This is a genomic window from Collinsella sp. AM41-2BH (assembly GCF_003468085.1).
GTDB lineage: Bacteria > Actinomycetota > Coriobacteriia > Coriobacteriales > Coriobacteriaceae > Collinsella.
On sequence record NZ_QSGH01000003.1, the window covers coordinates 1 to 57,400 of the forward strand.

A 57,400-nucleotide genomic window follows, 5' to 3' on the forward strand; every position below is an offset into this window, starting at 1 on the left:
GCTGGGGTAGAGGTGGTAGAAGCCGTCGAAAAGGCTCTTGAAGCCAAAGGCTTGCTGCCAGTCCGCCATTCCTGCGCGCGCCATGCCCGCGCGGTTGTAATGGTTGAACCCGGCGGCGCTCGACATGCCCGAGCCGATGCCGACGATGATGGCGTCGGCATCGTCGATAAGGCTTCGAAGCCTACGCGCTTCTCTTTCTAGGGGTGGCATCGGGCGATCTCCTCGAAGGCCGGGGTCATATCGCCGTCAACGAGAATCGTCTCGCACGAGGCGTCGGGCGCCATGGCCTGGCTGTAGTTGAACACGATGTAGGTGGCGTGCTCGCAGACGTTCGCGATCTGGGCGAGCATGTGCTTTATGATGCCGTTGCGCAGTCCCACGCCAAGTTCGAGGATGGCGACCCTGCCGTTGCGATGGGCTTGCACAAGGCGCTCGAGCTCCTCGAGCTGGGCCGTGGCGAGGGCGTCTGGATGGGCGAGACGCCGCTCGTCGATCGACGTGCGTATGCTCCCCTCCGTCTCGAGCACGCGGTTCTCGTTGAACCCTGCGCGTACGAAGTGCCCGTCGATATTGCACGTGATCACGAAGGTGTCAGCGTGCTCTGTAAGACGCCGCAGCCCGTTCATGAGCGGGCTGGGCTCATACTCGACATACTCCTTTTGATGGAACCGCTCGACCCATCGGCTTCGCACGCTGGCATCCGGGGAGGCGAGCCCCTGCAGTATGCAGCCGATGCCGTCGGCCTGAGCGAGGTCGCCGTACGCCTCTCGGAAATGAGCATCGGCGCAGAAGAGGTTGAGCCCCTCTGCCATGTCCAGCCCGTTGCTGGCGCCGATGATGACAAGATCCGCCTCGGCTAGCGCCCTGCCTATGCGAACTGCTTTCACCGTTTCCATGTGCTACCTCCCCAGCGTCTTGCGCACGTCGGCGAGCACGTCGGCGATGTCGGCGCGAACGGCGAGCCCCCAATCCTCGATCGCGCGGGGGAGAAACTGCGTCCTGTTGTTCACGGCGATGTAGCTAGCCTGCGACAACTGCGCCGTGAGGGCCCAGAACGGCTCCTGGATAAACGCGGGCGTCATGCGGCCCACGCCCAGCTCGAGGAAAAGGATCCTCTGCCGCGCGTGCGCGTCGAGCCAGTCGGACACCTTGTGGTACTGCTCCTCGTAGAGCTCGCCCTGCAGGAAGTTGCCGTAGCCGCGAACCCAGGGGAACGCCTCTGCCCCGCAGTGCGGGCAGCGCGGCACGAGCTCTGTCGGAACCTCAAGGCCGTCTCCCATGGCCTCTACCATGTTGGAGACCGGCTCGACCGCATCCCACACCGCGTCGGTGCAACAGCGGGAGCACTGAAAGAAGCGGTGGTCGCCTTGGATCTCTGCCACCTTCTCCCAGGGGTAGAGCTTCACAAACTGCGTGTCCTGGTTGGTGGTGAGCACGAAGAAATCCTTCTCGGCGAGAATGGCGTCGAGGTCCTTGTAGGGCTTGCGCAGCGGGGCGTTGAGCGTGGTGTCGAGGAAGGTGGCGAGGTATCCCCAGCGCGCCTCGGCGGTGGGCCAGCGGTAGAACGACCCCTCGAAAGCGCCCTTGAAACCGTAACGCTCGGCGAATTTGCCGAAATGCCTGCGATAGGTTGCGTTGTCCTCGTAATAGAAGTCGCCGCCGCCCGCCGCGGAGAGCCCAGAGGCCCCGCCCACCAGCACGCAATCGGCTTCCTCGATCATGCGGGCGAAGTCCCTGATTTGCTGGTCGTAGGGCTCGGGCTCGCGGTCACTCAGCTCATAGGGCGTGCCGCCGCTGCGGTAGGCGGCCTGAAGGGAAAACGATTGGTTGGTGAGCTCGATAACGAGCTGCTCGTACAGGGTCACTGGATACCTTCTTTCAGCTATTATAAACAGGTGTCTATAAAAAGTATCCATGTCGATTTGCTTAAGAGCAATGAACAGCTTCGGCCTGCTGTCGATAAACGAGCGTTTGCCGGGCATTGTCGAGCGTTGCAATTGGAGGGGTAATGGAAGCGGGGAAGATCGATCGTCGCCGACGCTATACACTCTCGGTCATACGGGAGGCGTTCTTCGCGCTGCTGGCCGAGGTCGGCTTCGCGAAGATGACGGTAGCGGATATCTGCCGACGCGCCGATATCAACCGTGGCACGTTCTATCTGCACTACGAGGACAAGTTCGCCCTGCTCGACGCGCTTATCGACGAGGCCTTGGCGGCGGTGCCGCCGCTCGAGGGAACGGAGGCGGGCGCCCTCTGCCAGCGTCCGCCGGCAAACGATGACTATTATCTGCTCTACTCGGATGACGACGCGTACGCCCGGGTGGCACAGCGCGTCGTCGAGCGCGGCGCCGAGCAGATGGTTCCCTCGATCATGGAGGAGACTGGGCTTTCGCGCGAGGACGCCTATCTGCTCTTCGTCCACAACGTCCAGGGAAATCTCGCGGTCAACCGCCTGCTCGGTTGGAGGCGGGGACCCGAGTTCACCCATGCCCAGGAACTGCTCAGCACCTATTCCGAAGGAGGCTTGCGAGCGGTTACGACTCGCCATGATTCCTGCAGTTCATCTTGACTGCGGGTCATTTCAGGCAGGCGGCGCAGCTATGAACAAGAAGATTGCATGGCAATCAGCACTAGCGGAAATGCTTGCTGCCCTTACCAAGAGGAGTGCTGATTGCCATGCGTTGATGCTCCCGCGGACAATTCCGTCAGCCACCGCTTGCATCCATTTTGGCTAGCTCTGCATACCGAACATGGCGTTGAAGAGCGTGATCTGCTCCGGGGTGAGCTGTGCAATGCCGTTTTTATCGTTCTGCATTGGGTCCCTTTCGCTGGTGTCTCGTGCAATCGAATGTAGCGCGAGTACATGAATAGGGGCGCATTCCCTCAAGTGCCGTATAGAACAATTTTTAAACGCAGAAAAATAACTGAAAACAAATTAATCCGCGTTAAAATATTGTCAAACAGAAGTTAATGAGGGAAGGTTGCGTATGCGTCGCAAGGCAGACGAGCTACTTAGGGAATGGCGAGACAGAGCTGATAGAAAACCTTTGCTGGTCAAAGGCGTGCGCCAGTGTGGCAAGACCTATTTGCTCAGAACGTACGCCCAGGATCTTTTCGAATCGGTTGTCTACGTTAATCTTGAGAACGACCGGTCGGCGCGAGCGGATTTTTCGGGCGGTCTTGACCCTCATTCGATTGTGCGCGCGATCGAGGCTCGTACGGGACAGCGTATCGTGCCTGGCAAAACCTTACTGTTCATTGACGAGATCCAGGCATGCGAGGAAGCGCTCACTTCCCTTAAATACTTTTGCGAAGATGCTCCCGAGTATTACGTTGCGGCTGCCGGGTCGCTTCTTGGGGTTGCCATTAACCATCAGTCGTATTCGTTCCCCGTCGGAAAGACCGACTTGATCGAGATGACTCCACTCGATTTCGAGGAGTTTCTCTGGGCAATGGGGCACGATCAGCTGGTCGATGAGATACGCTCGTCATTCGAGTTAATGGGTCCTCTTGCGCCAAGCCTTCATGAAAAGGCGCTTAGGCTCTATCGACAGTATCTTGTTGTTGGCGGAATGCCCGAGGCGGTCCAAACGTATATCGATGATCAGTCAATCATTGATGTGGCCGAAAAGCATCGGATTATTCTCGACGGATATTCCGCCGACACCAATAAATATGCTGATGAACGCTTGAGCGCAAAGACGCGTGCGTGCTTCGATTCCATTCCACAGCAGCTTGCCAAAGAGAATCGCAAATTTCAATACAAGGTAGTGCGAGCGGGGGGCAATGCGTCTCTCTTTGGAGATGCTCTCGATTGGCTTGTATTGTCGGGTACGGTGGCGCGCTGCAGCCTAGTCGGGCAGATCGAAAGCCCTTTAGAGGCCTTCGTTAACCCTTCTGCTTTTAAAATCTATCAGGCGGATACAGGGCTGCTGGTCTCCAAGGCCGGTGCTCAACGCGCCGATATTCTTGCCGGTATCGGCGGCACATTCATGGGTGCACTTACCGAAAACTACGTTGCCCAACAGCTTTCAGCCATGGGTTATCCACTGCATTATTGGGCGCGAGATAATCGTGCGGAAATCGACTTTGTAGTAGAGAAGCAGGGATGCTTGTCTGCGATTGAAGTCAAGGCGGGGGAGAACACAAGATCTCGAAGTCTGTCCTCACTTAAAAAGACCCATCCGGGCGTGCGCCTTATCAGGCTATCGACTAAGCCCTTTGGAATGAATGATGGGCTTATGTCTGTTCCGCTTTATGCGGCATTTTGTCTATAGGGATGATGCTGGTGTAATGCATGGGGCCCGGGGCGCAGCGTTTACTGCGCTCCGGGCCCCGCTGCTTTGTAAAACCATGACGGTTTAGTCGCCGTTGTTTTAGTCAAACAAACTCGGCATGTCATTTTCCTTCATGAGGGCGCCGGCGGAGGGCAGGCTCTGCGCGGTGAACTTCTCGGCCGAGACGCCGGCGCCAAGGATTTCCTCGGTCGTGCCGACGGTGGTGACCGAGCGGCCCTTCTTGGCCGTAAAGGCCTGGACGCCCTGCGTGTTGGTGGTCGTCTTGGTCTTGAGCAGCGACGTGTTGAAGTTCATCAGACGGTAGTCGCTCGAGACCAGCGCGATGTCGCGATCTTCCTTGAGCACCTGGGCATACAGCAGCTTGCTGCCACCATAGATGGCGTTTTTGAGGCGCTTGCGGTTGGTCTTGGTAACGTATCCGGCAAGCGCGACACGCACCACGCGGCCGTTCTCAAAGACGAACAGCACGTCGGCCTTGTAGTCCTCGGGGTCGATGACCCAGATGACGTTCTCGTCGGGTTCCATCTCAAGATCGGTCGGCAGGTACGAGCCCAGCTGTGCCGACTTGGTGTCCTCAAACGCCGTGACCTTGCACTTGTACACCTGGCTCTTGTTGGTAAAGACCAGCAGCTCGTGGGTGTTGGAGGACGGGAACTCGATAAAGGGTTTGTCGCCGTCCTTGTACTTGAGCGTGGTCGCCTTCTTGAGCACGCGGTCCGTCATCTTCTTGAGGTAGCCATCGCGCGAGAGCATGATCGTAACCGGGTACTCCTCGACCTCGGGCTCCAAGCTTACCTCGATAACCTCATGGGGCTCGATCCTGCCCGTGCGGCGCGGCATCACGTACTTCTTGTTGACCGCGGCCAGCTCGTCGCTGATGACCTTCTTGATGTTCTCTTCGCTCGAAAGGATCTCCTCAAGCTCGGCAATCTCACCCTCGAGCTTAGCGATGTCCTTGGTGCGGTTGAGGATGTACTCCTCGTTGATGTTGCGGAGCTTGAGCTCGGCGACAAACTCGGCCTGGGTCTCGTCGATGTCGAAGCCCTTCATAAGGTTGGGCACGACCTCGGCCTCGAGTTTGGTGCCGCGGATGATGGCGATCGCCTTGTCGATGTCGAGCAGGATCGCCTCAAGGCCGTGCAGCAGGTGCAGGCGCTCGGACTTTTTGCCCAGGTCAAAGTTAATGCGGCGACGCGTGGACTCAATACGCCACTTGACCCACTCGCGCAGGATCTGGCGCACGCCCATAACACGGGGATAGCCGTCGACGAGCACGTTGAAGTTGCACGAGAACGAGTCCTGCAGCGTGGTCGAGCGATAGAGCTTGGCCATGAGCTTGTCGGGGTCGACGCCGCGCTTAAGGTCGATGGCGATGCGCAAGCCCGAGAGGTCGGTCTCGTCGCGGATGTCAGCGATCTCTTTGACCTTGCCCTCCTTGGAGAGCTTGACGATGCGCTCGATGATGACATCGGTCTTGGTGGTGTAGGGGATCTCATACACCTCGATGATGCGCTCTTCGGGAATCCAGCGCCAGCGGGAGCGAATCTGGAAGCTGCCAAGACCGGTCTCGATGATCTTCTCCATCTCCTCGCGGCGGTAGATAATCTCGCCGCCGGTCGAGAAATCGGGCATGGGCATGTACTCGAGCAGATCGCAGTCGGGGTCCTTCAGGTAGTGCATCGTGGCGGTGCAGACCTCGTTGAGGTTGAAACCGCAGATATCGGATGCCATGGCGACGCCGATGCCCTTGTTGGCCGAGACGAGGATGTTGGGGAACGTGGTGGGCAGCAGGCGTGGCTCCTTCATGGCACCGTCGTAGCTGTCAACGAAGTCGACCGGGTCCTTGTCGATGTCTTTGAAGATCTCGGCGCTGATGGGGGAGAGCTTGGCCTCGGTATAACGCGAGGCGGCGTAGCTCAGGTCGCCCGAATAGTACTTGCCAAAGTTGCCCTTCGACTCCACGAAAGGAGCAAGCAGCGCCTCGTTGCCCGTGGCCAGGCGCACCATCGTCTCATAGATCGCGGCGTCGCCGTGCGGGTTGAGCTTCATGGTCTGGCCGACGATGTTGGCGCTCTTCTGGCGCTCGCCCTTGAGCAAGCCCATCTTGTACATGGTGTAGAGCAGCTTGCGGTGTGAGGGCTTAAAGCCGTCAATCTCGGGGAACGCACGCGAGACGTTGACGCTCATGGCGTAGGGCATGTAGTTGACCTCGAGCGTCTGCGTGATCGGCTGGTCGGTGACCTCGGAGTGCAGGCCGATGACGTTCTCGGCGTTGACCTGCTTTTTCTTTGGCTGGTTCTTCGTCTTTTTCTTTGCCACGATATCCTCTTGAACTTCTTATGGGCCGTCGTTATCGATTTGCTGCTATTGCAGGTCCAGCTGGTCCAGGTATTCCTTGCCGTGCTCCGAGATATGGCGCTTGCGGCCCGCCTCGTCGTTGCCCAGCAACAGGTTGAACATGGTCTCCATCTTGGTGACGTCCTCGGGTTCCACCTTGATCAGGCGGCGCGTCTCGGGGTTCATGGTGGTAAGCCACATCATGTCCGGGTCGTTCTCACCAAGACCCTTGGAGCGGTTGATGGAACACTTTTGGTCGCCGATCTCTTTGAGGATGCCGTTCTTCTCGAGCTCGGTGTAGGCAAAGTAGGTCTTTTCTTTGCAGTTGATCTCGTAGAGCGGCGACTCGGCGATATACACGTAACCCTCGTCGATAAGTGTGGGCACCAGGCGGTAGAGCATGGTGAGCACGAGCGTACGGATGTGATAACCGTCGACGTCGGCGTCCGTACAGATGATGACCTTGTTCCAGTTGAGGTTGTCCAGGTCAAAGGCACCCAGGTTCTTGATGCGCTTGTCCTTGATCTCCACACCGCAGCCCAGCACGCGCATAAGGTCCATGATGATGTCGGACTTAAAGATGCGCGGATAGTCCTCCTTCAGGCAGTTGAGGATTTTGCCTCGGACGGGCATGACACCCTGGAACTCGGCATCGCGCGAGGTGCGAATGGCGCCTGCTGCCGAGTCGCCCTCTACGATGTAGATCTCGCGGCGGCTCTTGTCCTTGGAGCGGCAGTCGATGAACTTCTGCACGCGGTTGGCCATGTCGGTCTTCTGCTGTAGGTTGGCCTTGATGCTCTGACGCGTCTTCTCGGCGTTCTCGCGCGAGCGCTTGTTGATGAGCACCTGCTCCATGATCTTGTTGGCGGCGTCTTTGTTCTCGATCAAGTAGGTCGAGAGGCGCTCCTTGAAGAATGCCGTCATGGCCTGCTGGATAAAGCGGTTGTTGATGGCCTTCTTAGTCTGGTTTTCGTAGGACGTCTGGGTGGAGAAGCAGTTGGTCACCAGCACCAAGCAGTCCTGGACGTCCTGCCATTTGATGCCGCTCTCGTTTTTGTTGTACTTGCCCTGTTGCTTGATGTAGGCGTCGATGGCGCTGGTCAGAGCACTGCGGGCCGCCTTCTCGGGCGAACCGCCGTTCTCGAGCCACGACGAGTTGTGGTAGTACTCCTGCATCATGAAAGTGCGCGAGAAGCACATACAAGCAGTGATTTTTACGTTGTAATCGGGCAGGTCCTCGCGATCGCGACCGCGACGGTCGGCCTCGATAAAAAAGGGCTCGGTAAGGTAGTCGGTACCGACCTTCTCGAGCACGTAGTCCTCGATGCCCTTGGGATAGCAAAAATCCTCTTCGGAAAACTCGCCATTGTCACCCTCAATGCGCAGGCGGAAGGTCACGTTGGCGTTGACCACGGCCTGGCGGCGCATGGTCTCGCGATACCAGTCGTGAGGGATGCTAATCGAGGTAAAGACCTCAAGGTCGGGGCGCCACTTGATGGTGGTGCCGGTACGGTCCTCGTCGCTGGGCTCAATCTCGAGTGCCTTCTTTTTAGCGCCGACGACCTTGCCCTTCTTAAAGTGCAGAGAGTACTTGTTGCCGTCGCGCCAAACCGTGACGTCCATGTATTCGGAGGCGTACTGGGTCGCGCACGAGCCCAGACCGTTGGTGCCGAGCGAGAAGTCGTAGTCGCCGCCCTGGTTGTTGTTGTACTTGCCGCCGGCGTAGAGCTCGCAAAAGACGAGTTCCCAGTTAAAGCGCTTCTCGGAGGGATTCCAGTCGAGCGGGCAGCCACGGCCGTTGTCCTCTACCTGGATAGAGCCATCGCGAAAGGCGGTAAGGGTGATGAGCTTGCCGTAGCCCTGGCGTGCCTCGTCAACGGCGTTGGACAGGATCTCGAAGGCGGCATGCGCGCAACCGTCGAGTCCGTCCGAGCCAAAGATGACGGCGGGGCGCAGGCGTACGCGCTCCTCGTCCTTGAGCTGGCGGATACTGTCGTTACCATAGTTTGCGGTGTTTTTTGCCATACTCGCTCTCTCGGTGCTCCTTTGCTGCGTTTAAGTCATATAGATAGTCAAGGTAGCATAGCCCAGGCCTCGGACGATTCTACCTAACACGAATTCCATCGAACGCGCGTTCGGAGTCGGGCACCTTTGGCTTCTGCGGTCATTCCCTGCGCGGTGTGGTGCTCGTGTTAAAACCGTGGCTTACCGGCTGGTAGAATTGCCGCATCAAGACTGCATGTTGTTTGAGGGGGCGCAATGACCGAGAAAGAGAAGATGGAGCGCGGGGAGTGGCATGATGCCAACTTTGACGAGGAGCTCCTGGCGCAACGCGCGAAGGCGGAGGCGCTCTGCCATGACTTTAATATGGCAAAACCCGGCGGCAACGCGCAGCTTGACGCTCTGAAATCCTTGCTCGATACCGATCTTCCGCAAGGGCTGACGGTCCTCTCTCCTGTTTACTTTGACTACGGGAGCAAGACGAGCTTTGGTAAGGGCTGCTTTGTAAACCATGGCTGCTACTTTATGGACGGTGGCTCCATTACCTTTGGTGACAACGTGTTTATCGGGCCGTTTTGTGGCTTCTACACCGCTTCGCACCCCCTAAAGGCAAAGGACCGCAACTTGGGTCTCGAGAAGGCTCTGCCCATCGTTGTCGGCGATAACTGCTGGTTTGGCGCGAACGTGTCCGTGCTGCAGGGGGTTACCATCGGCAGTGGTTGCGTTATTGCCGCGGGCAGCGTCGTGACGGAAGACCTTCCGGATAATGTGGTGGCGGCAGGCGTCCCTGCAGTCGTCAAGAAGGCCATCGAGCAATAACGAAGCCCTTAAACGATAGTGCCCCACTGTCCTCGGTGGAATGCGGGGCGAGGAAGCCGAGCTCGACTCCTCTGACGATATCTAATGCGTAATGGGCCGGCTCTGGGCATCCAGAACCAGCCCATTTTGATGTTCGATGAGCCGAGTCGGCGTCTCTCACAAAAGCAACTAGGAGCTAGCGAGGCCTATCCGATTTGGCCTCATTGGCGGTGTCGGTTTCGAGCGCCGTGCGGCGGGCGCTGTAGGCGACGAGGCCGGCGCCTGCCGCGGCGAGTGCTGCAGCGGCTGCCGTAAGGGGAGCATTGACATCGCCCGTGCCTGCAAGCGCGCCCGCTTTTCCGAAGCGCTTGTTATTGCCGTGGTCCTTGCCACTGCCGGAGCTGCTTCCGCCGGAGCCGCCGTCCTCATCGGTACCGCCGCCACTCGAGCCACCATCGCCGTCTGCTGTCATCGGGGCGTCGTGAAGTCCTGTCGTATCCGCGCTGTCGCATACGCCGACCTGAACTTCTGAGCGTTCGCATGCCGCGTCGGGCACATGAAGCTCGTGCAATACGGCACCCAGCGCCGAGTTTGCGCCCGGTCGAATTTCCTTGAGCGTTACGGGATCGAGCGCCACCAGGTCACGCGCCTTCGCATGCAGCGTGACGCGTTTGCCCACCTCGTCGCCCCAGCTCTCCGGGATGGCAAAGCTCATGCGGAATTGTGCCGTGCAGCCCGGTGCCAGCACGGCGTTGCCGTTGTCGGCAACCAGCGGGTGCGTTGCAAAACGTGCGTCCAGCGTCTCGAGCGCGTACTTCACGTGTGCTATGTCGTTGGCCGAAGCGTCCTCGGCAAGCTCTGGATCGTAGATCGAAGCCATGCGTGCGTTCGCTCCGAATCCGATGGATGCGCTGGAGAACGGCTGGCTGGAGCCCTCTCGGTACAGATCGATCGTGCCGGCGGTCAGCAAGGTGTTGCCGTCGTTTCGCACCGTGACCATGAAGGATTCGCCTGCTGCTCCGGGAACCACTGCGCCCGAGGTAGCGACCGCGCCCGTCGGAGTGGCACACGCCACCAAGGGCACTTCGATGCCGTGCAGCTCTGCCTCGCTCTTCTCCGCGCTCACAATGTGCGTGGCGAGCGCGGAGAGCATGCCTCCCGACGTCAAAAATGTCGTTATCTGATCGACGGGATGGTCCAGCTCGCACATCACGAACGGTTCCGTGAAAAGATCGAACGGTTCCGTGAAAAGATCGCCTGCCAAGGTGCTGGCGAAGATGCGGAAGTGCTTGCCCATCACTGCTACCGGGTTGCCTTCTTCGTCGTAGGTTTGTCCCACCTTGCCGTCGGTGTTCTCTACATAGAGCACGCATCTGCCGTTGTTGCTTACGCTAAACGATGCCGGGCCACAGCCTGCGGCACCCACAGGCTGCGTTGCAAATGCCGATGCGCCTCGCGTCCAAGTAATATGCTGCAGTTGCTCGTTGACGGTTGCCAAAAAGCCCGAATGTTGTGGCCACGGCACCGCACGGGGTACCGTGGCGTCTGGTGACATAACGCCCCAGCCTGCAATGGACTGGCCGATCACGGCGTACGATGCGCAGCCGCAACCGTCTGCGGTCTCGTACGCAACGGGCACCACCATTTTGCCGTTGATATTCTCGGGCTCGCCCAGCTCGATACTCGACGGTGCTTGCGGAAAGCGGAGGACCTGACGGAACGTCAGGCTGTCGTCCGAAACGTCCGACCACAGGGTAAAGCACTCCAGCGCAACCACAGCTTCGCTGCCGAGCGCCTTTTCTGCGGTGGCTCCGCGGCGGTGAAGGTAAGCACCCGACAGGCGTCCGTCGACCAGCGTCTTGCCCACCGTGATGCGCGGGCACTGCAGGCAATGGTAGCCATCCTCTTGCAGGCGGCCGCGCGAGATGCTGCGCCACGACGTGTGCGACATCACGCGAACTCCGCCGTTGCTTATGCGCAGGCGCACAACGGACAGTATGCCGGCTGTGCTTGCCGTATCGAAAAGGGTGTTGTCGCCGTCGGGGCGCTCGCCCGAGACCAGCAGCACGTAGGCGTCCTGGTTTCCTCTTCCGTCCGTGTATTCCACCACGTCGAAGTCGTAATCGTATATGCCGTCGCGCTCCACGTCGCCCTCGCCAAACCCAAGGGGGAAGTCCACGGGCGTGGGGGCAGACCACGTGCCGTTTGCCTTTGTGTGCACCACCAGGCGCGAGCGGCCATTGTCGCCGTAGCGCACCGAGGCGATACGGAACAGGCATTCTACGCCGGCAATCATTGCCAGCTTCATGTGAGCTTCGCTGAGCACGCCGGAAAACAGCACGTTGTCGCTCGAGGGCTTGATGCCGCCACGCTCGTCCTCCGACACGCCGGCAGAATTGGCGTTGGGGTCCGCAACGGCGTTCGTTGCCTGACCGATGTAGGTGTACTCGTACATCGGCGCGGCGTTTTCGTCGTTTTCCATCAGTGCGTGGACGAAATGCTCAACCTGTCCCGTGTCGTCGCTTTCTGCATCCGCCTCGAGCTCAATGCGCGTGACCGCTTGATCCCAATCGCGCACGACAGGCGCGACGTTTACGGCAGTGGCCTTAACCTCGGCGCGTGCGAGTAGCTCGGCGTTGGTGACGATGGTGGCCGATGCGATAAATTGCGGCACGCCGCCCGCCTCGATGTTGCCGGGCGTGCCGAAGCGGGCATCCAGCGTATAAGGCGTATCTCCACCCAAGGCCAGCTCAGAGCGCTGGAGTACATACTGGTCGCCATTGTTCACTGACATATTCCACGAATCGGCGAGTGTGGGCCACGACCCCGACCAGGCCTTGGTGGTCCACTTGAACATCACGAACTGGAGTATCACGTCGACATCGACGTCTGCACCTACGCGCAGTCGCGGAAGCTGGTGTCCATCTGCCTTCTCGTACCCAATGAACAGCGTGAGGGATGCGGCGCCGCGCACGGCGGACGAAGCGACGCCTGCAACGCCGGCTCCAAAGGTGACGGCAAGTCCGATCTGGATGGTGAACGAGCCCGACGTGTTTGAATAGTCGAGCGAAATGTTTTTAAAAAATGCCGCGCCGCTGCCGTGCGTGTGGGCACCTACGGCGAGCGCCAGCTTCGCCAGCACCCAGGGGTTGACGTTTAGGAAAAACGGCACCGGTCCTAGGGTAAACTGCTCGGTCCAATTGAGGTCGGTTCTTACCTGGAAGAGGGCCTTAATATTGCCGTATGCGGGGTCGTTGTTGTTGCCCCAGGTTTTGCCCACCCAATCGTAGGCGAGCGAGCCGTACAGCTGCGTGGCGATATCCATCGTGAACAGCAGCGTGCAATGGTGGCGAAGGAGCTTGGTGTTTCTTGGATCGGTACCCGAACCGGCACTCATACTCTTGTACTGATTCCACTTCCCCTCCATCTCATCGAGGTAGCGGTTTGCCTGCTTGGCGCCCGACTCACGCGGTGACTTCTTCCAGTACTCCGGATCAGGATTGCCCGAATCGTTCATATAGCTGGCTGGTTTGTATCCTCCGCCAAACAGCACGTATCCAGCAAACGAGAAATCGAAGAGGATTGGAAATGTGGGCATCCAACACGTGAACTTATTACCACCGATGCCGGGAAACGATGCGGGGAAATCAAACGGAGTGACCCCTTGGTCCATGGTGGTGGGAATGATGGTGGTCGAGCCCGATTCCGCCTTTGCGGCCGGCGCGGTGACAACGGCCATGGGGGAGGAGAGCGTGTAGGTTTTGCCCTGATAGTCGAGGACAAAGCGCAGCTTGCACCCTTCTTCCAGAAGGCCCGATGCCGCATCGAGGAACTTATCTTCGAGCGTGAACGTTGCCAGATTATTCGCACCCGATGCACTGGCCTTGATCTGGCCGATCTGCGTGACGGTTTCGGGTGAGCTGCCCGCGGCAGGCGTCACTTTGTTAATGCGCAGCGTTGCCTGCCCACCCTGCGGCAGATGAGCCTGTACAGTGAAGGTGTGCGTGTCGGGCTGCTCGTTTGCCGTGTCGTCCTTCGGCAGTGCCATGAACGTGGCTTCAGCGTACTGGATGTCCCATTCGTCAAACGTGAGCTTGCGAAAGTACGGCTGACCATCGGAGAGTGGACGCGTGGGAGCGGTAATGGCAGTACCGCCCAGAATGCGAGCGAGGGGAATCTCGACATCGCGGTAGCCTTTCATGCTGATGGAGATACCGCCGTTAAAGTCGTACGCGTCGAGAAGCGTTACCTCGTCCACGTAGCCTTCCGAAAGCGGCGCGATCTCAAAGATGGCCGTGCCTTCGTCATCGGTCGTGGCGGTGAGCTGCTTGCCTGCGGCATAGCGCGATGTGAGCGTGACCTGGGCACCCGCGATGGGCGTATTCTTGTTGGCGACGTCGACCACGACCACACCAAACATGGTGCGCGAGAGAACGAGCACCCTGAAGGGGTCTTTTTCGTCGGCATGGGCTTCGGTGGGCGCGAACGGCAATATGAAGGCGTTTGCGCTTCCCGGCACGCGCGGCAACATAATGCTCGCCAGCGAGGACGCTCCGGCAACAAGTAACGAACGGCGATCAAGCATCTTGGGCTCCCATCCCGCAAATATCGGTGGAAATAATCCAATTTTGCGAGAAGGCGCTTCGTGGTGGTAGTGCCGTTCAAGGGTCAAAATGTCCAAATTGTTCGAGCGAAGCGCCGGGTTCCGGAACGCGTTCGATGCGCTTGGCAGCCCGGTCGCTAACGCAACATGTGTGCGACCAGCTCGGCGCGTGTGCCGATGCCAAGCTTTGCGTATACGCCGGATAGGCGGTTTTTGACGGTGCCCGGCGATACTCCCATATGGCGTGCGATTTCGGCGTTGGTCCATCCGCGGCAGGCGAGCATGGCCATGGTGAACTCTGTGGTCGTTAAATCGTCGGCAACGTCCTCGCCCGAATCGGGGTTGTGGATGCGCCGCCAGCCGTAGCTGAATCGATACGTAATCTCGATGATGCGTGCGAAATCGTCGGGGTATTGCGATTTTAGGCATGCCTCGATGAGTCCCTGCAAAAGGCCATGGTGTTCGCCGATGAGTTCGATAAGGCCGTCGGGGCGCGCAATGTCCCAAGCGGCGCCAAAGTGCGCTTTTGCGGCGTCGACGTCTTTGAGACTCATACAGGCCATCGAGGCCGACAAGTGCAGGAATAGCTCCGAGATGGGGTAGCTTCCCTGTTTCATAATCAGGGCGTTTTCCGCCATGCCCAGGCTGCGGCCGTATTCGCCGCGCAGATACAACGCGTGCGCCATCACGTAGCTGGCGAACAGGCGCAGGCCTTCGGGCAGATGCGCCGCAAGTGGATAAAACTCTTCGGCAGAATACGGGGAAGGCAAGTGCAGCAGGACACTCGCGGCCGAGGCGAACAGGATATGCGTGGCGTGGACGGCGGGTGATTCCTCGCCGGCCGGCGTATCGAGGATGCCAGCAAGGCACCGGCGGGCGTCGGCGATACGGTTGAGCGACAGACTGGCGTATCCGCAGATAAAGCATGCGGAATAGCGTAGCGCGGAATCGGTGGCGTCAAGATAGGGGCGCGCCGTCTTGGCAGCGAGGGCGGCCTGTCCGCGAAAGTACAGCGCTTCTGCCGTGGCAATGGCGCGCGAATCGGGGTCGGAAATGCCTGCAACCGCAGCGTCGATCTGCCCTGGCGCAAAGGCGGTGCACATCAACGGCATGGGAACGCATGGGTAGCCATCGCAGTCCATCTTCCATCTCCCAACAGCTGGCAACAATAGCAACAATTGTACTCCTGTTGCTCGGGACTGGAATTTGTGGGTATCGTCTACGATTATGCCGAACGTATAAAGGAAGAGCCCATTGGCGATGCTCCCAAGGTGGCTACCGAAGCCTAGCTGACCTCGACATTAGGAAAAATTGCCACCCCTGCAAAAAGCTCTGTCGCAGCGATGGGAAACGAACTCCGCTCTGCATATAATGAGGTCATATGACGGTGCGTCTGCATACACGCGGCGCATTTCCATCGAACCGAGAAGGAGCTCTGCATGGATCCCAACAAGCGTCCCGACGATATGGTGCGTATCACCACTCCCGAACTTGCCCAGGCGTTCATCGAAGAGCAGGTCGCTGCAATCCGCGAGCAGATCGGCGACAAGAAGGTCCTGCTGGCCCTTTCCGGCGGCGTCGACAGCTCCGTTGTCGCGGCCCTGCTCATCAAGGCTATCGGCAAGCAGCTTATCTGTGTGCATGTGAATCACGGCCTTATGCGCAAGGGCGAGAGCGAGCAGGTCGTCGACGTCTTTAAGAACCAGATGGACGCCAACCTGATCTATGTTGACGCCACCGATCGCTTCCTGGATAAGCTCGTGGACGTCGAGGAGCCCGAAGCCAAGCGTAAGATTATCGGCGCTGAGTTTATCCGCGTGTTCGAGGAGGAGGCCCGCAGGGTCGGCGACGAGGTCAGCTTCCTCGCCCAGGGCACCATCTACCCCGACATTCTGGAGTCGCAGGACGGCGTGAAGGCTCACCACAACGTTGGCGGCCTGCCCGAGGACCTGCAGTTTGAGCTCTGCGAGCCCGTTAAGCTGCTGTATAAGGACGAGGTGCGCGTCGTGGGCCGCGAGCTCGGCCTGCCCGAGAACATGGTTGAGCGTCAGCCGTTCCCCGGTCCTGGCCTGGGCGTCCGCTGCCTGGGCGCCATCACCCGCGACCGTCTCGAGGCGCTGCGCGAGGCCGATGCCATCGTGCGCGAAGAGATCGACAAGGCCGGCCTGACCATCTGGCAGTACTTTGCCGTAGTGCCCGATTTCCGCGCTACCGGTGTGCGCGAGGGCAAGCGCGCCTACGACTGGCCCTGCATTATTCGCTGCATCAACACCGTCGACGTCATGACCGCTGAGGTGCCCGAGCTTGACTGGGCGCTGCTCAAGCACATTACCGCCCGCGTGACCGCCGAGGTCCCCGGTATTTGCCGCGTTTGCTACGACCTCACGCCGAAGCCCGTTGGCACGGTCGAGTGGGAGTAAGCTAACTCAGCTGGTAGGCGACGAGAACTAGCAGATGTGACAAAGGGACAGTCCCTTTGTCACATCCTCGATATTATGTGCGGGATGGTACGCCACGCGGCGTGCCATCCCGTTCGTTATTTTAATGAGCCGAGTGCGCGAGTGGGAAGAGTCACGAGCATGGTCGTTCCGCGCTCCGAGCTCTCTTCGACCTCGATGGAGCCGCCGTGGAGTGCGGCAATCTCCCAGACCAGTGCAAGCCCCAGCCCCACGCCGCCATATGCCCTGCTGCGCGATTTGTCGACGCGAAAGAAGGGCTGGAAGATGCTCGTCTGGTATTGCTCGGGAATGCCCGGCCCTTGGTCACGCACACGCAGCAGCACGCGGTCGCCTTCGGCACGGGCGCTGATTTGCACGGTCGAGCTGGGCGCGCTGTAGCGTATGGCATTCTCAGCCAGGTTGAACAGTAGCCGATAGATCAGCGTGTCGCTGCCGATTGCTTGCGCGTCGCCCTCGCTTGCAAGCGTGATGTCTTTTTGCTCGGCAAGGGGCGCCAGGTCGGTGAGCACTTCTTCGATCATCGGCGCCAAGTCAATCGCGTCGTTGCAGGGAACACTGCGCAGCTCGCTCATCTCGAGCAGGGTCTTTGTCATGTGCGTCATTCGCTCGGTCTGCTCCTGCAGCAGCCGGAGCAGGCTCGCTGTATCCGCATCGGCGTCGGGGTGCTCGGTGCAAAACAGCTCAACCTGGGCTTGCATGAGCGCAAGTGGCGTGCGCAGCTCGTGCGCCGCATTGCCCGTAAACTGTCTTTGTGCGGAAAATCCCTCGTCAAGGCGGGAAATCATGTCGTTAAACGACGCGCTGCAGCGCCTGAGTTCAGAGGGCACGTCCTCGCTGATCTTTGTGTCGGCGAGGTTGTCGGGCCGCACGCTCTCGACTTGCGCCGCAAAGGAGCGCAACGGCTGCAGCGCATGTCCGCTCACAAAGTAGGCCAGCACGCCACCGAGCAGCGTCACCGCCGCGGTTATGCACCAGCTCGTCGCGCTAAACGATGCTTGGGCGTCACTCACGACGATGGTCAGCTCGTCATCGAGCTCTTTGCTTGCCGGGTCAAATGAGCTGGGCGATGCGGTCTCCACCTTGCTGTGCGCCGACGCTTCTGCACCAATCGAGTCCATGTAGCGCATGCCGGAGTAACCAACCAGACAATTCATAAGTACGCAGGTCGAACATACCAGCAGGGCCGTCATTAACGTGATGCGCCACTGCAGCGACAACCGCTTCATTTGCCGTCCTCCATAACGTAGCCTTCGCCGATTCGGTTGCGGATGGGGTCGTGCCCCAACGCGCCGCGCAGCTTTTTGCGCAGCGACGAGATATGAACGCGAGTTGCGTTGCTAAAGCTGTTTACGCTGCTATCCCATACATGCTCGATAAGCTCTTCCTGGCTCACCGGCCGCCCCTGGTTAAGCATCAGGTATTCCAAGATGCCGGTCTCCTTGCGCGTGAGGGATAGAACCTCGTCGCCTACGGAGGCGGCGCGTGCTTTAGTGTCAAAGTTCAGCGGTCCGCAGGTCAGGACAACGTCGCTTTGCGTAAAGCGCCTGAGCGTGAGGCTACGTATGCGTGCCGCCAGCTCGTCAAGATGGAATGGCTTGGTGAGGTAGTCGTTGGCGCCCGCATCGAGCCCCGCCACCTTGTCGGAGACCTCGCCACGTGCCGAGAGCACGAGCACCTTGGTCTCGCAATCGGTTGTTCTGAGTTGCCTGAGCACGGTCATGCCGTCGACATGGGGGAGATTGAGGTCGAGTACGACAAGATCAAAGGTCTCGATATCGAGCAGATCGAGGGCCTGCTGTCCATCGTGACAGCAGTCGACGCTGTACGCCAAGTTTCGCAAGCTGTGCGCGATTGCATCGCACAGCGCCCGCTCGTCCTCGACGACCAAGATGCGCATAACGTTCTCCTTGCATAGTCATTCACGCTTAACACGGATTTTATAGTCGGTATGGTCCAATGGGTCGCGAAACGAAAGGAGTGGTCAGATTGTTCAAAGCGATTAAGCCTGTGGCGCAGGTGGCTTTGCTGATCGTTGGGGTAGCCATGGTGTGCTTTGGCGTTATGCGCGGCGAGGCAGATGCCGTGCTGGCCAAGGCAATCAGGCTGTGCTTGGAGTGTATCGGAATTGGATAAAAGAAAAAACACTGCATCGCATCTTTTGGCGAGATTCCGCGGATTGATTCAGGCGGCGGCGACGCTTGCGACCAATATTCACCTGCCTAACTTTGCCAAGGGCGGTATCTACCAGGGAGCCGGCAAAGCCGTCTGCGTGCCGGGGCTTAACTGCTACTCGTGTCCAGCGGCCTCGGGTGCGTGCCCCATCGGGTCGTTTCAGTCGGTGGTGGGATCGTCTAAGTTCAGCTTTTCGTATTACGTCACCGGAACGCTCATTCTAATCGGCGTGCTACTGGGACGTTTTGTATGCGGCTTTTTGTGTCCGTTTGGATGGCTGCAAGAGCTTCTGCATAAGATTCCCAGCAAAAAGCTCTCCACGAAAAAGCTCAAGCCGCTCACGTACATCAAGTATGCCGTGCTACTGTTTGCCGTGGTGCTGCTGCCCGTCTTGGTGGTTAACGATGTGGGTATGGGCGACCCGTTCTTTTGCAAGTACATCTGCCCGCAGGGTGTGCTCGAGGGCGCGATTCCGCTGTCCATCATGAATACGGGAATCCGCTCCGCGCTGGGAAAGCTCTTTTCTTGGAAGCTCGCGATCCTCATTGTGGTTGCGGTGCTGAGCGTGCTGTTCTACCGCCCCTTCTGCAAATGGATTTGCCCCCTCGGTGCGTTTTATGCGCTCATGAACAAGGTGTCTTTGCTGGGGATCCAGGTTGACCAGTGCAAATGCGTCTCGTGCGGCAAGTGCGCCAAGGTGTGTCAAATGGACGTGGACGTTACGCGTACGCCCAACCATGCCGAGTGCATTCGTTGCGGCAAATGCGTGGGCGCGTGCCCCGTCGATGCTATTAGCTTTCGCTATGGGCTGGGTGTGACGGGCGACAAACCCGCGCAGTCCACGCAAGCCTGCGAAAACAAATAGGTACCTATATAAGTTTCGATATAAACGGAGGAACCATGAAACTGTCAAAAATTGCGGCTCTGTTGATGCTGCCCGTGCTGGCGCTGACTCTCGCGGCGTGCTCTGCCCCCAAGGGCGACGCGAAGGATGCTACGAGCGGCGATGCGCAGATTGCCGAGCTCATAGCGCAAAAGCCGTCAAGTGCCGAGGAGGCGGCCGAGCTGTATCAGCAGCTGCTGCAAAAGGAAAACGAGATCTTTGCGAGCGATAACGCCCTATGGGAAAAGGTGTTCCTTGCGGCCAACAAAGACACCCCCATGATTGAGGACGGCAAGAACTACGGTGACTTCTTGCTCGATACCATCGAGGGCGCCAAGGATCAGTTTGCGGCTGACGAGCTTAAGACGCTTAAGGCCGGCGCGCAGCAGGTCAAGGAGATCGAGGACAAGCTCATGGCGCTGGAGAAGGAGTTCCCCGGATGTGGCAGCACGCCCGGCGAGGGGGAGAGCGTTGATGCCTCGACCGCGGGTATGACCAACGGCGAGAGCGGGGAGACGAAGTTCCCCAGCTTTAAGGGCAAGGACTTGGACGGCAACGATGTAAACAGCGACGAGCTGTTCTCCAAGAACAAGGTCACCGTCATGAACTTCTGGTTTACCACCTGCAAGCCGTGCGTGGGAGAGCTGGGCGATCTGGAGAAGCTCAACAAGGAGCTTGCCGAGAAGGGCGGCCAGGTCGTGGGCGTTAATTCCTTTACACTCGATGGCAACAAAGACGCGGTGGCCGATGCCAAGGACGTGCTTTCCAAGAAGGGCGTGACGTATAAGAACATCTGGTTTAAGTCGGACAGCGAGGCCGGAAAGTTCACCTCCAACCTGTACTCGTTCCCGACCACCTACGTGATCGACCAGAACGGTAACATTGTGGGAGAGCCGATCATGGGCGGCATCAACTCCGCTGAGCAGCGCGAGGCGCTCAACAAACTGATCGATCAGGCACTCGCGAAGAGCGAACAGTAAGTCCGTGGGACAGACAACTGAAGGGGAGTCGCTGGAAACAGCGACTCTTTTTTCTGCTTCGGGGTAGCATCATGGGTATACGTCGAAAGGGCACGCAGCTTTTCGTGCATCGCCTGAGCGGTGCGCGAAGCAACCAAGCTGTGAGTTTTCTTAAGCGTTCTGGGTATGGCAGTGTCAAGAATATCGGCGGCATAAGCGGCTACACGGGAAAGGTGGTGCGTTAGCTATGAAGGTGGTTATCGTTGGAGGCGTCGCGGGCGGCGCATCGGCGGCGGCACGTTTGCGCAGACTCGACGAGCAGGCCCAAATTGTCATCTTTGAGCGCACGGGTTTTGTATCGTATGCCAACTGTGGGCTTCCGTACTACATTGGCGGCGTGATAGAAGAAGAGAGCGCATTGACGCTGCAGTCTCCCAAGGGCTTTTGGGATCGCTTTCGCATTGCGGTCAAGACGAGTCACGAGGTGTTTGCCATCCATCCCGATTCGCATACGGTCGAGGTTCGCAATATGCTGACGGGCGAGGAATTTGTCGAGACGTATGACAAGCTCATCCTGTCGCCGGGTGCAAAGCCGATTCGCCCTGCGTTGCCGGGCATCGACTCGGATAAAATCTTTAGCCTACGCACCGTTGAGGACACGCTGCGTATTCACAGCTATGTTCGAGAGCGGCGACCGAGCAGTGCCGTCGTGATCGGCGGCGGCTTCATTGGCGTCGAGACGGCGGAGAATCTGTGCGAGCTGGGGCTCCAGGTGACCCTTCTGCAGCGTCCCGTCCAACTTATGAACAACCTGGATTACGACATGGCGACCCTTTTGCATACCGAGGTGCGTGAGCACGGTATCGATCTGCGCCTCAAGGCCGATGTGACAGGTTTTGAGGAAGTTGATGGCCGCGTTGTCACCCATGTTGCGGGCGATGACCCTATCGGAGCCGATATGGTGCTGCTTGCCATTGGCGTGGCACCTGAGAGCCATCTGGCGCAAGAGGCGGGGCTCGAACTGGGCATCAAGGGGGCTATTGTGGTCAACGACCGCATGGAGACCTCTGCTGCCGACGTGTATGCCGTGGGCGATGCCGTGCAGGTCACGCATCAGGTGACCGGCGAGGACGCGGTCATTTCGCTCGCCGGCCCCGCCAACAAGCAGGGGCGTGTCGTCGCCGATGTCATAGCTGGCATGGACAGCTGCTACCTCGGATCGTTGGGCTCATCGGTTATCAAGGTATTCGACTTGACGGCGGCAAGCACGGGACTATCCGAAAAGGCAGCACACGCGGCGGGAATTGACTGCGACAGCGTGGTCCTGTCGCCCGGTTCGCATGCGGGTTATTATCCGGGTGCAACGCCCATGACCATGAAGGTTGTCTTCGAGAAGCAGGGATTGCGCCTGTTGGGTGCGCAAATCGTGGGCATCGATGGTGTGGACAAGCGTATCGACGTTCTGGCGACTGCCATCCAGGCAGGCATGCGTGGCGATAGGCTTAAGGATTTGGACCTAGCATACGCGCCGCCGTATTCATCGGCGAAGGATCCCGTCAATATGGCGGGCTTTATGATCGAGAACCTCAATCGCGGCATACTGGCGCAGTGGCATTGGGAGGATGAGCCCAACTTGCCACGCGATGGCAGCGTGCAGCTGCTCGATGTTCGTACGGAAGGGGAGTATGAGCGCGGGCATATCGATGGTTTCGTAAACATTCCCGTCGATGATCTGCGCAATCGCCTGGGCGAGCTCGACCGGGCCAAGCCGGTCTACGTGATTTGCCAGAGCGGCATTCGCAGCTACATTGCATGCCGCATTTTGGAGCAGCATGGCTTTGAGTGCTTTAACTTCTCGGGCGGCTATCGCTTCTTTGCGGCCGTGACTGAGGCTCGCCGCGGCAGCGCTAACGTTATGCCGTGCGGGCTCGAAAAGTAGCGCGCATTGGAATGTGACAAAGTGACAGCCTCTTTGTCGCATCGGGGATGTTATATGCGGGATGGTGCGCCATGCGGCGTGCTGTCCCGTTCGTTTTTTGGCGCGGTTCGTTACGTTCCTCACTGGTATCGGCCAAAAATGAGGATAGAGTAGGACAAACGCGCCGAACGTGAACGGCGGGGGAGCGGGCGAGCGCGCCCGCGCGAGAGAGGTTGCCGTCCATGCTGGATCTCAGAGATATTTGCAAAAGGTACGTTACGCAGTCGTTTACGCAGGTAGCGCTCGACAGCGTAAGCCTGTCTTTTCGCGATAACGAGTTTGTAGCCATCCTGGGTCCCTCGGGTTCGGGTAAAACTACGATGCTCAACGTCATTGGTGGACTCGACCATTTCGATTCCGGCGACCTGTTGATCGATGGCATCTCGACCAAGGACTTCAGCGATCGCGATTGGGATGCCTACAGAAACAATCGCATCGGCTTTGTGTTCCAGAGCTATAACCTCATTCCGCACCAGAGCATTTTGGAAAACGTGGAGCTGGCGCTTACGCTCACGGGCGTGGGACATGCCGAGCGCCGCCAGCGTGCGCGCAAGGCGCTTGAGGCAGTCGGTCTGGGCGAGCACGTTAACAAGCGCCCGAGCCAGCTATCGGGCGGCCAGATGCAGCGCGTGGCTATTGCCCGCGCCCTGATCAACGACCCCGAGATCGTGCTGGCAGACGAGCCGACCGGCGCCCTAGACTCAACGACATCCGTGCAGGTCATGGATTTGCTCAAGGACGTTGCGCGCGACCGTCTGGTCATTATGGTCACGCACAATCCCGAGCTGGCGTACCAGTACGCCACGCGCATCGTCAACCTGGCGGACGGCAAGATCACCGACGATTCCGACCCCTTTGATGTTGCCAAGGCCGCGCGCCGCGAGGCCAAGCCTACGCGCAAAACCTCGATGAGCTTTGTGACGGCGCTGGGGCTTTCTGCCCGAAACCTTATGACCAAAAAGGGCCGTACGGCCATGACTGCCTTTGCGGGCTCGATTGGCATTATCGGCATTGCGGCGATCCTGGCACTCTCCAATGGCGTAAACGGCTACATCAAAAAGGTTGAGGAGGACACGCTCTCGAGCTACCCACTCACCATTTCCAAGCAGGATTACGACCTGTCGTCCATGATGGGCGGGCATGGGGCTGCCGATGAGGAGGTATCCAAGGGCGAGGGCTCGTCCGATGGCGCCGCCGGTGGCAAGGCTCAGGGGACCGATAAGATCCCGGTGGTCACGGCCGTAAAGGACATGTTTGCGAGCGTTAAATCTAACGATATGACGAGCTTTAAGGCATGGCTCGATGCCGGTGGCGACGGCATCGATAAAGAGGTCAACGCCATTCAGTACGGCTACGGCGTGACGCCGGTTGTCTATCGTGCCGGCAAGGGCGATGAGAAGCCTGTCCGGCTGGTGCCCAACGCCATGACCGAGGCCATGAGCGGAGACGCGAGCTCGGCGGCAACGGTGAGCATGGAATCCATGGGAACCTCGGTCTTTAACGAGATGATCAACGACCAGAGTCTGCTCGACAGCCAGTACGATGTCGTTGCCGGCCATTGGCCTACGTCTGCCAACGAGGCCGTGATGGTGCTTTCGAGCCGCGGAACAGTGGGCGACTACACGCTCTACAGTATCGGCACGCTGGATATCGATGAGCTCAACGACCTGGTTAACAGTGCCATGACGGCCGACGGCAAGGTCAAGACGCCCAAGACCGGCAGCGACTTTACCTACGACGATGCACTGTCCACGACGTTTAAGGTGTTGTCGCCGGCCGATGCCTATCGCAAAAACGAAGAGACCGGCATGTGGACTGACATGTCTGGCGACGCCGACTTTATGAAAGCCAAGGTTGCCGACGGTATTGACGTGCGCATTGTGGGCGTGGTGCGACCCAACGAGACGGCAAACGCGAGCGCATTGTCCCCGGGCATTGTCTATACGCATGCGCTGACTCGCCAGCTTATGGAGCGTGCTGCCGATTCGCAGATTGTGCAGGAGCAGCTTGCCCACCCCGAGACGGATGTCTTTACGGGCAAAAGCTTCGACGAGCTGCAGGGCGAAGCCAAGCAGGGCGTGGATTTGGGCAGTATGTTCAGCGTAGACGAGGCGGCACTGAAGAGCGCGTTCTCACTCGATACGTCTGCGCTCTCGGGCGCGGCAGGTGGCATGGACCTTTCTGGTCTCGATTTGTCCGGGTTGGACATTGACCTTTCGGGTGTTGGGCGAGACATCGATTTCAGCGACATCATGGCCAAGGCGCCGGTCCCGGATTTCTCGGGCATCTTTGACGGTCTGGAACTCACACCCGAGCAAATGCAGCAGGTGGGAGCGCTAGCCAACCAGCTGTTTGAGGGCTTTATGCGCTCTGATCAGTTTAAGGCGCTGTCGCCCGAAGATCTTAAGGACGCGTCAAAGCTCGCTGCCGCATTCTCAGCGTACCTTGAGAATGATGTCGCAGCCCAGCAATACCTGGCTCAGCTCAGGGCGCTCGGCGGCGATGCCCTGGCCGAGCGTCTGCAGCAGGTGATGGGCGACTATGTGCAAAAGCAGCTGGCTCCGTATTTGCAGCAGTCTATGGATCAGGTGATGAAGGCGGTCAGCGAGCAGATTGCGACGACGATATCAACCCAGCTCAAGGCGGGTGCGGCAGGGCTCATGGACCAAATGGCGACGCAGATGTCTTCGAGTTTTGCCAACTTGGCGAGCGCCATGCGCGTGGATGCGAACGCCTTTGCTCGCGCTATCCACTTTAACATGGACGCTGAGGACCTGAGTTCGCTCATGATGAGCTATGCCAAGGCGTCGAAGCTCACCTACGACAACAACCTGACCACACTGGGCTATGCGGACGAGGCCGACCCCATCTCGGTCAAGATTTTCCCGCGCGACTTTGAGGCCAAGGAGCGCGTGCTTGAACACATCGATGCGTACAACAAGCAGGTCAAAGCCGCCGGCCACGACGAACAGGCCATCTCGTACACCGACTACATGGGCATCATCATGGGCTCGGTGACCGACATCGTGAACACCATCAGCTTGGTGCTCATCGCATTCGTGAGCATCAGTCTGGTGGTGAGCTCCATCATGATCGGCATCATCACCTACATCAGCGTGCTGGAGCGCAAAAAGGAGATCGGTATCCTGCGCGCGATCGGCGCGTCGAAGCGCAACGTGGCCAACGTGTTCAATGCCGAAACCTTTATCGAGGGTCTCATTGCCGGCGTCTTTGCCGTTACCGTCGTGGTGCTCGTAAGCTTTCCTGTTAATGCTTGGGCGCTTGCTGCCAAGCAGGTCCCCAACCTGATGAGCCTGCCCGTGCAGGATGCGTTGATACTCATTGCGATATCGGTGCTGCTGACGGTCGTCGCCGGCCTACTGCCGGCCCGCAGCGCATCTAAGAAAGACCCCGTAGAAGCCCTACGCTCCGAATAATGTGACAAAGGGACAGCCCCTTTGTCACATTTCTCTCCTGCGCCTAGCTTGTTTTGCCCATCAGCGTGATGCGGATGGCTGGATGGGTATACTCGTCAAACTCGTCCTCGGGTTCCGTATCAAACGAGTAATACGCTTTGACGGGGCCGTCGCTCGTCCTGATAGAGATTCTCTCGTAGAGCGAGCCGTTCAAAAAAGCCTGCCTAAACTCTTCAGGGAGCTTCTGCGGTGCTAGGAGCTCGGGACTTGCGGTCTTGACGTCTATGGTTTGGACGACAGAGGAAAGCTCGTCAAGGTCGAGCTCGATACGGGCGAGATTGTCCTCGAGGTTCGCATCGGGGTCGACCTCTGCCGCGTAGCTCACTTCCGCGAGCGTTCCCTTGTTGTCAAAATCCAGGTACGTATAGGTCTTTTGGGCATCGGAGTCGCCGTCGTGCAGATAGCCTCGGACGTGATAGCCGTAATCTTGGTATCGCTCGTAGGGGTCATCGGCGGATACGTACTCGCATGAGGGTTCCAGCGCCTTGCGGGCGATGGCGATCTGCTCGGCTGCAGCCGCGGCGTTCTCCTGCATCTCGATGTTTCCCTGCGCCAGCTGCGGGATATAGGCGCCGCACACGATTGCGAGGGGCAGCGCCACAAGCGCGACGATCCACTTTTTTGCACGGGGGATAGGCACGCCACAGGCCTCTGCCGCGGCCTTTGCGTTGGCGAAGCTCTCGGCAAGCACATCTGCCGCGGTGGCGACGGCGCCTACGGCAGCGGCGACCTCTGCCGCGCCGCCCAGGTTGCGCGCGGTCTCGTTGTCACTGTTCCTGAGCAGGCGCGCGGCGGCCTGCGTGCCAACAACGCCTGCGATCTGTGCCGAGCGGTCTTTCTCGCTCTGCTCGACGGCGAGCCGGTACTGCATTTCCTTCCACTGCTTGCCACGCATGCCAAAGCGCGGGGCGAGAGCGCAGTAGCAGAATATAACGAGCTCGATGGCGGTGAGCACCAAGGCGGTCATCATGCCTGTCTCTTGGAAGCCTTCGTGATGGAAGACGATGTCGTCGACCATTTCGAAAGGAATGATCGATAAGGGCAGCACGAATGCCATGGCAAGCGCCGCGCCGGCAACCTTGGGGCAGATGCAGTATCGCTGGATGCGCTTGCGTTCTTGTTCGGAGAGTGCTGCCATGGCGGGTCCTTGGTGTCGTGGCGGTCGTTGTGGCGCGATGCCGTCATATGTGACTCAGTATAGAGAATCCCGCCATCGATGAGCGCATGGTCATACGGCAAAAGTGCCACGGCAGCCCTGGTTTAGAGCGGCTGCTCCTGTGCCCACGCGATGATGCCGCCCGATACGTATGTGTGCCAAAATAAACAGCCGAATGATGATTTGCAAATGTGACAAAGGGACAGTCCCTTTGTCACATTGATGTGAGAATGGATGTCGATGTATTTATCGCTGGCCCCTATGGAGGGGATTACCGGGCATGTGTTCCGTCGCGTGCACGCGGAGTGTTTTGGCGCACTCGATTGTTATTACACGCCGTTTTTGCCGCCGCCACGGGTAGGCAACCGCTTTGGCGGCAAAGCGTTTAAAGAGGTCGATCCCGCCAATAACCAGGGGCTTAACGTAGTGCCTCAGCTGATGTCCAAGAATGCGGATGAGTTTGTGTGGGCGGCGCAGGTGCTCGCCGACATGGGTTATCACGAGGTCAATCTCAACCTTGGCTGCCCCTCGGGCACGGTTGTCGCCAAGGGGAAGGGCTCGGGCTTTCTGCGCAATCTGGATGAGCTCGAGGTGTTCTTGAGCGACGTGTGCGAACGCTCGCCGTTGCCGGTGTCGGTCAAGACCAGGCTGGGATTGGAGAACGACGACGAATACGAGCGCGTGCTCGATCTGTATTGCCGCATGCCGCTGGCAGAGCTGATTGTGCACCCGCGCGTGCAAAAGGACCGCTATACGGGCTCGCCGCGCAAAGAGTTTTACGGTGAGACGCTGAAGCGGGCGCCGTTTCCGGTGGCCTATAACGGCGACATCTTTGATCTTGAGGACATGGATGCGCTGGTGGAGGCCTATCCCGGAACGCGTCACGTCATGTTGGGGCGCGGCTTGCTTGCGAACCCCGCGCTGGCTCGCATGGTTAAGGGCGGTCCTACTGCCACGGCAACTGAACTGCAGCGCTTCCACGACACGCTGTTTGCGGCCTATGCAGAAGAGATCGGCGGTAACGCGGTCTTTCGCATGAAGGAGTGGTGGTTCTACGCCAAGTGCGCCTTCGCCGATCCCGCGACCGTTCACAAACTCGTACGCAAGACCAAAAAGGTCGATGAATACCGTGCCGCTGTCGACCGTGTCTTTCGCGAGCAGCAGCTTGCGCCCATCGCCCGCTTTTGTGGCTAAATGATCCCTTGGGGACGGAGAAGAACGGATCGCCTGTGCCGGACCCATGCAAAAAACTGTACGCCAGCATCCAAGGATGTCGAAAAATATCGTTTTTGGATGCTGACGTACATGTTTGGTTCGGCAGGGGACTAGGCAATCATTGCATCGAGTGTAATGAGTTCCCTGAGTCGCTCCGTGCGCGTTTGCCCATGGCGCTTTGCCTTTGCGTCAAATGCTTCAAGAACCGATTCGCCCACACGTGCCGATAAAACAACGCTTGGTTCATCGGAAATCGGCGGCCTTCCCAACTTGACGGTGTGGCCCTTCGGCCACTCATCTTTTTCGTATGCCGCTGCGGCTTTTTCTAGCTCACCGGGAGCAAACCCCATCATCTTTTCGAGCTGTTTAGCGTCCATAGCGCCTCCTATCGATCGATTCCGATTTCCCTGAGCACCTTGCGCGTAGGAGGGACAAGGGCGTGGTAAATGATGTAACCATCTCGGTCGGGGCAACATCGAGCAATGAGCTCCATGAGGCGGTTTTTTCCATCAAGTCCAACGAGAACGTAATCGATGCCTCCATTTTCAAGATCACGCCTAAACCATGCGAAAGCGGAGTTCCAAGCGCAGGTAATATCCGTCTCTGTCAGCCCATGTTTGAGGGCATGGGGGTGGATTGCGATGAGCTCCATAGGGACCTCTCTTTATGTATACAGTTTTGTAGACAAAAATACAAGCAGTTAATATGGTTAAGCAGCCTGTTTTGGTTGGACTGTTGGTTGCATAGTTGGCACGAGAGGCTCTACCGCTTCTTCATTTCTTAGTTCGGTATGCGAGCGGCCGTTGAACTCCCAGAGGGGAGTGTTCTCATAGATTATCGAGAGGAGTTTGGAGACCTTGTTTATCTTCGCTTGTTCATAAAAATCGGGCCGTACGACGATCAATAGAAATTCGGCATCTTCGTTAATTTGTTGCACTGTCGGCATGCCGTTGAGACCAATAGAGCGCAAGAGCTTTGCCATAATGAAATCGAATTCGTCCTCTCTTGCGTGAAGGCTCGCGGCACTCAGCTTGGAATCCTTCAAGATATCCAGTTTGAGATTGTTAACAAACCGTGTGTAGGTGGCATATCCGCAGACAACGTCCTCATAATCGAGTTTTTTGATTGGATGCTGTTTATGAGCAGCGAATATGGCCGCCCTCCTGCTCTGAACACGTCGCTCGCGTAACGAACGCATTTCCTCGGTGTACTCGCTATGGCGTTTATATTTTCGATAAGAATATCCGTAGTCGTCGTAGTAATAAGGGTTGTTTTCGACTGTGTCATCAAGTTCCGGCGTTATGAGGTACAGCTCTCCGTCTCTGGATAACATACAGGGGTTGTCGATGCGCCCCGACTCGTCTCTGATTTTCCAAATGGTTTCATTTACTTCGAATATCGAGACTGGTTTGGGAGCGCAAGAATTGTAAAGCTCAACAAACTTCTCAAGCGAGATGATTCCGCAAGCATCTGTATAAGCGCGTGCAAAGCGCCAAACTTCCTGGTTCGCTATGAGCTCGCGGAATTCCCTGTTGCTTGGAGCATCTTGTGGGCTTTGGTATCTGGCGTGAAGCGCGACGCGTGATGAGGACCATCTGTTGTCGGCCGCGACGTTCATGAGCTCCAGACGCAGGTACTCGTTTGTAATGCGAGCGAGTGACTCATAGTGAGTTAGGCCAAGCTCTGATCTAGGTGGCACGTCTTTGGGAACGGCGCGAGCGAACTTAATGCAGCGTGTGAGATAGGATTGTCCTAAGCGGGGACCATAATGCTTGTGTAGATGGCCGCCGACAGGGGAGAGCAATCCTTTGAGGTTGGTAACGGGGTATCCGGCGGTCTCTTGTTCGAGGCGGCGCCCGATGAGCAATGCCCCCTCAAGCGAAGTTTCATGATCGATACCCTTTTGATTAAGGCTCTTGGCTTCAACGATTCCGCTGATATCTGAGCAGGCGCTCGAAACGATGTCGGACGTAAAGGTTGGAATCTTTTTTGCCATAACGATGCACTCCTGTGTGACTCACGGATAACGGAAACGTTTGGTTGTGAGTGCCGTTCTTTGATGGCGACGGCGAACAGGAGCGCAGCCTGTCTGAGATGGGCGAGTGCGGTAACCACCGATCTTACTTACCGAGCTCGCTCCAGCGTGTCATTGGGGACCTCCGCAGGAGCTCTCGACTCGTCTCATGCCTTGAGGCGAGTATAGCATAAAAGCAAACGTATGTTCTATAAATTTGAGAAGCTGAATTCCTACCTACTCATTTAAGTACGTCCCCAATGAGTGCTAGAGGAGGTTTTTCTGTGCCCAGGTGATGATGTCGCTCGACTCGTAGAGTGGCGTGCCGTCAATGAACAGGCAGGGAACCTGGCGCTTTCCGCCGACGGTGATGAGCGTCTGCTCGGCATCGGAATCGGTCGAGATATTGCGCTCGGGAATGGTCACGCCGTTATCGGCCAAAAAGCGCTTGACCTTTATGCAATACGGGCAGCCAGTCATAACGTAGAGCGCGAGTTCATGATCAGTAGCCATGGTGTCTCCAATCGGTTGCGGTTTTGATTGAAATACCCAAAGCCGCCGCAATCTATGCGCGGGCCAGCGACGACTCGATGGCCTGTACCAGAAACGCCGTAGCTCCGGTGCCGCAGGGCTTGTCGTAGTAGTCAACAAAGCGCTGATCGGCAAGATAGCCGTGGGCGAGGCCCAGGTATGCTTCGTCTTGGGGTTCGTGTCCCCAGTTAAGGCCAATCCATCGACGGTGCATTGCGACAAGCTTGCGCGCCTCGCTTCCATCCGGTTCGCCGTCGCCCATGGCGATCGAGAGCTGGCCCAGAATAGCGCGTTCAAGTTCCTTCATGTCGTTCCATGTCTCGGGGTCCATGTCCAGCAGTGCCTCGTTTGCTGCATCGACGGCCTCGTCGCCATAGCGCGCCCGCGCCTCGGCACCGTAGCGCTCCTCGTTTTCCTGCACGGTGCGCCAGCGCTCCAATTGCGGCAGCACGGCGCCCATGAGCGAGACGGCTTCGTCGAGCGACATACCGGTGTTTTGTGCCAGGCGCGGGGCGCAATCCTCAATCATGGCCTCCATCGTGGTCTCGTAGGTGTACTTGCCGTGGTCGTAGCACCACTTGCAGTAATGGTCGGTCGTTGCGCCGTGAGCATCGGTGCCGCAGTCGTCGGGCGTGAGTATCATGCCGCAGCTCTGGCAATAGTGCTCGGGCATTTCGAGCAGGTGGGACAGCGGTTCTCCGGTTATGGCGGCAATGAGCTTCATCATGTCGATGCCCGGCGTGACTTCGCCGCGTTCCCAACGGCTGACGGCTTGGCGTGTGACGAAGAGCTTGGCGGCGAGTTGCTCTTGGGTGAGATTGTTGTCGCGGCGGATGGCGATGAGCTTTTCTGCAAAGGCCATGACGGCTCCTTTCTGCTGTTTGTTGCTTTAAGCATACGCGGCGGCCGGCACCCTTCCAAGCAACCGTTGGTTGCACGACGGGGACCGCGGCGAAGAATTGCGCGCAACACCCCACGCCTCCATGCCGTACAATGACCGGCATGGAACCTATTGCACACATACATACCGACCTGCCGCAGAAGTTCGGCATCCCACGCAACAGCTTTTTGGCGCCCCATCTGCAGGGACGCATCGTCTTTGAGCCGGAATTTGCCTCCAACGCTGCAGTTGAGGGTCTGGACTCCTTCTCTCACCTATGGCTGCTATGGTGCTTCGAAAACGGAACGCCCGGCGGCACGGCTAAGGACATAGCCACCGATGCCAAAACGCAGGACAGGTCCGGCACCAACGCAAAATGGTCGAAAACCGTGCGCCCACCGCGTCTGGGTGGAGCCGAACGCGTGGGCGTGTTTGCCACGCGCAGTCCGTTTCGCCCTAATCCCATCGGGCTCACCTGCGTCAAGCTTGATCGTGTCGAGCTCACCGACGATGGTCCCATCATCCATGTGCTGGGGGCCGACCTGCGCGACGGTACGCCCATCTACGACATTAAGCCTTACATTCCGTTTGCGGACTGTCACCCGGATGCGACGGGCGGCTGGATTGAGGACGCGCCATGGCAAGAGCTCGATGTCGAGCTCCCGCAAGCGCTGCGGGACATGGTCCCGGACACAAAGCTCCCCGGCTTGATCGAGGTGCTCCGCCAAGATCCGCGCCGTGCGGGCAGCAAACACGAGCCAAACCGCGTTTACCATTTGGCTTACGCTGGGCTTGACATATCGTTTACGGTCGACGGAACCAGGTTGACGATAACCGCCATCAACGACGCGCGAGACTAACCAGCCATTCGTCCGCACCCGTCAAATTAAGCGCCAAACTCCGCTCCAAAACCGCCCACGCTGGTGGACAATAACGCCTACCGAAACAATCCGCTTTGCACGGGAGCTCAGCATGAAATACGACTTTACCTCGCTTGTCGACCGCCACGGTATGGACGCCATCGCCGTTGACTCCTGGGGAGAAATTCCCGACATGGCTCCGAACGCACCCGACGAGGGCTTCGACCGCATCCCCATGTGGGTGGCGGATATGAATTTTGCCACGGTGCCCACGGTTCAGGAACACATCATTCAGCGCGCCCAGCATCCCATGTTTGGCTATTTCAATCCGCGTGACGAGTACTTCGACCGCATCATCGAATGGCAAAGCCGTCGCAACGGCGTTGAGGGCTTGGCGCCGGAGCATATCGGCTACGAAAACGGCGTGCTGGGCGGTGTCGTGTCGACGCTGCGCGCATATGTCCAGCCGGGCGATGCGGTACTGGTCCACAGTCCCACCTACATCGGCTTTACCAAGTCTATCGAAGCCGCGGGCTATCGCATTGTCCACAGCCCGCTTAAGCTCGACGATCGGGGCGTGTGGCGCATGGACTTTGAGGACATGGAGCGAAAGCTCGCCCAAAACCACATCCATGCCGCGGTGTTCTGCTCGCCGCACAATCCCTGCGGCCGCGTATGGGGGCGCGACGAGATCGAGCGCGCCATGGACATCTATCGTCAGCACGATTGCGTGGTGATCTCGGATGAGATTTGGTCCGATATCATCCTGTCGGGTCACAAGCATATCCCGACGCAGTCGGTGAGCGAGGACGCCCACATGCGCACGGTTGCCCTCTACGCGCCCAGCAAGACGTTTAACCTGGCGGGCCTGGTCGGCAGCTACCACATCATCTATAACGAGACGCTGCGCGACCGCGTGTGCGCCGTGTCCAACAAGACCCACTACAACGAGATGAACGTCCTTTCGATGCACGCGCTTATCGGTGCCTACCAGCCGCAAGGCTACGAGTGGGTTGATGAGCTCAATGAGGTCATCGAGGGCAACGTCGACTACTTCTGCAATTACGTGGACAAGCATTTTGCGGGCGTGTCCTATTCGCGTCCGCAGGGCACCTACATGGTGTTTCTGGACTGCACCGAGTGGTGCCGCGAGCATGGCCGCGATATTCAGTGGCTGCTCGACGAGGGCGCTCGTGTGGGCGTGGGGTATCAGGACGGCCGCCCGTTCCACGGGCCCTGCCACATTCGCGTGAATCTGGCACTGCCCCTTTCGCGGGTAAAGGAGGCGTGTGAGCGCCTGGACCGCTACGTTTTTGGGGTATAGGGGGGCGCTCGATTCGAGTGCTGCCCCATGCGCCCACGCCGTCAAAATGCGTGGGCGCATGGGGCGCAGAGGGTAGCGAGCGCGTTTTTCGCATTCGCTACTTTTCCTGAATCTGCTTGCCGCAAAGATGCTCAATTGAAATCTCGTAGAGTTGGACGCCCTTGATGTCTTTGGCGATTTCTTCCTCGACTTCTTCGGCAGAAGGGTAGTACTTAAGCGCGAGCTGGCGGACTTTGTCCTCGATAAACGCAGGCGCTTCATCTACTAGGCGGCAACGGCCAAAGACCACAGTGCTCATGACGTAAGGAGCCCAGTCGCCGTCCTTGTACCACTCGTTGCCGTAAACGGTAAAGCAGACTTTATCGTCACGCCTGAGCGAATCGACCTTGTGGCCGGCCTTGGCGCCATGGAAATAAATCTTGTCGTGCTCGGCGTCAAAGAAGTAGTTGACGGGAATGGCATAGGGGTAGCCATCATCGCCGTTGACGGCAAAGACGCCGCGCTTACAGGTGGCGAGCAACTCGCGCGCTTCCTCGTCAGTGATGGCGCGTTTCTTTCGACGTAAGGGCCTAAACATCGTTGGCTTCCTTTCTGGCTGTGCATGGTGGTTGAGCACAAACTATAGCGAAACGGATCCGTATTTCTTGATGCGGGCGAGTATGTTTTTGAGCTTGTTAAAGTCGAGCGGTTTGGGCAGATGGGCGTTCATACCGGCATCGTGTGCCGCCTTGGCGTCCTCGTTGAAGGCGTTGGCAGTGAGCGCGATGATGGGGATATCGGCTGCATCGGCCTTTTCGCTCAGACGAATCGCGCGGGTTGCCTCGTAGCCATCCATGCCCGGCATCATGATGTCCATCAGGATCGCATCGAAGCTGCCGGCGGGACGACTAACGTATAGGTCGACTGCTTTGTTGCCGTCGGCGGCGCGCGTTACGACGATGCCTTCGCTTTCGAGTAGAGCCTGGGCAATTTCGGCATTGAGCTCGTTGTCTTCTGCCAAAAGGACGTTCATGCCGGCAAGCGAGCAACTGTATGTCTGCTTGGACGCACGTTCTTTTGCCTGAGGGTTCTTGTCGATATCGAGCGGTATCTGGACGTTGAACGTGCTTCCCGCGCCAACCTCACTCGAAATCTCAATCGTGCCGCCCATCATATCGATGAGCGATTTGACGATAGACATGCCAATGCCGGTTCCTTGGAACTTGCTGCGCGCATCGTCGCCTTCCTGGGCAAACGGCTCGTAAATGTGCGTCAAAAACTCGGGCGTCATACCAATGCCGGTATCCGAGACGCTAAAGCAAAACACGGCGTGCTCGTCGTCGACCGGTTTGATGGTCGATGAGAACGTGACGGTGCCTCCGTGCTTGTTGTACTTGATGCTGTTGTCGAGCAGGTTGACAAGGATCTGCCGAATATGGGTGGGGCTGCCGATCATATATTGGTCGACAGCGTAGGGCTCGCTGGTGTCGAGCATGGTTATGCCGCGGTCCGATGCGCGGAGCTTGCACAGTACGAGCGCATTGTCGCACAGCTCTTTAAGGTTGAATGATTCGTGCTCGAGCGTCACTTTGCACTCCTCGATCCTGCCCATCTCGAGGATGTCGTTAATCAGTGACAGCAGGTGATTGGCGGCAACGCGCGCCTTGGCGCGGCTTTCGCGGGCGACCTGCATGTCGCCTTCTCTCAATTCCTCAATTTCGATAAGGCCTAGGATGCCGTTGAGCGGCGTGCGGATGTCGTGGCTCATGCGCGTGAGGAAAGCGGTTTTGGCGGCGTTGGCGGCATCAGCTTTCTGCCGTTCCTCCTGTGCGCGGTAAAGCGACCAGACAAGGATGGCGATGCTGGTGAGCAAGATGCAGATGATAACAGTCGCAATGGCGGTGCGGTTACGATAGAAAAACTGGAACGTGTCCGATTCTTGCGCCGAGTACGATGTGGGGAAATAGCTGTTTGCAGAGAGCGATTCACCTGCATTGACGATGCCCTTATTGATGATTCCCAGCAGCTCGGGCTTGCCGCGCGAAATTAAACACGATAGCTGCGCCGTGTTGGTGAGTTCCTGTGTTTCGAAATCCTCGATGTCGTAGGTGTCGCGGAGAGTTTCCAGGCGCGTGCTGGGGACAATGATGCAACGTGCCTTCCCCTCATTGAGGGCTTTGAGCACCTCGCCGTCATTCGAGTACTCGGTTACTGTTGCGTTCGGGAAGAGACTTTCGAGCTCAAAACGGTTAACGATTGTGCTCTTTGTACAAGCGATGTTCTTAAGGTCGCTGTTCAGGTTTTTGCCACTGTGAATGGCGGTCAGCGAAACCGTTCCCATCGAGTTTGACTGGATGACTCCTGTCTGCTCGGCGAGCCAGTAGTCGCGAAACAATGGCAGGGCGACATCGATGGTTCCGTTGGAAAGGGCTTTGATCATTTGCCTGTTGTTCGAGAGTGCGATTGTTTTGACCGTAATACCAAACTTGTCGTGCAACGTCGTTGCAAGCGAGGCGAGCGATCCTTCCATCTCGCCGTCGTCATTTTGCGTGCAGTAGGGAAGTTGGTTTTTAAGATAGCCGAGCGTGATGGTATTGCCGTTTGCTTTGAGCCAGGTGGTCTCGGGGCCGGTGAGCGATGACGAGCCACTGTTTTGGGTCGAGTAACTCGATTTGACTTCCTCGTTATAGCGCGGGTTATCGCGGGCGATGGTCGTCATGGCGGCGTTGATGTCGTTCATCAGATCGGGGCGGCTTTTGGGAACGGCAAAATAGTAGTCGCTCGAGCCTACGTAGAACATGGGTGACGCATCGGGCGACGAAATGGTATCGTTCATGATGACGGCGTCGACCTCGCCGTCTGCAAGCGCCTCAAAGAGGGCGCTGCCGGTGTCGATTTCTTTATAGGTGCAGGTGACGCCTTCGTCGGCGAGCCACTGCTGGCCGACGATAGTTTGCATAACGCCAGAGTTGCAGCCGATGGTGAGGCCTTGGAGCGCCTGGGGGTCACCCTTGGCCAGATCGTCGCGGTCGGGCCTGGCGTAGATGTAGTAGCGCTCGGTGCCCTCGGGGTTCGAGGAAAAGAGCAGCTTCTGCTCGCGTTCTGCCGAATACGAGATGTTGGGCATGAGGTCGATTTCGCCTGCTTCGAGCATGTCCATAAGCTCGGAGAAGGTGCCGCTAACGTATTCGTATTGCCAGCCCTTTGTGTAATACGAGAGGGTCTGGAGGTACTCGTAGCCCCACCCCGAGAGTCGCTCGCCCGGCATGCCTTCCTGGAAGCCTTTGTTGTTGACGAGCCAGCCAACGCGGACCGTCTTGACCTGCTGGTCGGAGTCGGCGGCAAAGGCGGGGGCGGGCATGACGGCGCTCAGTATGGCGAGCACGGCAAGCGCGACGGCCAGGGTGCGATATAGAGCCAAGCGAAGGACGGCGGAAGGTTTCACATGAAATCCTATCGAGTTGAGACAGTTTCGCATAAGGATACCAGCTCAGCCTGCCCATTCAGCCGCCGCACCGCTAAACGGTTAGGTAGTCATTGGGGACGTTCTTAACTGACTAGTCGTTTAAGAACGTCCCCAATGACTAGTTCCGTTTGCGGGGGAGGCGTGGGACAATACCGAGCGAATGTGATTGGGCGTCTGGGAAAAGGGGTCGCGATGAACAAGTTGAGGACGCTTGCCGACGTGTTGCGCCAGGCTGGCTTTGCGCGCATCACGGGCCTGTTTCTCGTCTTCTATCTGCTGTGCTCGACGGCCGTCTGGCTGTCCGAGCCCACGACCCTTACGTTTGGCGACGGCCTCTGGTTTAGCTTTGAGACCGTATCGACGATCGGCTTCGGTGATATCCCGGCCGAGACGCCGGTTGCCCGCGCTATCACCGTCGTTTTGAGCGTCATCAGCATCTTCTACATCGCCATGCTCACGGGCGTGGCGGTGAACTACTGCAACACGCTCATCAAGATGCGCCAAAAGGACACCATGGCGCGCTTTATGGATGATCTGGAGCATTTGGAAGAGCTCGATCGTGACGAGCTTGCCGACCTATCGCGCCGTGTGCGCGAATATCGCCGACGCCAACGCTAGAACGGGCGCCGCGCGTCACGACGAGGGGGACTGAATATGAATATCACGGTATACCTGGGTGCCAGCGTCGGCAATGACCCGGCGTTTCTGCCCGCGGTGCAGGAGCTGGGCGACTGGATTGGCGCTAACGGACACGCGTTGGTATACGGCGGGTCCAAGTCGGGTCTGATGGGTGCGCTCGCCGATAGCGTACTCGAGGCAGGTGGACACGTGACGGGTGTTGAACCGAGCTTTTTTATCGAGGCCGAGTTTCAACATGACGGTATCGACGACCTTATCGTGACGAGTGACATGGCCGAACGCAAGGCCAAGATGATTGAGCTCGGTGACGCGTTCATCGCCTTTCCCGGTGGGACGGGTACGCTCGAGGAGATCGCCGAGGTCATGTCGGCCGTGTCATTGGGACATCTGAGTACGCCGTGTATTCTGTATAACTTGGACGGCTACTACAACGACCTCAAGTCGCTGCTCGAGCATATGATCGATAAGGGCCTATCGAGCCTGCAGCGCCAGCAAGGCATCTACTTTGCCGATGACCTGCACGAGATCGCATCGATTATCGGCAGCTAAGCCTTAGGTCTGTCGCGCGTGCGGTGCCCAGTAGCGCCGTTTACGGCGTAGATGGTTTGCCCGCCTGCGCGGTACCCGTCTTACAATAAAAGTTATCTTTGTCGCTTTTGACCAACGGGAGGTCCCGATGGATAACCTGGCAAAACCCAAAAACCGTGCGCTGTTTTTAGTGAGTGTGGCTGTGACCGGTGCGTTTGCTGGTGCCGCGGTCCGGCTGTTTTTCTTTGCGATGGAGCATGGTATCGACTATCTATGGACCGAGATCCCGCATATGCTGGGCGTCGCCTCGCCCGAACTCGCGAGCGGTCCGTTCGGTTTTTTGCCGTATCCGTTTTTCGTCTGCCTGCTGGGCGGCCTGCTGATCGGTCTGTACGAGAAGATGACGGGCGCCAAGACCGATGACCTCAACCAGGTGATGGCCAAGGTAAAGCGCGACGGCCGCTATCCGTACGATAACCTGGGCAAGCTTTCACTCGCGGCGTTGCTGCCGCTGCTGTTTGGCGGAAGCATTGGACCGGAGGCCGGCCTGACCGGCGTTATCGCGGGCCTGTGCAGCTGGGTCGGCGACCGCATGCGTCGCTTTGGCGCCGAGTTTAGAGAGCTCACACTGCTGGGTACCCAGGCTGCCCTGACGGCGCTCTTTACTGCGCCCGTCTTTGGCTTTGTGGCGCCGCTCGCCGGCAGCGCTGACGGCCGGGGCGCCGACGACGATGAGGACTCAGCGTCCGATGAAATCACCATCAAGCTGCCCAAGGCGCAAAAGACCGTGGTCTACGGCATCGCGATTGCCGGCGGCCTGGGCACCTATCTGTTGCTCGGCCAGCTTATGGGCGGCGGTATGGGCATGCCGAGGTTCGAGGCCGCCCAGGTGGGCAACCTCGAGCTTGCCTGGCTTATTCCCCTGGCGCTTGCCGGTACAGTCTGCGGCTGGCTGTACTTTGTCTCGGAGCACGCAAGCGAGGCGTTGGCCCACGCCATAGGGGAGCGCCCTGTTGCCAAGGCCATGCTGGCCGGTTTGGCGCTCGCTATCTGCGGCACGGTCCTGCCCTACACCATGTTTGCTGGCGAGACGCAGGCCGATGTGCTCATGGAGACCTATATGACCATCCCCGCTGGCGTGCTTATTGCAACCGGTCTTGTCAAGGCCATGCTGACACCTGCCCTCATCAACATGGGCTGGCGCGGCGGCCACTTCTTCCCCGTTATCTTCTCGGGCGTGAGCCTGGGCTACGGCCTTGCCATCCTGACGGGCGCCGATCCGGTCTTTTGCGTCGCCGTCTGTACCGCCTCGACGATGGGTGCCGTCATGCGTCAGCCCGTCATGGTCGTGGGCTTGCTGCTCATGTGCTTCCCGCTCAAGGGCATTGTCTGCATGATTATCGCCGCGATCATTGCGGCGGGCATTCCGCTGCCCAAGCCGCTGCGCAAGTAGCACGGTAGCGCGCGGGCAATACAAACATCTCAAGCCCGGTGTGGGCGCTGTGTCACGGATTTGCGGGTGGACTGAATCTCGCCTGGCACCGACGTTACTTCCAAATCGCGAGCGCGGCGGTGCCCAGCACGATGAGGAAAAGGCCGATGGCGCTTCGATGCGACAGCTTTTCGTTGAAGGCCAGTCGTGCGAACAGCACCGATACGACAATCGATAGTTTGTCGATTTGCACGACGACGCTCACCTGGCCTGCAGCGATGGCGTAGTAGTACAGCAGCCACGACGCGCCGGTCGCAATGCCCGATACCGCAAGAAATGCGAGTTCGCGCGGGTCAATGCGCGCGACCTGCTCCAGCTTTCCCTTGACAGCCACGATTGCCCATGCCATAACAAGTACCACACAGGTGCGGATTGCCGTGGCCAGGTTTGACTCGACACCTTCGATGCCGATCTTGGCGAGGACGGAGGTGAGTGCCGCGAACACGGCGGCGCCGAGGGCGTAAGCGAGCCAGGCTCGGTCTTGCTTTTGCTCTGCGCCGACGGACTGCTTTTTCTCGATCATCAAAAACGTGCCGAGCGTGATAACTGCGGTTCCCACGAGCTTGACCGCCAGGTTGCCTGTCTCACCAAAAAGCACTATGGCGATCAGCACGGCGAGCACGGTGCTCATCTTGTCGACGGGTACAACCTTGTTGACGTCTCCGATGCTGAGCGCCTTAAAGTAACAGATCCACGAGGCGCCGGTGGCGAGTCCCGAGAGGGTGAGGAATAGCCAGGCTTTGGCGGGAATGGCGCCGATTGCTCTGATGGATCCAGAAATGCCCGCCATTGCCCAGGCAAATACGAGCACCACGCAAGTACGGATGGCGGTTGCAACGTCGGAGTCGGTGTGCCTGATGCCGCATTTGGCCAAAATGGATGTGATGCCGGCAAAGAAAGCTGATGCAAATGCTGCTGTAACCCACGACACGGGTTGAGCGCCTCCTCATAAAAGACCGCGCCAGATCTGCGGCGCATGCCCGATGATACCGCGCTTGCCTACAGGTCGTGTGCTCGATAGACCTTGGTACTGATGGCGCAACTCAGTGCAAAGAGCACGAGGGCCAGTACGGCAATTCCTGCGCACAGGCAGCCGAGGACGGCAGGATCGGGATTCGCCCCAGCAATCGACATGAGCCAGTTGCTGATGGGGTTGGAGGAGCTCAGCGTGGCCATGGCAAGGCATCCGAGCAGGGCAAACAGGCCGACGGAAAGGCGCAGCGCCTCCATGTGTCCAAATCGAAAGAACAGCGGCTGTGCCAGAAACACCATCATGAGGGAGATGAGCATCGATGCGGCGGAGGCTATTGTGGTCTCAAAGACGATCTGTCCCGTCGAGGGCATGCCCGTGTGATCGAAGAACGGAAGAGTGATGGTGCTCAAAAGCACGGTCGCGCACGCCATGATGGCCGAGAAGGCAACAATGCAGAGGTAACGTGCGCAGATGATGTCTTTGCGCGAGAGGGGCAGCGTTGCCCGATAGCGCTCCCATCCGTTTTGATTGTCGTAGCCGGCCAGCGAGTTCATGACCGTGATGGGCGACATGGCGCTGACCGCGCAGGCGCCGGCGCTCATACCGGAATCGCCATCCGATGCGTTGGCGAGGGTCAACACGACGAAGATGAACAGGCCGACGCCCGCAATGCTCGGGATGAGCGTGCGAACGATGGCGAGCTCGGACATAAAGGCGCGTTTCATTTCGAAGCCCCTTTCAGCATGAGGCGCAGATAGTCATCAATGGTTGCCCGATCGCAGGGAATCTCGGGAAAGGCCTCGAGCGTATCGCGACGGTTGGGCACGAGCACGTCCACGCTGTAGGCGTGGTGGGCGGCGCGGGCGCCTTCGACGCAAGCCGTAAGCTCGGCGGCCTGTGCTTGGGTACAGTGGGCGATGCCGGCGCGGTCGGTAATGTCCTCGCGCGGCAGGTCAAACACAATCGAGCCGTTATCGATACAGATGACGCGGTCGGCAGTGCGATCGAGGTCGGACGTAATGTGGCTCGAGAGCAGCACGCTGCGCTGGCCGTCGGCGACAAAGGCAAGCAGCTCATCAAGCAGTTCCTCGCGTGCCATGGGATCGAGGCCCGCGGTGGCTTCGTCCAAAACGAGCAGCTTGGCATTGTGGCTGAGCGCACAGGCAAGCTGCAGTTTCATGCCCATGCCGCGGGAGAGGTCCTTGACCTTTGTCCTGGGATCGAGGCCAAATCGGTTGATGAATCCGGCGAACGTTTCGCTACTCCACGTGGGGTACGCCGGGCCTACGAGCCTCTCGATCTGGCCTACCTTGAGCGTGGAGGGGAAAGGACACGTGTCCAGGACAAGACCGACGCGGGAGCGCAGGTGACGCTGTGCCTCGCCGGGCGCGTTGGCGTCGCAGTGCTGTCCAAACAGATGCACCTCGCCGACATCGAGTTTGATAAGCCCAAGCGCGGCGCGAATAGTCGTCGTCTTGCCGGCACCGTTTACGCCCACAAAGCCGACAATCTGACCGGGCTCCACGGCAAGCGTGACGTCGCGCAGCGAAAAGCGATCGCTCACATGGCGCGACGCACCTTTGATTTCTAGCAAATATTGCATGGTATAGCCTTTCTTGCAGATGGCTACTGCATGGTTTCGGGGGCTACGAGGTCGAGCATTTCGTGCAGTTTGTCGCGCGTGACGCCCAGGGTTTCGGCTTGGCTCGCCGCTTTCGCAAGCAGCTCTTCGATATGGCAGAGCTGGTTTTCGCGCAAGAGCTTCTGGTTGCCCTCGGCGACAAAGCAGCCCTTGCCCTGCACGGTGCAGATAAACCCGAGTTGCTCCATGTCGGCGTAGGCGCGCTTGGTGGTGATGACGCTCACACCCAGGTCGCTCGCGAGTGCACGGATGCTGGGGAGTTTGGCTCCCGCAGCGAGTGTGCCCGAAAGGATCTGAGCTTTGACCTGCGAGGATATCTGCTCGTAGATGGGCTTGTCGCTCGAATTGGATAGGATAATGTCCACAGCGGCTCCTTAGCTGTTGGGCTACACGTGTATATAACCGGTAAGCACAGTATATATACACTATGCACAGTTATGCAAGAGCTAAATGTGGAATAGTCCGCCAGTGCCGCGCTTGCTCCAAAACAATCTCAATCTGTAACACCTGGGTCCGTTTTGGGTCGCCTGATGTTACAGATCGAGATCTTATTTGCCCGCCTGCCTATTTGTCTCAATCTGTAACAGTAAGAGTCGATTTGCGCGGCTAGATGTTACAGATTGAGACATTGGCTCCCTGCCTTCCTGTTTATCTCGATTTGTAACAGTTAGACCTGATTTGGGCGGCTAGATGTTACAGATTGAGATTGTGCCGGCGGGCCTGCCAGTTTGTCTCGATCTGTAACAGGTAGGGGCTCAAAACCCGTCTTTCTGTTACAGATCGAGACAGTCCTTGAGGCGGCTGCCTGCTACACAGCGAGCTTGGCTGATGAATTTGTCCTGATAGGTGCCCTATGGCGGGATTTCGCGGCTACAATAGTGCGGTTACAACGACGTAATGCACTCAATGCAAGAAAGGATCCGCATGGCAAGCCTGTCGGATGAAATCTCGTCGCGCCGCACATTCGCGATCATCAGCCACCCGGACGCCGGTAAGACCACGCTTACCGAGAAGCTGCTGCTCTATACCGGCAGCATCCAGACCGCCGGTTCGGTCAAGGGCAAGAGCTCGGCCAAGCATGCCGTCTCGGACTGGATGGACATCGAGAAGGAGCGCGGTATTTCCGTTACCTCCTCGGTGCTGCAGTTCACCTACAACGGCGCTTGCGTCAACATCCTCGATACCCCCGGCCACCAGGACTTCTCGGAGGATACCTACCGTACCCTTATGGCCGCCGACGCCGCAGTCATGGTCATCGACGGCGCTAAGGGCGTCGAGGCCCAGACCAAAAAGCTCTTTAAGGTCTGTACGCTGCGCCATATTCCCATCTTTACCTTTGTGAACAAGCTCGACCACGAGGCTCGCGATCCGTTTGAGCTCATGGAAGAGATCGAGAACGTCCTGGGTATCAATACGTATCCCATGAACTGGCCGATCGGCAGCGGGCGCAACTTCCGCGGCGTGTTCGATCGTCAGACCCGTCGCGTCATTGCCTTTGAGGGCGACGGCCACGCCAACGCCACCAAGAAGGTCGCCGAGGTCGAGGCCGAGCTGGGCGATCCGGCCATGGACGAGCTTATTGGCGAGGAGAACCACAAGAACCTGATGGACGACATCGAGCTGCTCGATGGCGCCGGTGACGAGCTCGACCTGGATGCCGTGGCCTGCGGCAAGCTGAGCCCGGCGTTCTTTGGCTCGGCACTCACCAACTTTGGTGTGGAGCCCTTCCTTAAAGAGTTCCTGCGTCTGGCCCCGACGCCGCGCGCCTATACCGATACACTCACCAGCGAGCCGGTCGCGCCCGCCGAGAACGACTTTAGCGGCTTCGTGTTTAAGATCCAGGCCAATATGGACAAGAACCACCGCGACCGCATCGCCTTTGTGCGCATTTGCTCGGGCAAGTTCGAGCGTGGCATGGACGCCTTCCACGTGCAGGGCAACCGCAAGCTCAAGCTTGCCACGGGCACGTCGATGATGGCCGATGACCGCGCCATCGTGGACGAGGCGTACGCGGGCGATATCGTGGGCCTGTTCGACCCGGGTATCTTTAGCATCGGCGACACCGTGTGCTCCGGCAAGCGCCACGTGCAGTATCCGCAGATCCCGACGTTTGCCCCCGAGATGTTCGCTCGCATTACGCAGGTCGACACGCTCAAGCGCAAGCAGTTCGTCAAGGGTATGGAGGAGCTTGCCCAGGAGGGTGCCATCCAGATCTTCCGCGAGCTGGGTGCCGGCATGGAGAGCGTTATCGTGGGCGTGGTCGGTGTGCTGCAGTTTGAGGTACTCGAGCGCCGCCTCAAGGCCGAGTATCGTGTTGAGGTCCGTCGCCAGCCGCTGCCCTATACGGACATCCGCTGGATTCAGAACGACCCCGATACCATTGATATCCCGGGCCTTTCGCTCACGCGTGACACGCTGCGCGTCGAGGACATGCGCGGCGGTAAGCTGCTGCTGTTCACGAGCCCGTGGAACGTGGATTGGGCAACCGATCACAACCCCGATCTTATCCTGTCGGAGTTTGGCAACGTAGCCTTTTAATGCATCGGCGCGGTGGCCCTGTGGGGCTGCCGCGCCGTTTGCTTGCCTGATGCCGTGTGAGCGGCTATTATACCCATCGTCGTCTCAAGACCGTGACGTCCGAGCAGTTCGGGTCCGATATCCTGCTCGTTAAACCTAAAACCAAAGGAGTACATAATGATCAAGAAGGTCATGGAGGACTACAAGGTCCTGTTGCGGAGCATTCCCGCGGCAACGGTTTCGCTGTTTTTCGTGAGTGTCATCATGATGAACCTGCTGGCCAACAAAGAGCTTATCAGCCTGCCGTATCTGGCACTCGATTGCGGCTTTGTGGTGAGCTGGGTTTCGTTTTTGTGCCAGGACATGATCTGCAAGCGCTTTGGCGCCAAGGCATCCATCAAAATCTCTATCCTCGCGCTGCTGGTCAATCTGGCCGTGAGTCTGTGCTTTTGGGCATGCTCGCTCACGCCCGGCATGTGGGGCGCCTACTACGACACGGGTATGATCGAGGTCAACACCGCCCTTAACGCCACCATCGGCGGCACCTGGTACGTGGTGCTGGGCTCTTCGCTGGCAATGCTCGTTTCTGCCGTGGTTAACTCCACGCTCAACCAGTCGCTCGGCCGTATGCTCAAAAAGAATAACTTTGCGAGCTTTGCCTTCCGCTCCTATGTGTCCACGGGCGTTGGCCAGTTTATCGACAACCTGGTCTTTGCCATTGTGGTGAGCCACACGTTCTTTGGTTGGACCTGGGTGCAGGTCCTCATGTGCTCGCTGACCGGCGCCGTTGCCGAGCTGCTGTGCGAGGTTTTCCTGAGCCCCGTGGGCTACAAGGTCGTGCGCGGCTGGGAGCGCGAGAATGTGGGCTCCGAGTACCTCGAGCGCCACGCGACCGCCTAAGGAGCAAGTATGCGGGTTTTGATCACGGGTGCCTCGGGCGGTATCGGAGCCGCGTGCGTGCAGCGCTTTTTGGACGAGGGCTACGAGGTCGTGGGCTTTGATCTGCTGCCGGCGGCGGTCGAGCACGAGCGCTATCGCCATCTGATCGTCGATGTCCGTGAGCCGGACTCGTTTCCAGACGATCTTGAACCCCAGGTAATCGTGAACGTTGCCGGCACGCAGGACTCGGCGGACGACATTGCTGCCAACCTGTGCGGCACCATCAACGTGACCGAGTACTATGCCTTTGTGGGGGAGGGGCTTGCTGCCAAGCCGGCGCCCGCTATCAAATCCGTGGTCAATGTGGGGTCGGCGAGCGGGCATACGGGATCGGAGTTTCCCGCCTATGCCGCCAGCAAGGGCGGCGTTATCGCCTACACCAAGAACCTTGCAAACCGCTTGGCACCGCAAGCCATCGCCAACAGTGTGGACCCGGGAGGCGTTATAACGCCGCTCAACCGTTGCGTGATGGAAGACGAGCGCCTGTGGAACCAGATTATGGAGCTCACGCCGCTTAAGCGCTGGGCCACCGCCCAAGAGATCGCCGAGTGGATCTACTTTGTGGGCGTGACCAACCGGTTTATGACCGGGCAGAGCCTGCTGATCGATGGCGGCGAGGCCGGCCGCACACAATTTATTTGGCCCGAATAGGAAACGCGCCCGATGGAAAGCTGTCGGGCGCGTTTTTGATGTATCGATTTTTAGCCGAGGCAAGTCCAGTTGACGGGGGTCGAGCCGTGCTGTTCGAGTAGCCGATTGGCTGCCGAGAAGGGACGCGACCCCATAAAAGCGGGGAGTTCTGCCGTGGCACGGTTTGCCGAAAGCGGCGAGGGGTGTGTGGAGGCCAGGCAGAACTTACCGGCTGCCTTGCCTGCGCCGGTCGCGGCGAGCTTGCCTTCGACCATCTGCTGGGCAAAGCGACCCCATGCCAAAAAGACTACCGGCTGGGGCAGCTGACAGCAGCGTTCGATAACGTAGTCGGTGAGCGTGCTCCAGCCCAGTTTGGCGTGTGAGTTCGCGGCATGCTCGCGCACGGTGAGCGTGGTGTTAAGGAGCAGGACGCCCCGTTGTGCCCATGGCGTCAGATCTCCCGTGGCGGGAATGGGGCAGCCCAGATCGGCTTTGAGCTCCTTGTAGATGTTGCGCAGGCTCGGCGGCAACTTGGTTTGCGTCGCGGGAACCGAGAACGATAACCCCATGGCCTGGTTGGGTCCGTGATAGGGATCTTGACCCAAAATGACAACTTTGACATGGTCGGCCGGCGTATAGGCGAGGGCATTGAGGATGTCGTCTTGTGCCGGGTAAATGGTTTGCTCGGCACGTAAAAGGGCGATGCGCTCGAGCAGCTGGTCCGTCGTGTCACGTACCGGCTGCGGCGCATCGCCCAACCAAGTTGCTATGTTGCGGTCGCGAGTTGCGGTGTCCATGGGGCTCCTTTATGGCAGATGCTCTGTTGGCATCTATTGTAAAGGCGTCCGGAGACCTTTATGTCGGGGCTACAAAAGGTGAGGCGCTTACGAGGCTTGCTCGGGCGCTCCTGCCATGCGAGCCTGTCCATGTGCGCGAAGGCGCGGAAGCTCGATGGTTGCCACCATGACGCCGGTGAGGATGAGGGCGGCGCCAAAGAAGGCGATGGGGCTCAGCACTTCGCCGACCAAGAAGAACGAGAAGACGGCAGAGCAGACCGGCTCGAGCGAGAAGGCAAAGCCGGTGGTCTCGGCGGGTACGTGAGGCTGCACGAGCGTCTGGGTGATAAAGCCGTAGGCAGAGCAGATGAGTGCGAGCGCAACGACCACGACGATTTCGTTCGGCGTGCTGGGAAGCGTAAAGCCGCCCAAGGTGCATGCGGCGATGCCCGAGAACAAGCCACCGAAGCCCAGCTGCCAAACGCCCAGAGCCAGCGGATCGACTTCTTCGACAAAGCGCTTGGCGATGATAATGTGGCCGGCATAGATAAAGGCCGAGAGCAGCATGATGATTGCGCCGGGATTGAGGCTGGTAAAGTCGGCGCCCGAGAGCAGCAGCATGCCGCAAGTGACGATGGCGGTGCCGATGAGCACCTTGCGCTCGGGGGCGCGACGCAGCAGGGCCGCATTGGCAAACGGTACGATCACGACCGTCAGGCTCTGCAAAAAGCCGGCGGTGGAGGCAGAGGTAAGGCTGGAGCCCAGGCACATGCAGGTGAGCTCGGTCGCCATGATGGCGCCGATGATAGCGGAACGAATCATCACGTCGCGGTTGACGCGCAGCGCGTGCTTGTGGAAGAGCAGCAGACAAGCTGCAAAAGCGATGCTGCAGCGTAGCGCAACGATGCTCATGGCGTTCATGCTGTCCATGCCGATCTTCATGAGGGGGTACGAAAAGCCCCATGCGACGGGAACGGAAAATGAGAGCGCGATTGCTTTTTTGCGATCCATGGGACTCCTTTTGTTACAGAACGGTTTCGCAAAAAGGATTCTGCTCCCAGAGATGGATGTAGTAAAGCGAATGTATCTTCAGTATGATTAAGAAATACTAATGTTGGAAGAAAAGGTCCTGGCAAAACGTTTTACGGCTACATCGATGTGGAGGCACGATGGCATCGCGGTATCAGATTGTATGTATGGTGGTCGATTGCGGCAGCCTGAAACGTGCGGCCGACGAGCTGGGCTATACGCAAAGTGCGGTGAGCCAGGCTGTCAAGGCGCTCGAGCGCGAGTTGGGCACCACGATTATCGAGCGCGGCAAGCAGGGCGTGTCGCTTACGCGCGACGGCAAACAGTACCTGCCGTATCTGCGCCAAATCGTAACTGCCGAGGCCGAGCTTGAGGGCAAGCGCCAGGAGTTGCTGGGGCTTTCGTCGACCGACATTCGCATTGCGACGTTTACCAACGTGAGTCGTACTGTGTTGCCGCGTGTGATCCGCGACTTTGGGGCCCTGCATCCGGGCGTGCGCTTTACCCTCAAGCAGGGCGATTACACGCGCAATGCCCAGTGGGTGCACGATGGCGTGGTCGACTTTTGCTTTACAGCGCGTGGATTTACCGAGGGGCTCGAGAAACGCGTGGTCTATCACGACGAGCTGATGGCGCTGTTGCCGGCGACACATCCGCTAGCGGCAAAGGAAAAGGTGACGCTCGCCGACTTGGCGTCCGAGCCGTTTGTACTGCTGGATGAGGGCGAACAGAGTCTGGTGCTCGATGCATTCGCAACGCACGGGCTGTCGCCGCACGTGACGAGTGAGGTCACCGACGACTACACCATTATGGCGATGGTGGAGGAGGGGTTAGGCGTGAGCATGCTCTACCGTCGTACCGTTGAGGGCATGCAGGCCGATATTCGCGTGCGTCCCATCGTGCACGCCCCCTCGCGCGACGTGGTGGCAGCCTGGCGCAGCTGGGACACCATGCCTATCGCCACGAGGCGCTTTATCGACTATATGAGCTCGCATATTGTCAATTAATGACTGACGTGACGTTGGGCGCGGTGTTTAGCGGGCTGTTGCTTTGACTTGGGCGGCGCGATAGGTGCGTGCCGGGTGGCAGAGTAGTACCGCCACGACCATAAAGAACGCCGTGGTGCCCAGGCTGATGGGGTAGACCATCATGATGTTCGCAAAGGTGCGGAAGTGCGGGAACACGCAGAATACCCAATAGAAGCGAATGCCGCAGACGCAGATCATGGTGATGAGGGCGGGCATAAGCGAGATGCCAAAGCCGCGTAGGTAACCGGACATGTTTTCGTAGAACATGCTAAAGGCGTATGCCGGGAAGATCGAGCACACGCGGATATAGCCGATCGAGACGATGTTGGGATCGCTGTTAAAGAGCGCCAGGATCTCGCGCCCCAGACCGACGATGATGACGATGGTGGTGAGCGCGACGATGCCGCCTTCGACCAGGCAGACCTTGAGCGTCTTGGTGCAGCGGTCGATCTGGCGAGCGCCGTGGTTTTGTCCCACAAAGGTGGTGCAGGCCTGGCTAAAGCTGTTGAGCAGGTTGTAGCACACATACTCCAGGCTCATGGCGGCGCTCGATGCCGCCATGACCTCGGTGCCCAGACTGTTGATGGCGGACTGGATGATGATGTTGGCGACGGCAAAGACGGCACTTTGGATGCCGGCGGGCAGGCCGATCTTGACGATGCGCTTGAGGGCGACGGGGTCGATGGCTAGGTCGCGTAGGGTGACGCGGATGACGGAGTCGGTCTTGAGCAGGCGGATAAAGAGCGTGGCGGCGCTGACGGTGTAGGCGATGGCGGTGGCGATGGCGACGCCCGCGACGCCCCAGTGGAGTACGGGGACAAAGATGAGGTCCAGGCCAATGTTGAGGACGGTGGACACGGCAAGTGCCTGCAGCGGCATGCGGGTGATGCCGACGGAGCGGAAGATCGCGGCCTCAAAGTTGTAGAGCAAGATCGAGGGCATGCTGAGCAAAAAGACGCGCAGGTAGAGCGAAGCGAGCGGCATGGTCTCGGCAGGCACGTTGAGCGCAGCGAGCATGGGCTCGGCAAAGATGTCGCCCAGTGCGATGACGACAAAGCCCACGAGCGCCATTAAAATCGAGGTATGGACGGCGCGTTTGACCATGTTCTGATCGTTGCGGCCGATAGCGTTGGCGATGACCACGTTGGAGCCAAGCGACATGCCAATAAAAAGGTTGAGCATAAGACTGGTAAGCGGAACATTGGAGCCGACCGCCGCCATGGCGAGGGTTCCCTGGTCGCCCGAGAAGTTACCGATGATGACCGTGGCGATGAGGTTCGACAGCTGCTCCAAGATGCTCGTGGCGGCCACGGGGAAGGCGAACAGGGGAATATTGCGCCATAGCGAGCCGGTGGTCATGTCAATGTGCTTAGATGCGGTGTCTGCCATACGCTCTCAATCTCTAATATGCTCTTTCGTGCTTATTTGCGCAGACGATGATACTCCTAATGCAGCCAGCCGGCACTTAGGGACGTTCCTTTTCCGCCGGCAGCTGGGGACACTCCTTCAGACTAGTCATTGGGGACGTTCTTAAATGACTAGTCGAACAAGAACGTCCCCAATGACTAGGTGGGGGAGGCGTGCGACAATGGTGGGCGTTGTGTTGTCCGCGCTAAGGAGTTGCCATGTTGTTGTGTCCCGTTTGCCATGAGCCGTTGGTGGACGACGAGCGCGGTGCTGCATGCGCGGGCGGACATCGGTTTGACCGTGCGCGCGAGGGCTATCTGTATCTGCTGCGCTCGTCCAAGAGTGGCGACTCCATGGGCGATCCCAAGTCGCAGGCGCGCAGCCGTCGTGACTTTCTGAACCGCGGTTACTATGCGCCGTTGCGCGATGCGATGGTCGAGCTGGTGCGCGCGCGGGCGGCAGAGCACGGGGTGTCTACGGACAAGCAGCTGACCTTGCTCGATATTTGCTGTGGCGAGGGCTATTACACCAGCGCTATGGGCGCGGTGCCGGGTGCGGATGTTTACGGGTTCGATTTGGGCAAAGAGATGGTGCGCCTGGCTGCCAAGCGCGGCGATGCGACCTACTTCGTGGCCAACATGAAGGACATCCCCGTGGCTGATGGCGCTTTCGATATGGTGACCGAGCTTTTTGCCCCCTTTAACGAGCGCGAGTTTGCCCGCGTGCTGGCACCCGAGGGCTCGCTCTACACCGTGGTGCCGGGTGCGCGGCATCTGTTTGGGCTCAAGGAGGTGCTCTACGACACGCCGTATCTCAACGACGAGAAGTTGCCGCAGACAACCGAGCTCGAGTTGGTTGGCACGAAACGGGTGTCTGCGAACATTACGCTTCAGACCCAGGCCGACATCGAAGCCGTATTTCAGATGACGCCCTACTACTACCGCACGCGCCCTGCCGACAAAGAGCGCCTGGCAAATTTGGATACCCTTCAAACCGATATCGACTTCATCATCGCCGAGTACCGCCACTAACCTACCAAAAAGGGACAGGTTTATTTTGGCAGGTTTTATCTGGGCAAATGCAAAGGGCCGACCGCGGAGATGTGCGATCGGCCCTTTTTAGTTGCTTGGCTGCAGAGGCTATGAGAAGCGAGCGCTTACAGGCGGTCCTTGTTCTCGGCCTTGACGGCGTGCGCCTGCTGAACAAAGAACAGGTCGTACACCACGATGACAAAGGCGCCAAAGTTGATGGCGTCGCCGCCAAACGCGGGAAGCGTGAGCACCGCCTGGGCAAGCGTGGCGACTGCAGCAACGATACCGAGCTTAAACGCGCCGTCAACCTGCGAAGGCTTGTTGGCACCCTTGATGCCCGCAACGCCCGCGGCAAGATCGATGAGGCCCTTGGCGATAATCACGGCCGCGGCGAGCATGGCGTTCGATTCGTAGGTGGACTCGAACTTGCCGGTCGCGATGCCGGCGATTCCCATGACGAGACTGGCGATGCCCAGAACAAAATAAATCAGGGCAAGGATTTTGAGTGTCTTGCGAGTGAAGCTCATGGCTGGTCCTTTCGATACGAGTACGCCAACCTGGCGCACCCTATGTGCTGCACATATGGTGAAGCACATTGTAGTTCAACGCGGCGATGCATGCGCCTGAAAGCGTCTCTTGCCTGCACGGTTCAACCTTTCAAAAAGGAAAGCTGGACGTAAGTCAAATCGATGGCAGCGCATGCGCGGCGCTGCGATGATGAGGCCATGGTAAGAGCTGGACCGAAGGAGGAGCCATGATGTACGGAGTCAAGCAAGTGGATGAGCCGCGGTCGCTGGGAAGGCGCATGAGTGATTCTGTGATCGCTGCCGTGTGCACGGTATTGATGGCTATGCTTTGCATTGGGATGCTGTGGACCATGTCGCATGTGGGACAATAACGGACGGTTGGGTGCCGACATGAATGGCGCCCATGTATTAGTTTTGTTTGCTAAGGAGTGTCCATGGGCGTCGTCGATCCCTTTTCTGTTGCTCGGGCTGCTGGGCTCGAGCTCGTGCGGACGTCCGAGGGCCTTACGCTCACCGACGGCACGATGGAGTTGCGTGCCGATTTTGGCCGCATGCTTCCACGGCTCAAGCAGGGTCGTCTGCAGCAAGAGCTGTTGGTAAAGGCTGCGCGCACAAAAGGCATCGAACAACCATGGGCGATTGATGCCACAGCAGGCTTTGGCGAGGACTCGCTGCTGCTGGCGGCCGCGGGCTTTACCGTCGATCTGTATGAACAGGATTGCGTGATCGCGGCGCTTCTCAAGGATGCCTTGGATCGCGCGACAGATGATCCGGCGCTTGCGACAGCCGTGGCACGAATGCGCTTGCATGCGGGCGAGGACAGCATCGCCGGCCTTCGCCATGTAGCTGAGCTGATCGGGCAGGGCGAGCTCACCGCTCCTGACGTGGTATATCTGGACCCCATGTTTCCCGGGCGCACCAAGAGCGCGGCGGTGAAAAAGAAGTTCCAACTCTTGCATCATCTGGAACAGCCGTGTGCCGATGAGGAGACGCTGGTCGAAGCCGCGCTTGCGGTGCACCCGCGTAAGGTCGTTATCAAGCGGCCGGTGAAGGGGCCGCTGCTTGCCGGCGTTAAGCCGAGCTATCAGCTTGCGGGCAAGGCCGTTCGCTACGATGTTTTGGTGCCGCCGCGCCCGTAGCTTGCGTGCGATGGCCGGCGCTTCGCCAGCGCCGTGCCGATGCGGGGTCTATTTCCAGGGGTGCGACGTCAGATGCCATCCGCCGCAGTATTCGCATTTGTAGCAGGCAAGGCCGCGCCGCCCGCGGTTTTCGCAGTCGGCCATAACTGCCTCGGCCTCGGCGCGCGTGTCGTAACGGTTTTTGCGTTCGCACGACTTGTAGCGCCAGGCTTCATCGCGCTCGGCGTCTAGTGCGTCGCGGCGCTCGTCTTCGCGCGCAAACAGATCGCTCATATCGCCGCCGGTGGCAGCGCCCAAAAACTCGCTCTTTGCCTTTGACCAGGCGGCTCGCTTTTTGCTCCCCATCTGCTTCGCGCCCCTCTTCAAACGCTGGTATCATTGCTCAATCAAAGTGATACCAATAAACGTGAGGTCGCCGCGTGATGATCAGAAAAACCCTCGATACCGACATTCCCGCCGTCATGGCTATCTATGACGCGGCCCGCGCCTTTATGCGCGCGCATGGCAACGCCACGCAGTGGCCCGAGGGCACGCCTTCGGCCGAGCAGCTGACTGCCGATATCGCCGCTGGTGGCAGCTATGTGTGCGAAGTTGACGGTCACGTGGTAGCGACGTTTGCCTTTTTACCGGGTCCGGACGAGTGCTATGACGTAATTGAGGACGGTCGGTGGCGCAGCGACACTCCGTACGCCGTGCTGCACCGTGTGGCATCCGACGGCACCGTGCACGGTATCGCGGCTGCGATGTTCGCCTTTGCCAAGGAATGCGCCGACCATCTGCGTATTGACACGCACGAGGACAACTTGCCCATGCAGGGCGCCATCGCCAAGGCGGGGTTCGAGCGTGTCGGTATCGTCTATGTGTCCGACGGCACGGCGCGTGTCGCGTTTGATTGGCTGCGTGAGGCGTAGGAGCCAAGGCACGTATCATCACCCAGCTCAAATAAAAAATGGCCCCGAGTGGGGCCATTTTTGGTAAAACGCGTCGTTGTGGGACTCGCATTGTTACCGCCCCAGATGAACCCGGGCAGACAAAAAGGGGAGGTGCCGGCTTTCGCAAGGCGCGAACCTACGAAAATCGCCGCGCGGCAACGCGGGGCGATGAGCTCGGTCGGGGGATAGGGCCCGCTTCGCCCACCGGCCCGTAAATTGTATCATCCAGTGCGGAGCGTGAACGCCCGTTGCCGCGTGCGATGGGCTTGCAATAAGAGGAGAGCCATGTCGAAGCAAGCGGTCGTTGGAATCTTGGCGCATGTCGATGCCGGCAAGACCACGTTGGCCGAGGCCATGCTGTTCAACGCGGGCCGCATTCGCAAGCGTGGCCGCGTGGACGATGGCGATTCGCATCTGGACACTAACACGATCGAGCGCGAGCGCGGCATCACGATTTTCTCGTCGCAGGCCGTGCTCGACCACGGCGATACCCACGTCATGCTCGTGGATGCTCCCGGCCATGTCGATTTTTCTGCCGAGGCGGAGCGCACACTGCGTGCCCTGGACTACGCGATTCTGGTGGTGGGCGCCAACGATGGCGTGCAGGGGCACACCGAAACCCTGTGGCGCCTGCTTGCACGCTATGACATCCCGACGTTCATCTTCATCAACAAGATCGATTTGGAGAATCCCGGCCGCGATGTTTTGCTGGCACAACTCGGGCAGCGTCTTTCCGAGGGCTGCCTGGATGCCAACGAGCTGCTGGCGGGCGGCGCCGTTCAGGAGGACGCTGCTGCGTTGGACGAAGCGGCGCTCGAGGAGTTTCTTGAAGCGGGTGAGCTTTCTGTCGCAACGCTGTCGCGCATGGTTGCCGAGCGCAAGCTCTTTCCCTGCTTTGCCGGCTCGGCGCTCAAGGACCAAGGCGTTGACGAGCTACTGGATGGTATATGCGCGCTGATGCGTGAGCAGGCGTGGCTCCCGGAGTTTGCCGCGCGCGTCTATCGTGTCAGCCGCGGGGATCGTGGCGAGCGCTTGGCTTGGGTTAAAGTGACCGGCGGCACGCTGCGCGCAAAACAGATGATCAGCGGGCATTCTAGTGCCGAGGCGTGGGAACAGAAGGTCGATCAGGTACGCATCTATAACGGCGAGAAGTATGAGCTTGCCCAAGAAGTTGCTGCTGGCGGTATTTGCGCCGTGACGGGTCTTGCGCACGTTCGCCCAGGGGACGCCCTGGGCGCGGAGTCCGCGGGCGATGCGCCCGTCATTGCGCCAGTCCTCACCTATACGGTGCTGCCGGGCGAACACGACGCCCATGCGGTGTTCAAAGCATTGACTGAGTTGGCGGACGAAGATCCCATGCTCGGCGTAAGCTGGAATACGCATCTTGAGCAGATTCACCTGCAGTTGATGGGCGCCGTGCAGCTCGAGGTCGTGCAGCGCGTGCTGGCCGATCGTTTTGGCCTTGCGGTCGAGTTTGAGCCCGGCGGCATTCTCTATAAGGAGACGATCTCGCAGCCGGTCGAGGGTGTGGGCCACTTTGAGCCGCTGCGCCACTATGCCGAGGTGCATCTGCGCCTGGAGCCGTTGCCAGCAGGTTCGGGCGTGCAGTTTGGCACCGTGACCTCGACCGACGAGCTCGATCTTAACTGGCAGCGTCTGGCACTCACCAACGCCATGGAGCGCGACCACCTGGGCGTGCTGACCGGCTCGCCCATCACCGATGTGCGCATTACGCTTACGGGCGGCCGCGCGCATGCCAAACACACCGAGGGCGGCGATTTTCGCCAGGCCACGTACCGCGCGATTCGCCAGGGTTTGATGCGGGCGCGCGAGTCCGGCGCAGACGTGTTGCTGGAGCCGTGGTACCACTTTGAGCTCGAGGTACCGGGGGAGTGCGTGGGCCGGGCGCTCTCGGATGCCACGCGCATGGGTGCCGAGTACGAGCCGCCGGCAATGGCGGGCGAGAGGGCGAAGCTTGTGGGTCGCGTGCCGGCATCCGAGGTGCAGGATTATGCGCTGGAGGTAGCTGCCTACACGAGCGGTCGCGGACATCTGTACCTGGAGTTCGCCGGTTATGCGGCTTGCCATGATGCCGAGCGCGTCATCGAGGCGGCCGCCTATGAGCCCGAGGCCGATCTGCCCAACACGCCCGACTCGGTCTTTTGCGCCCACGGCGCCGGCTACACGGTCAAATGGTACGACGTGCCCGCCGCGGAGCACGTAAAGGTCGATCCCGCCACCTTCCGCCCCTGGCGAGCAGCCGACGCCGAGTTTTTCGGCCACATGTGACAAAGGGGCAGCCCCTTTGTCACATGCTATTGGTATAACTCGGTACAAGTTGGTATAACTATTACCAGGGTTTGCCAATCCGAGGAGGCCGACATGAATCCAAATCCCTTTAAGCCAACGGCAGGCAAGCGGCCTCCGATGCTCATCGGTCGCGAGTCGGTCGTCGAAGATTTCGAGGAAGGACTCGACAACGGCGCCGGAGCGCCGGGCAGGCTCATGCTCATTACGGGAAACCGCGGCTGCGGCAAGACGGTTCTCCTGCGGGAGCTGCAACGTCTAGCCAATGAGCGCGGATGGGCGGTTGTCTCCGATTCCGCTTCGCTTGGCTTATGCGATCGCCTGGCCGACGCGCTTCGCTCGAATAAACCCGTTGTGACGTCAATGGAGTTTGGGCCGTCGTTTGGTCGGATGTCGGTCGAGGCGGCTCGGGCAAAGGGCCAGACGCTACGGGGGCTGGTCAACGAGCGCCTCAAGAAGCTCGGTCCAGGCAAGG

General features: G+C 58.9%; 49 protein-coding genes and 1 pseudogene (1 of these 50 cut by a window edge). 24 read left to right on the forward strand and 26 right to left on the reverse strand.

Annotation, left to right across the window (positions count from 1 at the left end; all coding sequences use genetic code 11):
• The 3 genes and pseudogenes from DW899_RS02240 to DW899_RS02250 all read right to left on the reverse strand — a co-directional run.
• Positions 1-210: pseudogene (locus DW899_RS02240) on the reverse strand (hypothetical protein); the annotation flags it as partial.
• Positions 198-812: a hypothetical protein gene (locus DW899_RS02245; RefSeq protein ID WP_158566551.1), complete on the reverse strand. Its 615-nt coding sequence runs from the start codon at positions 810-812 to the stop codon at positions 198-200. The gene DW899_RS02245 and the pseudogene DW899_RS02240, both read right to left, overlap by 13 nt.
• A gap of 87 nt (positions 813-899) precedes the next feature.
• Positions 900-1,865 carry a hypothetical protein gene (locus tag DW899_RS02250; RefSeq protein WP_199411147.1) on the reverse strand — a complete coding sequence of 322 codons (966 nt, stop codon included), beginning with the start codon at positions 1,863-1,865 and terminating at the stop codon, positions 900-902.
• 143 nt (positions 1,866-2,008) lie between these two features.
• Between DW899_RS02250 and DW899_RS02255 the strand changes: the two genes are divergently transcribed.
• Together DW899_RS02255 and DW899_RS02260 are read left to right on the forward strand one after the other, a co-directional pair.
• A complete protein-coding gene (locus DW899_RS02255; RefSeq protein ID WP_117799863.1) occupies positions 2,009-2,569 on the forward strand; it encodes a TetR/AcrR family transcriptional regulator in 561 nt (186 codons plus the stop codon).
• A gap of 418 nt (positions 2,570-2,987) precedes the next feature.
• Positions 2,988-4,277, forward strand: coding sequence for an ATP-binding protein (locus DW899_RS02260; protein ID WP_117583295.1), 1,290 nt, complete (start codon positions 2,988-2,990; stop codon positions 4,275-4,277).
• 99 nt (positions 4,278-4,376) lie between these two features.
• On the opposite strand, the gene DW899_RS02265 is transcribed toward DW899_RS02260, so the two are convergent.
• Together DW899_RS02265 and DW899_RS02270 are read right to left on the reverse strand one after the other, a co-directional pair.
• Positions 4,377-6,617: a DNA gyrase subunit A gene (locus DW899_RS02265; RefSeq protein ID WP_117799864.1), complete on the reverse strand. Its 2,241-nt coding sequence runs from the start codon at positions 6,615-6,617 to the stop codon at positions 4,377-4,379.
• A gap of 45 nt (positions 6,618-6,662) precedes the next feature.
• Entirely contained in the window at positions 6,663-8,660 is a 1,998-nt protein-coding gene (locus DW899_RS02270; protein ID WP_117799865.1) for a type IIA DNA topoisomerase subunit B, read from the reverse strand.
• Positions 8,661-8,894: 234 nt separating this feature from the next.
• On the opposite strand from DW899_RS02270, the gene DW899_RS02275 reads away from it, so the two are divergent.
• Positions 8,895-9,455, forward strand: a complete 561-nt coding sequence (locus tag DW899_RS02275; protein WP_117799866.1) for a sugar O-acetyltransferase — start codon at positions 8,895-8,897, stop codon at positions 9,453-9,455.
• A gap of 175 nt (positions 9,456-9,630) precedes the next feature.
• Here the strand turns inward: DW899_RS02275 and DW899_RS02280 are convergent, their stop codons facing one another.
• Together DW899_RS02280 and DW899_RS10635 are read right to left on the reverse strand one after the other, a co-directional pair.
• On the reverse strand, positions 9,631-14,019 hold the full coding sequence (locus DW899_RS02280; protein ID WP_117799867.1) for a hypothetical protein: 4,389 nt from the start codon (positions 14,017-14,019) through the stop codon (positions 9,631-9,633).
• 155 nt (positions 14,020-14,174) lie between these two features.
• Positions 14,175-15,179 (reverse strand): helix-turn-helix transcriptional regulator, encoded by a 1,005-nt coding sequence (locus DW899_RS10635; RefSeq protein WP_199570245.1) that lies wholly within the window; start codon positions 15,177-15,179, stop codon positions 14,175-14,177.
• A 297-nt stretch (positions 15,180-15,476) separates the two neighbouring features.
• Here DW899_RS10635 and guaA point away from each other — a divergent pair, with 297 nt between their 5' ends.
• Positions 15,477-16,457: a glutamine-hydrolyzing GMP synthase gene (guaA, locus tag DW899_RS02290; protein WP_117799868.1), complete on the forward strand. Its 981-nt coding sequence runs from the start codon at positions 15,477-15,479 to the stop codon at positions 16,455-16,457.
• Between the two features lie 116 nt (positions 16,458-16,573).
• On the opposite strand, the gene DW899_RS02295 is transcribed toward guaA, so the two are convergent.
• Both DW899_RS02295 and DW899_RS02300 read right to left on the reverse strand, forming a co-directional pair.
• Positions 16,574-17,722: a HAMP domain-containing sensor histidine kinase gene (locus DW899_RS02295; RefSeq protein ID WP_117799869.1), complete on the reverse strand. Its 1,149-nt coding sequence runs from the start codon at positions 17,720-17,722 to the stop codon at positions 16,574-16,576.
• Positions 17,719-18,393, reverse strand: a complete 675-nt coding sequence (locus DW899_RS02300) for a response regulator transcription factor (protein ID WP_117799870.1) — start codon at positions 18,391-18,393, stop codon at positions 17,719-17,721. Before DW899_RS02300 ends, DW899_RS02295 begins: the two co-directional genes overlap by 4 nt.
• Before the next feature lie 89 nt (positions 18,394-18,482).
• Here DW899_RS02300 and DW899_RS02305 point away from each other — a divergent pair, with 89 nt between their 5' ends.
• The 5 genes from DW899_RS02305 to DW899_RS02325 all read left to right on the forward strand — a co-directional run bounded on the left by DW899_RS02305 (position 18,483) and on the right by DW899_RS02325 (position 25,925).
• A complete protein-coding gene (locus DW899_RS02305) occupies positions 18,483-18,629 on the forward strand; it encodes a CD1871A family CXXC motif-containing protein (RefSeq protein ID WP_197032205.1) in 147 nt (48 codons plus the stop codon).
• A complete protein-coding gene (locus DW899_RS02310) occupies positions 18,574-19,533 on the forward strand; it encodes a 4Fe-4S binding protein (protein WP_117799871.1) in 960 nt (319 codons plus the stop codon). Before DW899_RS02305 ends, DW899_RS02310 begins: the two co-directional genes overlap by 56 nt.
• 35 nt (positions 19,534-19,568) lie before the next feature.
• Positions 19,569-20,531 carry a redoxin domain-containing protein gene (locus tag DW899_RS02315; RefSeq protein WP_117799872.1) on the forward strand — a complete coding sequence of 321 codons (963 nt, stop codon included), beginning with the start codon at positions 19,569-19,571 and terminating at the stop codon, positions 20,529-20,531.
• Positions 20,532-20,757: 226 nt separating this feature from the next.
• Positions 20,758-22,449 (forward strand): FAD-dependent oxidoreductase, encoded by a 1,692-nt coding sequence (locus DW899_RS02320; protein WP_117799873.1) that lies wholly within the window; start codon positions 20,758-20,760, stop codon positions 22,447-22,449.
• 221 nt (positions 22,450-22,670) lie between these two features.
• Positions 22,671-25,925 (forward strand): ABC transporter ATP-binding protein/permease, encoded by a 3,255-nt coding sequence (locus tag DW899_RS02325; protein WP_117799874.1) that lies wholly within the window; start codon positions 22,671-22,673, stop codon positions 25,923-25,925.
• Between the two features lie 43 nt (positions 25,926-25,968).
• On the opposite strand, the gene DW899_RS02330 is transcribed toward DW899_RS02325, so the two are convergent.
• Entirely contained in the window at positions 25,969-27,102 is a 1,134-nt protein-coding gene (locus tag DW899_RS02330) for a hypothetical protein (protein WP_117799875.1), read from the reverse strand.
• Between the two features lie 258 nt (positions 27,103-27,360).
• Here DW899_RS02330 and DW899_RS02335 point away from each other — a divergent pair, with 258 nt between their 5' ends.
• The gene (locus tag DW899_RS02335; RefSeq protein ID WP_117799876.1) at positions 27,361-28,314 is read left to right on the forward strand and encodes a tRNA-dihydrouridine synthase; all 954 of its coding nucleotides are present in this window, start codon (positions 27,361-27,363) and stop codon (positions 28,312-28,314) included.
• A gap of 131 nt (positions 28,315-28,445) precedes the next feature.
• Here the strand turns inward: DW899_RS02335 and DW899_RS02340 are convergent, their stop codons facing one another.
• The 5 genes from DW899_RS02340 to DW899_RS02360 all read right to left on the reverse strand — a co-directional run bounded on the left by DW899_RS02340 (position 28,446) and on the right by DW899_RS02360 (position 31,742).
• Positions 28,446-28,712 carry a ribbon-helix-helix protein, CopG family gene (locus tag DW899_RS02340; protein ID WP_055252530.1) on the reverse strand — a complete coding sequence of 89 codons (267 nt, stop codon included), beginning with the start codon at positions 28,710-28,712 and terminating at the stop codon, positions 28,446-28,448.
• An 8-nt stretch (positions 28,713-28,720) separates the two neighbouring features.
• Entirely contained in the window at positions 28,721-28,987 is a 267-nt protein-coding gene (locus tag DW899_RS02345; protein WP_055252529.1) for a hypothetical protein, read from the reverse strand.
• Between the two features lie 57 nt (positions 28,988-29,044).
• Positions 29,045-30,331, reverse strand: a complete 1,287-nt coding sequence (locus DW899_RS02350) for a hypothetical protein (protein ID WP_117799877.1) — start codon at positions 30,329-30,331, stop codon at positions 29,045-29,047.
• A gap of 285 nt (positions 30,332-30,616) precedes the next feature.
• The gene (locus tag DW899_RS02355; RefSeq protein WP_117799878.1) at positions 30,617-30,862 is read right to left on the reverse strand and encodes a glutaredoxin; all 246 of its coding nucleotides are present in this window, start codon (positions 30,860-30,862) and stop codon (positions 30,617-30,619) included.
• Positions 30,863-30,914: 52 nt separating this feature from the next.
• Complete coding sequence (locus DW899_RS02360; RefSeq protein WP_117757265.1) at positions 30,915-31,742, reverse strand: TipAS antibiotic-recognition domain-containing protein; 828 nt, start codon at positions 31,740-31,742, stop codon at positions 30,915-30,917.
• A 140-nt stretch (positions 31,743-31,882) separates the two neighbouring features.
• Here DW899_RS02360 and tsaA point away from each other — a divergent pair, with 140 nt between their 5' ends.
• Entirely contained in the window at positions 31,883-32,620 is a 738-nt protein-coding gene (gene tsaA, locus DW899_RS02365; protein WP_233539872.1) for a tRNA (N6-threonylcarbamoyladenosine(37)-N6)-methyltransferase TrmO, read from the forward strand.
• A 112-nt stretch (positions 32,621-32,732) separates the two neighbouring features.
• Positions 32,733-33,944, forward strand: a complete 1,212-nt coding sequence (locus tag DW899_RS02370) for a MalY/PatB family protein (RefSeq protein ID WP_117799880.1) — start codon at positions 32,733-32,735, stop codon at positions 33,942-33,944.
• A gap of 97 nt (positions 33,945-34,041) precedes the next feature.
• Here the strand turns inward: DW899_RS02370 and DW899_RS02375 are convergent, their stop codons facing one another.
• Together DW899_RS02375 and DW899_RS02380 are read right to left on the reverse strand one after the other, a co-directional pair.
• Entirely contained in the window at positions 34,042-34,521 is a 480-nt protein-coding gene (locus DW899_RS02375) for a pyridoxamine 5'-phosphate oxidase family protein (protein ID WP_117630053.1), read from the reverse strand.
• Between the two features lie 42 nt (positions 34,522-34,563).
• Positions 34,564-37,368: a transporter substrate-binding domain-containing protein gene (locus tag DW899_RS02380; protein ID WP_158566552.1), complete on the reverse strand. Its 2,805-nt coding sequence runs from the start codon at positions 37,366-37,368 to the stop codon at positions 34,564-34,566.
• A 213-nt stretch (positions 37,369-37,581) separates the two neighbouring features.
• Between DW899_RS02380 and DW899_RS02385 the strand changes: the two genes are divergently transcribed.
• The 3 genes from DW899_RS02385 to DW899_RS02395 all read left to right on the forward strand — a co-directional run bounded on the left by DW899_RS02385 (position 37,582) and on the right by DW899_RS02395 (position 40,009).
• Complete coding sequence (locus tag DW899_RS02385; RefSeq protein ID WP_055252221.1) at positions 37,582-38,007, forward strand: potassium channel family protein; 426 nt, start codon at positions 37,582-37,584, stop codon at positions 38,005-38,007.
• 36 nt (positions 38,008-38,043) lie between these two features.
• Entirely contained in the window at positions 38,044-38,577 is a 534-nt protein-coding gene (locus DW899_RS02390; protein WP_117799882.1) for a TIGR00730 family Rossman fold protein, read from the forward strand.
• Between the two features lie 127 nt (positions 38,578-38,704).
• The gene (locus DW899_RS02395) at positions 38,705-40,009 is read left to right on the forward strand and encodes a chloride channel protein (protein WP_117799883.1); all 1,305 of its coding nucleotides are present in this window, start codon (positions 38,705-38,707) and stop codon (positions 40,007-40,009) included.
• Between the two features lie 94 nt (positions 40,010-40,103).
• Here the strand turns inward: DW899_RS02395 and DW899_RS02400 are convergent, their stop codons facing one another.
• The 4 genes from DW899_RS02400 to DW899_RS02415 all read right to left on the reverse strand — a co-directional run bounded on the left by DW899_RS02400 (position 40,104) and on the right by DW899_RS02415 (position 43,028).
• A complete protein-coding gene (locus tag DW899_RS02400; RefSeq protein ID WP_117799884.1) occupies positions 40,104-40,979 on the reverse strand; it encodes an EamA family transporter in 876 nt (291 codons plus the stop codon).
• A 68-nt stretch (positions 40,980-41,047) separates the two neighbouring features.
• Positions 41,048-41,746, reverse strand: a complete 699-nt coding sequence (locus DW899_RS02405) for an ABC-2 transporter permease (protein ID WP_117799885.1) — start codon at positions 41,744-41,746, stop codon at positions 41,048-41,050.
• Entirely contained in the window at positions 41,743-42,624 is an 882-nt protein-coding gene (locus DW899_RS02410) for an ABC transporter ATP-binding protein (protein ID WP_117799886.1), read from the reverse strand. Before DW899_RS02410 ends, DW899_RS02405 begins: the two co-directional genes overlap by 4 nt.
• A gap of 23 nt (positions 42,625-42,647) precedes the next feature.
• Positions 42,648-43,028, reverse strand: coding sequence for a GntR family transcriptional regulator (locus tag DW899_RS02415; RefSeq protein WP_117766851.1), 381 nt, complete (start codon positions 43,026-43,028; stop codon positions 42,648-42,650).
• 559 nt (positions 43,029-43,587) lie between these two features.
• Between DW899_RS02415 and DW899_RS02420 the strand changes: the two genes are divergently transcribed.
• The 3 genes from DW899_RS02420 to DW899_RS02430 all read left to right on the forward strand — a co-directional run bounded on the left by DW899_RS02420 (position 43,588) and on the right by DW899_RS02430 (position 46,770).
• Positions 43,588-45,201 (forward strand): peptide chain release factor 3, encoded by a 1,614-nt coding sequence (locus tag DW899_RS02420; RefSeq protein WP_117736492.1) that lies wholly within the window; start codon positions 43,588-43,590, stop codon positions 45,199-45,201.
• 156 nt (positions 45,202-45,357) lie between these two features.
• Complete coding sequence (locus DW899_RS02425) at positions 45,358-46,080, forward strand: VUT family protein (RefSeq protein ID WP_022093974.1); 723 nt, start codon at positions 45,358-45,360, stop codon at positions 46,078-46,080.
• Between the two features lie 9 nt (positions 46,081-46,089).
• Positions 46,090-46,770: an SDR family NAD(P)-dependent oxidoreductase gene (locus tag DW899_RS02430; RefSeq protein WP_117799887.1), complete on the forward strand. Its 681-nt coding sequence runs from the start codon at positions 46,090-46,092 to the stop codon at positions 46,768-46,770.
• A gap of 50 nt (positions 46,771-46,820) precedes the next feature.
• Here DW899_RS02430 and DW899_RS02435 read toward each other — a convergent pair whose 3' ends face one another.
• Together DW899_RS02435 and DW899_RS02440 are read right to left on the reverse strand one after the other, a co-directional pair.
• Positions 46,821-47,546, reverse strand: a complete 726-nt coding sequence (locus tag DW899_RS02435; RefSeq protein ID WP_117799888.1) for a uracil-DNA glycosylase — start codon at positions 47,544-47,546, stop codon at positions 46,821-46,823.
• Positions 47,547-47,633: 87 nt separating this feature from the next.
• The gene (locus tag DW899_RS02440) at positions 47,634-48,536 is read right to left on the reverse strand and encodes a DMT family transporter (protein ID WP_117799889.1); all 903 of its coding nucleotides are present in this window, start codon (positions 48,534-48,536) and stop codon (positions 47,634-47,636) included.
• Positions 48,537-48,694: 158 nt separating this feature from the next.
• Between DW899_RS02440 and DW899_RS02445 the strand changes: the two genes are divergently transcribed.
• A complete protein-coding gene (locus tag DW899_RS02445; RefSeq protein ID WP_117799890.1) occupies positions 48,695-49,561 on the forward strand; it encodes a LysR family transcriptional regulator in 867 nt (288 codons plus the stop codon).
• 27 nt (positions 49,562-49,588) lie between these two features.
• Here the strand turns inward: DW899_RS02445 and DW899_RS02450 are convergent, their stop codons facing one another.
• Positions 49,589-50,971, reverse strand: a complete 1,383-nt coding sequence (locus DW899_RS02450) for an MATE family efflux transporter (protein ID WP_117799891.1) — start codon at positions 50,969-50,971, stop codon at positions 49,589-49,591.
• Positions 50,972-51,207: 236 nt separating this feature from the next.
• Here DW899_RS02450 and DW899_RS02455 point away from each other — a divergent pair, with 236 nt between their 5' ends.
• Entirely contained in the window at positions 51,208-52,020 is an 813-nt protein-coding gene (locus DW899_RS02455) for a putative RNA methyltransferase (protein WP_117635537.1), read from the forward strand.
• Positions 52,021-52,145: 125 nt separating this feature from the next.
• Here DW899_RS02455 and DW899_RS02460 read toward each other — a convergent pair whose 3' ends face one another.
• Positions 52,146-52,547: a hypothetical protein gene (locus DW899_RS02460; protein WP_117799892.1), complete on the reverse strand. Its 402-nt coding sequence runs from the start codon at positions 52,545-52,547 to the stop codon at positions 52,146-52,148.
• A 434-nt stretch (positions 52,548-52,981) separates the two neighbouring features.
• On the opposite strand from DW899_RS02460, the gene DW899_RS02465 reads away from it, so the two are divergent.
• Positions 52,982-53,686, forward strand: coding sequence for a class I SAM-dependent methyltransferase (locus DW899_RS02465; RefSeq protein WP_117778940.1), 705 nt, complete (start codon positions 52,982-52,984; stop codon positions 53,684-53,686).
• Positions 53,687-53,734: 48 nt separating this feature from the next.
• Here the strand turns inward: DW899_RS02465 and DW899_RS02470 are convergent, their stop codons facing one another.
• Positions 53,735-54,031: a hypothetical protein gene (locus tag DW899_RS02470; RefSeq protein ID WP_055310006.1), complete on the reverse strand. Its 297-nt coding sequence runs from the start codon at positions 54,029-54,031 to the stop codon at positions 53,735-53,737.
• 77 nt (positions 54,032-54,108) lie between these two features.
• On the opposite strand from DW899_RS02470, the gene DW899_RS02475 reads away from it, so the two are divergent.
• The 3 genes from DW899_RS02475 to DW899_RS02485 form a co-directional block, all read left to right on the forward strand.
• Positions 54,109-54,597 (forward strand): GNAT family N-acetyltransferase, encoded by a 489-nt coding sequence (locus DW899_RS02475; RefSeq protein WP_117799893.1) that lies wholly within the window; start codon positions 54,109-54,111, stop codon positions 54,595-54,597.
• A gap of 306 nt (positions 54,598-54,903) precedes the next feature.
• Positions 54,904-56,907: a translation factor GTPase family protein gene (locus DW899_RS02480; protein ID WP_117799894.1), complete on the forward strand. Its 2,004-nt coding sequence runs from the start codon at positions 54,904-54,906 to the stop codon at positions 56,905-56,907.
• Positions 56,908-57,000: 93 nt separating this feature from the next.
• On the forward strand, positions 57,001-57,400 hold the 5' portion of the coding sequence (locus DW899_RS02485) for an AAA family ATPase (protein ID WP_117799895.1). 719 nt of this gene lie beyond the right edge of the window; 400 of the gene's 1,119 nt are visible here — the first part of the coding sequence; its start codon is at positions 57,001-57,003; its stop codon lies off the right edge, out of view.

Excerpts from the sequence above, each read along its gene's own strand:
- DW899_RS02245 (WP_158566551.1), bottom strand. The coding sequence starts at position 812 with ATGGCAGAGGGGCTCAACCTCTTCTGCGCCGATGCTCATTTCCGAGAG.
- DW899_RS02255 (WP_117799863.1), top strand. The coding sequence starts at position 2,009 with ATGGAAGCGGGGAAGATCGATCGTCGCCGACGCTATACACTCTCGGTC.
- DW899_RS02260 (WP_117583295.1), top strand. The coding sequence starts at position 2,988 with ATGCGTCGCAAGGCAGACGAGCTACTTAGGGAATGGCGAGACAGAGCT.
- DW899_RS02270 (WP_117799865.1), bottom strand. The coding sequence starts at position 8,660 with ATGGCAAAAAACACCGCAAACTATGGTAACGACAGTATCCGCCAGCTC.
- DW899_RS02275 (WP_117799866.1), top strand. The coding sequence starts at position 8,895 with ATGACCGAGAAAGAGAAGATGGAGCGCGGGGAGTGGCATGATGCCAAC.
- DW899_RS02280 (WP_117799867.1), bottom strand. The coding sequence starts at position 14,019 with ATGCTTGATCGCCGTTCGTTACTTGTTGCCGGAGCGTCCTCGCTGGCG.
- DW899_RS10635 (WP_199570245.1), bottom strand. The coding sequence starts at position 15,179 with ATGGACTGCGATGGCTACCCATGCGTTCCCATGCCGTTGATGTGCACC.
- guaA (WP_117799868.1), top strand. The coding sequence starts at position 15,477 with ATGGATCCCAACAAGCGTCCCGACGATATGGTGCGTATCACCACTCCC.
- DW899_RS02295 (WP_117799869.1), bottom strand. The coding sequence starts at position 17,722 with ATGAAGCGGTTGTCGCTGCAGTGGCGCATCACGTTAATGACGGCCCTG.
- DW899_RS02300 (WP_117799870.1), bottom strand. The coding sequence starts at position 18,393 with ATGCGCATCTTGGTCGTCGAGGACGAGCGGGCGCTGTGCGATGCAATC.
- DW899_RS02310 (WP_117799871.1), top strand. The coding sequence starts at position 18,574 with ATGCCGTGCTGGCCAAGGCAATCAGGCTGTGCTTGGAGTGTATCGGAA.
- DW899_RS02315 (WP_117799872.1), top strand. The coding sequence starts at position 19,569 with ATGAAACTGTCAAAAATTGCGGCTCTGTTGATGCTGCCCGTGCTGGCG.
- DW899_RS02320 (WP_117799873.1), top strand. The coding sequence starts at position 20,758 with ATGAAGGTGGTTATCGTTGGAGGCGTCGCGGGCGGCGCATCGGCGGCG.
- DW899_RS02325 (WP_117799874.1), top strand. The coding sequence starts at position 22,671 with ATGCTGGATCTCAGAGATATTTGCAAAAGGTACGTTACGCAGTCGTTT.
- DW899_RS02330 (WP_117799875.1), bottom strand. The coding sequence starts at position 27,102 with ATGGCAGCACTCTCCGAACAAGAACGCAAGCGCATCCAGCGATACTGC.
- DW899_RS02335 (WP_117799876.1), top strand. The coding sequence starts at position 27,361 with ATGTATTTATCGCTGGCCCCTATGGAGGGGATTACCGGGCATGTGTTC.
- DW899_RS02340 (WP_055252530.1), bottom strand. The coding sequence starts at position 28,712 with ATGGACGCTAAACAGCTCGAAAAGATGATGGGGTTTGCTCCCGGTGAG.
- DW899_RS02345 (WP_055252529.1), bottom strand. The coding sequence starts at position 28,987 with ATGGAGCTCATCGCAATCCACCCCCATGCCCTCAAACATGGGCTGACA.
- DW899_RS02350 (WP_117799877.1), bottom strand. The coding sequence starts at position 30,331 with ATGGCAAAAAAGATTCCAACCTTTACGTCCGACATCGTTTCGAGCGCC.
- DW899_RS02355 (WP_117799878.1), bottom strand. The coding sequence starts at position 30,862 with ATGGCTACTGATCATGAACTCGCGCTCTACGTTATGACTGGCTGCCCG.
- DW899_RS02360 (WP_117757265.1), bottom strand. The coding sequence starts at position 31,742 with ATGGCCTTTGCAGAAAAGCTCATCGCCATCCGCCGCGACAACAATCTC.
- tsaA (WP_233539872.1), top strand. The coding sequence starts at position 31,883 with ATGGAACCTATTGCACACATACATACCGACCTGCCGCAGAAGTTCGGC.
- DW899_RS02370 (WP_117799880.1), top strand. The coding sequence starts at position 32,733 with ATGAAATACGACTTTACCTCGCTTGTCGACCGCCACGGTATGGACGCC.
- DW899_RS02375 (WP_117630053.1), bottom strand. The coding sequence starts at position 34,521 with ATGTTTAGGCCCTTACGTCGAAAGAAACGCGCCATCACTGACGAGGAA.
- DW899_RS02385 (WP_055252221.1), top strand. The coding sequence starts at position 37,582 with ATGAACAAGTTGAGGACGCTTGCCGACGTGTTGCGCCAGGCTGGCTTT.
- DW899_RS02390 (WP_117799882.1), top strand. The coding sequence starts at position 38,044 with ATGAATATCACGGTATACCTGGGTGCCAGCGTCGGCAATGACCCGGCG.
- DW899_RS02395 (WP_117799883.1), top strand. The coding sequence starts at position 38,705 with ATGGATAACCTGGCAAAACCCAAAAACCGTGCGCTGTTTTTAGTGAGT.
- DW899_RS02405 (WP_117799885.1), bottom strand. The coding sequence starts at position 41,746 with ATGAAACGCGCCTTTATGTCCGAGCTCGCCATCGTTCGCACGCTCATC.
- DW899_RS02410 (WP_117799886.1), bottom strand. The coding sequence starts at position 42,624 with ATGCAATATTTGCTAGAAATCAAAGGTGCGTCGCGCCATGTGAGCGAT.
- DW899_RS02420 (WP_117736492.1), top strand. The coding sequence starts at position 43,588 with ATGGCAAGCCTGTCGGATGAAATCTCGTCGCGCCGCACATTCGCGATC.
- DW899_RS02425 (WP_022093974.1), top strand. The coding sequence starts at position 45,358 with ATGATCAAGAAGGTCATGGAGGACTACAAGGTCCTGTTGCGGAGCATT.
- DW899_RS02430 (WP_117799887.1), top strand. The coding sequence starts at position 46,090 with ATGCGGGTTTTGATCACGGGTGCCTCGGGCGGTATCGGAGCCGCGTGC.
- DW899_RS02435 (WP_117799888.1), bottom strand. The coding sequence starts at position 47,546 with ATGGACACCGCAACTCGCGACCGCAACATAGCAACTTGGTTGGGCGAT.
- DW899_RS02440 (WP_117799889.1), bottom strand. The coding sequence starts at position 48,536 with ATGGATCGCAAAAAAGCAATCGCGCTCTCATTTTCCGTTCCCGTCGCA.
- DW899_RS02445 (WP_117799890.1), top strand. The coding sequence starts at position 48,695 with ATGGCATCGCGGTATCAGATTGTATGTATGGTGGTCGATTGCGGCAGC.
- DW899_RS02450 (WP_117799891.1), bottom strand. The coding sequence starts at position 50,971 with ATGGCAGACACCGCATCTAAGCACATTGACATGACCACCGGCTCGCTA.
- DW899_RS02455 (WP_117635537.1), top strand. The coding sequence starts at position 51,208 with ATGTTGTTGTGTCCCGTTTGCCATGAGCCGTTGGTGGACGACGAGCGC.
- DW899_RS02460 (WP_117799892.1), bottom strand. The coding sequence starts at position 52,547 with ATGAGCTTCACTCGCAAGACACTCAAAATCCTTGCCCTGATTTATTTT.
- DW899_RS02465 (WP_117778940.1), top strand. The coding sequence starts at position 52,982 with ATGGGCGTCGTCGATCCCTTTTCTGTTGCTCGGGCTGCTGGGCTCGAG.
- DW899_RS02470 (WP_055310006.1), bottom strand. The coding sequence starts at position 54,031 with ATGGGGAGCAAAAAGCGAGCCGCCTGGTCAAAGGCAAAGAGCGAGTTT.
- DW899_RS02475 (WP_117799893.1), top strand. The coding sequence starts at position 54,109 with ATGATCAGAAAAACCCTCGATACCGACATTCCCGCCGTCATGGCTATC.
- DW899_RS02480 (WP_117799894.1), top strand. The coding sequence starts at position 54,904 with ATGTCGAAGCAAGCGGTCGTTGGAATCTTGGCGCATGTCGATGCCGGC.